General features: G+C 68.6%; 58 protein-coding genes (2 of these 58 running past the window's edge). 36 read left to right on the top strand and 22 right to left on the bottom strand.

The features are described from left to right. The 8 genes from E3O44_RS03150 to E3O44_RS03115 form a co-directional block, all read right to left on the bottom strand. Window positions 1-637, bottom strand: the start of a protein-coding gene (locus E3O44_RS03150) for an FAD-dependent oxidoreductase (protein WP_134532377.1). The gene continues 767 nt to the left of window position 1, outside the view; only the first 637 of its 1,404 coding nucleotides appear in the window; the start codon lies at window positions 635-637; the stop codon falls past the left edge of the window. After that, window positions 634-1,440 carry a uroporphyrinogen-III C-methyltransferase gene (cobA, locus tag E3O44_RS03145; protein ID WP_134532375.1) on the bottom strand — a complete coding sequence of 269 codons (807 nt, stop codon included), beginning with the start codon at window positions 1,438-1,440 and terminating at the stop codon, window positions 634-636. The genes E3O44_RS03150 and cobA overlap by 4 nt, the downstream gene beginning before the upstream one ends. Next, window positions 1,437-2,381, bottom strand: coding sequence for an ABC transporter permease (locus tag E3O44_RS03140; protein WP_134532373.1), 945 nt, complete (start codon window positions 2,379-2,381; stop codon window positions 1,437-1,439). The genes cobA and E3O44_RS03140 overlap by 4 nt, the downstream gene beginning before the upstream one ends. Continuing rightward, window positions 2,371-3,099, bottom strand: coding sequence for an ABC transporter ATP-binding protein (locus E3O44_RS03135; protein ID WP_198415867.1), 729 nt, complete (start codon window positions 3,097-3,099; stop codon window positions 2,371-2,373). Before E3O44_RS03135 ends, E3O44_RS03140 begins: the two co-directional genes overlap by 11 nt. Window positions 3,100-3,215: 116 nt before the next feature. Further along, entirely contained in the window at window positions 3,216-4,574 is a 1,359-nt protein-coding gene (locus E3O44_RS03130) for a sulfate adenylyltransferase subunit 1 (RefSeq protein WP_134532371.1), read from the bottom strand. Further along, entirely contained in the window at window positions 4,574-5,539 is a 966-nt protein-coding gene (gene cysD / locus E3O44_RS03125) for a sulfate adenylyltransferase subunit CysD (protein ID WP_134532369.1), read from the bottom strand. Before cysD ends, E3O44_RS03130 begins: the two co-directional genes overlap by 1 nt. Further along, window positions 5,521-6,276 carry a phosphoadenylyl-sulfate reductase gene (locus E3O44_RS03120; RefSeq protein WP_134532368.1) on the bottom strand — a complete coding sequence of 252 codons (756 nt, stop codon included), beginning with the start codon at window positions 6,274-6,276 and terminating at the stop codon, window positions 5,521-5,523. The genes cysD and E3O44_RS03120 overlap by 19 nt, the downstream gene beginning before the upstream one ends. After that, the gene (locus tag E3O44_RS03115; protein WP_166792515.1) at window positions 6,273-7,982 is read right to left on the bottom strand and encodes a nitrite/sulfite reductase; all 1,710 of its coding nucleotides are present in this window, start codon (window positions 7,980-7,982) and stop codon (window positions 6,273-6,275) included. The genes E3O44_RS03120 and E3O44_RS03115 overlap by 4 nt, the downstream gene beginning before the upstream one ends. 255 nt (window positions 7,983-8,237) lie before the next feature. Between E3O44_RS03115 and E3O44_RS03110 the strand changes: the two genes are divergently transcribed. After that, window positions 8,238-8,792, top strand: a complete 555-nt coding sequence (locus tag E3O44_RS03110; protein WP_134532364.1) for a dihydrofolate reductase family protein — start codon at window positions 8,238-8,240, stop codon at window positions 8,790-8,792. A gap of 108 nt (window positions 8,793-8,900) precedes the next feature. On the opposite strand, the gene E3O44_RS03105 is transcribed toward E3O44_RS03110, so the two are convergent. The 5 genes from E3O44_RS03105 to E3O44_RS03085 all read right to left on the bottom strand — a co-directional run bounded on the left by E3O44_RS03105 (window position 8,901) and on the right by E3O44_RS03085 (window position 15,194). Further along, complete coding sequence (locus E3O44_RS03105; RefSeq protein WP_134532362.1) at window positions 8,901-10,175, bottom strand: MFS transporter; 1,275 nt, start codon at window positions 10,173-10,175, stop codon at window positions 8,901-8,903. Continuing rightward, window positions 10,172-10,756, bottom strand: coding sequence for a helix-turn-helix domain-containing protein (locus tag E3O44_RS03100; RefSeq protein ID WP_134532360.1), 585 nt, complete (start codon window positions 10,754-10,756; stop codon window positions 10,172-10,174). The genes E3O44_RS03105 and E3O44_RS03100 overlap by 4 nt, the downstream gene beginning before the upstream one ends. 226 nt (window positions 10,757-10,982) lie before the next feature. Next, complete coding sequence (locus E3O44_RS03095) at window positions 10,983-11,714, bottom strand: sirohydrochlorin chelatase (RefSeq protein ID WP_241975982.1); 732 nt, start codon at window positions 11,712-11,714, stop codon at window positions 10,983-10,985. A 141-nt stretch (window positions 11,715-11,855) separates the two neighbouring features. Then, a complete protein-coding gene (locus E3O44_RS03090; protein WP_134532356.1) occupies window positions 11,856-13,583 on the bottom strand; it encodes an HNH endonuclease signature motif containing protein in 1,728 nt (575 codons plus the stop codon). A gap of 198 nt (window positions 13,584-13,781) precedes the next feature. After that, window positions 13,782-15,194 (bottom strand): FAD-binding oxidoreductase, encoded by a 1,413-nt coding sequence (locus E3O44_RS03085; protein WP_166792514.1) that lies wholly within the window; start codon window positions 15,192-15,194, stop codon window positions 13,782-13,784. Between the two features lie 148 nt (window positions 15,195-15,342). Here E3O44_RS03085 and ftsY point away from each other — a divergent pair, with 148 nt between their 5' ends. Beyond that, the gene (gene ftsY / locus E3O44_RS03080; RefSeq protein WP_134532353.1) at window positions 15,343-16,218 is read left to right on the top strand and encodes a signal recognition particle-docking protein FtsY; all 876 of its coding nucleotides are present in this window, start codon (window positions 15,343-15,345) and stop codon (window positions 16,216-16,218) included. A 7-nt stretch (window positions 16,219-16,225) separates the two neighbouring features. Next, complete coding sequence (locus E3O44_RS03075; RefSeq protein ID WP_134532351.1) at window positions 16,226-16,729, top strand: DUF2004 domain-containing protein; 504 nt, start codon at window positions 16,226-16,228, stop codon at window positions 16,727-16,729. A 39-nt stretch (window positions 16,730-16,768) separates the two neighbouring features. On the opposite strand, the gene E3O44_RS03070 is transcribed toward E3O44_RS03075, so the two are convergent. After that, on the bottom strand, window positions 16,769-17,080 hold the full coding sequence (locus tag E3O44_RS03070; protein WP_134532349.1) for a putative quinol monooxygenase: 312 nt from the start codon (window positions 17,078-17,080) through the stop codon (window positions 16,769-16,771). A gap of 264 nt (window positions 17,081-17,344) precedes the next feature. Between E3O44_RS03070 and E3O44_RS03065 the strand changes: the two genes are divergently transcribed. From E3O44_RS03065 to E3O44_RS03050, 4 genes are all read left to right on the top strand, one after another. Further along, window positions 17,345-17,866 carry a hypothetical protein gene (locus E3O44_RS03065; protein WP_134532347.1) on the top strand — a complete coding sequence of 174 codons (522 nt, stop codon included), beginning with the start codon at window positions 17,345-17,347 and terminating at the stop codon, window positions 17,864-17,866. Window positions 17,867-18,238: 372 nt separating this feature from the next. Continuing rightward, window positions 18,239-19,051: a COG1361 family protein gene (locus tag E3O44_RS03060; RefSeq protein ID WP_134532345.1), complete on the top strand. Its 813-nt coding sequence runs from the start codon at window positions 18,239-18,241 to the stop codon at window positions 19,049-19,051. A gap of 25 nt (window positions 19,052-19,076) precedes the next feature. Then, a complete protein-coding gene (ffh, locus tag E3O44_RS03055) occupies window positions 19,077-20,669 on the top strand; it encodes a signal recognition particle protein (protein ID WP_134532343.1) in 1,593 nt (530 codons plus the stop codon). A 191-nt stretch (window positions 20,670-20,860) separates the two neighbouring features. Next, window positions 20,861-21,652 carry an LLM class F420-dependent oxidoreductase gene (locus E3O44_RS03050; protein ID WP_420897905.1) on the top strand — a complete coding sequence of 264 codons (792 nt, stop codon included), beginning with the start codon at window positions 20,861-20,863 and terminating at the stop codon, window positions 21,650-21,652. 78 nt (window positions 21,653-21,730) lie between these two features. On the opposite strand, the gene E3O44_RS03045 is transcribed toward E3O44_RS03050, so the two are convergent. Then, window positions 21,731-22,870 carry a glutamate--cysteine ligase gene (locus tag E3O44_RS03045; RefSeq protein ID WP_134532341.1) on the bottom strand — a complete coding sequence of 380 codons (1,140 nt, stop codon included), beginning with the start codon at window positions 22,868-22,870 and terminating at the stop codon, window positions 21,731-21,733. Window positions 22,871-23,149: 279 nt separating this feature from the next. Between E3O44_RS03045 and rpsP the strand changes: the two genes are divergently transcribed. The 10 genes from rpsP to E3O44_RS02995 all read left to right on the top strand — a co-directional run bounded on the left by rpsP (window position 23,150) and on the right by E3O44_RS02995 (window position 29,107). Beyond that, on the top strand, window positions 23,150-23,569 hold the full coding sequence (gene rpsP / locus E3O44_RS03040; protein ID WP_134447587.1) for a 30S ribosomal protein S16: 420 nt from the start codon (window positions 23,150-23,152) through the stop codon (window positions 23,567-23,569). Window positions 23,570-23,571: 2 nt separating this feature from the next. Beyond that, window positions 23,572-23,808, top strand: coding sequence for an RNA-binding protein (locus tag E3O44_RS03035; protein ID WP_134447589.1), 237 nt, complete (start codon window positions 23,572-23,574; stop codon window positions 23,806-23,808). 16 nt (window positions 23,809-23,824) lie between these two features. After that, window positions 23,825-24,499, top strand: coding sequence for a ribosome maturation factor RimM (gene rimM, locus E3O44_RS03030; RefSeq protein WP_241975981.1), 675 nt, complete (start codon window positions 23,825-23,827; stop codon window positions 24,497-24,499). A gap of 92 nt (window positions 24,500-24,591) precedes the next feature. Further along, on the top strand, window positions 24,592-25,461 hold the full coding sequence (locus E3O44_RS03025) for a formate/nitrite transporter family protein (protein WP_134532339.1): 870 nt from the start codon (window positions 24,592-24,594) through the stop codon (window positions 25,459-25,461). Between the two features lie 9 nt (window positions 25,462-25,470). Further along, window positions 25,471-26,235 carry a tRNA (guanosine(37)-N1)-methyltransferase TrmD gene (trmD, locus tag E3O44_RS03020; protein ID WP_134532337.1) on the top strand — a complete coding sequence of 255 codons (765 nt, stop codon included), beginning with the start codon at window positions 25,471-25,473 and terminating at the stop codon, window positions 26,233-26,235. A gap of 9 nt (window positions 26,236-26,244) precedes the next feature. Continuing rightward, entirely contained in the window at window positions 26,245-26,760 is a 516-nt protein-coding gene (locus tag E3O44_RS03015) for an MFS transporter (RefSeq protein WP_134532335.1), read from the top strand. A gap of 185 nt (window positions 26,761-26,945) precedes the next feature. After that, on the top strand, window positions 26,946-27,290 hold the full coding sequence (rplS, locus tag E3O44_RS03010; protein WP_134447599.1) for a 50S ribosomal protein L19: 345 nt from the start codon (window positions 26,946-26,948) through the stop codon (window positions 27,288-27,290). 86 nt (window positions 27,291-27,376) lie between these two features. Then, the gene (lepB, locus tag E3O44_RS03005) at window positions 27,377-28,126 is read left to right on the top strand and encodes a signal peptidase I (protein ID WP_134532333.1); all 750 of its coding nucleotides are present in this window, start codon (window positions 27,377-27,379) and stop codon (window positions 28,124-28,126) included. Then, on the top strand, window positions 28,127-28,771 hold the full coding sequence (locus E3O44_RS03000; RefSeq protein ID WP_134532331.1) for a ribonuclease HII: 645 nt from the start codon (window positions 28,127-28,129) through the stop codon (window positions 28,769-28,771). 12 nt (window positions 28,772-28,783) lie between these two features. After that, window positions 28,784-29,107, top strand: a complete 324-nt coding sequence (locus tag E3O44_RS02995; protein WP_134447605.1) for a DUF2469 family protein — start codon at window positions 28,784-28,786, stop codon at window positions 29,105-29,107. 30 nt (window positions 29,108-29,137) lie between these two features. Here the strand turns inward: E3O44_RS02995 and E3O44_RS02990 are convergent, their stop codons facing one another. Next, the gene (locus E3O44_RS02990) at window positions 29,138-29,578 is read right to left on the bottom strand and encodes a nitroreductase family deazaflavin-dependent oxidoreductase (RefSeq protein ID WP_134532329.1); all 441 of its coding nucleotides are present in this window, start codon (window positions 29,576-29,578) and stop codon (window positions 29,138-29,140) included. Window positions 29,579-29,661: 83 nt separating this feature from the next. Here E3O44_RS02990 and E3O44_RS02985 point away from each other — a divergent pair, with 83 nt between their 5' ends. The 5 genes from E3O44_RS02985 (at window position 29,662) to dprA (ending at window position 34,979) form a co-directional block, all read left to right on the top strand. Continuing rightward, a complete protein-coding gene (locus tag E3O44_RS02985; RefSeq protein ID WP_134532327.1) occupies window positions 29,662-30,786 on the top strand; it encodes a dipeptidase in 1,125 nt (374 codons plus the stop codon). A 76-nt stretch (window positions 30,787-30,862) separates the two neighbouring features. Next, entirely contained in the window at window positions 30,863-31,555 is a 693-nt protein-coding gene (locus E3O44_RS02980) for an SGNH/GDSL hydrolase family protein (RefSeq protein ID WP_134532325.1), read from the top strand. Window positions 31,556-31,717: 162 nt separating this feature from the next. Continuing rightward, complete coding sequence (locus tag E3O44_RS02975; RefSeq protein WP_134532323.1) at window positions 31,718-32,074, top strand: YraN family protein; 357 nt, start codon at window positions 31,718-31,720, stop codon at window positions 32,072-32,074. A gap of 67 nt (window positions 32,075-32,141) precedes the next feature. After that, window positions 32,142-33,683 (top strand): YifB family Mg chelatase-like AAA ATPase, encoded by a 1,542-nt coding sequence (locus E3O44_RS02970; RefSeq protein WP_134532987.1) that lies wholly within the window; start codon window positions 32,142-32,144, stop codon window positions 33,681-33,683. A 36-nt stretch (window positions 33,684-33,719) separates the two neighbouring features. Beyond that, window positions 33,720-34,979 (top strand): DNA-processing protein DprA, encoded by a 1,260-nt coding sequence (dprA, locus tag E3O44_RS02965; protein ID WP_134532321.1) that lies wholly within the window; start codon window positions 33,720-33,722, stop codon window positions 34,977-34,979. A 103-nt stretch (window positions 34,980-35,082) separates the two neighbouring features. Here the strand turns inward: dprA and E3O44_RS02960 are convergent, their stop codons facing one another. After that, window positions 35,083-36,510, bottom strand: a complete 1,428-nt coding sequence (locus E3O44_RS02960) for a pyridoxal phosphate-dependent decarboxylase family protein (protein ID WP_134532319.1) — start codon at window positions 36,508-36,510, stop codon at window positions 35,083-35,085. A gap of 209 nt (window positions 36,511-36,719) precedes the next feature. Between E3O44_RS02960 and E3O44_RS02955 the strand changes: the two genes are divergently transcribed. From E3O44_RS02955 to E3O44_RS02945, 3 genes are all read left to right on the top strand, one after another. Beyond that, complete coding sequence (locus E3O44_RS02955) at window positions 36,720-37,277, top strand: DinB family protein (protein WP_134532317.1); 558 nt, start codon at window positions 36,720-36,722, stop codon at window positions 37,275-37,277. 69 nt (window positions 37,278-37,346) lie between these two features. Further along, window positions 37,347-38,288, top strand: coding sequence for a phosphodiesterase (locus tag E3O44_RS02950; protein WP_134532315.1), 942 nt, complete (start codon window positions 37,347-37,349; stop codon window positions 38,286-38,288). After that, complete coding sequence (locus E3O44_RS02945) at window positions 38,285-39,256, top strand: tyrosine recombinase XerC (protein ID WP_420897904.1); 972 nt, start codon at window positions 38,285-38,287, stop codon at window positions 39,254-39,256. The genes E3O44_RS02950 and E3O44_RS02945 overlap by 4 nt, the downstream gene beginning before the upstream one ends. Here the strand turns inward: E3O44_RS02945 and E3O44_RS02940 are convergent. After that, complete coding sequence (locus E3O44_RS02940) at window positions 39,229-39,984, bottom strand: M23 family metallopeptidase (protein WP_134532313.1); 756 nt, start codon at window positions 39,982-39,984, stop codon at window positions 39,229-39,231. The genes E3O44_RS02945 and E3O44_RS02940 overlap by 28 nt on opposite strands. A gap of 342 nt (window positions 39,985-40,326) precedes the next feature. Between E3O44_RS02940 and rpsB the strand changes: the two genes are divergently transcribed. The 9 genes from rpsB (at window position 40,327) to E3O44_RS02895 (ending at window position 47,086) form a co-directional block, all read left to right on the top strand. After that, window positions 40,327-41,232 carry a 30S ribosomal protein S2 gene (gene rpsB / locus E3O44_RS02935; RefSeq protein ID WP_134532311.1) on the top strand — a complete coding sequence of 302 codons (906 nt, stop codon included), beginning with the start codon at window positions 40,327-40,329 and terminating at the stop codon, window positions 41,230-41,232. Between the two features lie 10 nt (window positions 41,233-41,242). Next, window positions 41,243-42,070 (top strand): translation elongation factor Ts, encoded by an 828-nt coding sequence (gene tsf, locus E3O44_RS02930; protein WP_134532309.1) that lies wholly within the window; start codon window positions 41,243-41,245, stop codon window positions 42,068-42,070. A 127-nt stretch (window positions 42,071-42,197) separates the two neighbouring features. Further along, entirely contained in the window at window positions 42,198-42,914 is a 717-nt protein-coding gene (pyrH, locus tag E3O44_RS02925) for a UMP kinase (RefSeq protein ID WP_134532307.1), read from the top strand. Between the two features lie 91 nt (window positions 42,915-43,005). Next, window positions 43,006-43,560: a ribosome recycling factor gene (frr, locus tag E3O44_RS02920; protein WP_134532305.1), complete on the top strand. Its 555-nt coding sequence runs from the start codon at window positions 43,006-43,008 to the stop codon at window positions 43,558-43,560. Between the two features lie 16 nt (window positions 43,561-43,576). Then, window positions 43,577-44,608 (top strand): phosphatidate cytidylyltransferase, encoded by a 1,032-nt coding sequence (locus E3O44_RS02915; protein ID WP_241975980.1) that lies wholly within the window; start codon window positions 43,577-43,579, stop codon window positions 44,606-44,608. A gap of 66 nt (window positions 44,609-44,674) precedes the next feature. Beyond that, the gene (locus E3O44_RS02910) at window positions 44,675-45,223 is read left to right on the top strand and encodes a DivIVA domain-containing protein (protein WP_134532303.1); all 549 of its coding nucleotides are present in this window, start codon (window positions 44,675-44,677) and stop codon (window positions 45,221-45,223) included. A 186-nt stretch (window positions 45,224-45,409) separates the two neighbouring features. Next, window positions 45,410-45,952: an aggregation-promoting factor C-terminal-like domain-containing protein gene (locus E3O44_RS02905; RefSeq protein WP_241975979.1), complete on the top strand. Its 543-nt coding sequence runs from the start codon at window positions 45,410-45,412 to the stop codon at window positions 45,950-45,952. A 74-nt stretch (window positions 45,953-46,026) separates the two neighbouring features. After that, entirely contained in the window at window positions 46,027-46,329 is a 303-nt protein-coding gene (locus E3O44_RS02900; RefSeq protein ID WP_134532302.1) for a hypothetical protein, read from the top strand. Between the two features lie 31 nt (window positions 46,330-46,360). Further along, entirely contained in the window at window positions 46,361-47,086 is a 726-nt protein-coding gene (locus E3O44_RS02895; RefSeq protein WP_241975978.1) for an alpha/beta hydrolase, read from the top strand. An 18-nt stretch (window positions 47,087-47,104) separates the two neighbouring features. On the opposite strand, the gene E3O44_RS02890 is transcribed toward E3O44_RS02895, so the two are convergent. Beyond that, a complete protein-coding gene (locus E3O44_RS02890) occupies window positions 47,105-48,154 on the bottom strand; it encodes an AI-2E family transporter (RefSeq protein WP_134532298.1) in 1,050 nt (349 codons plus the stop codon). Window positions 48,155-48,182: 28 nt separating this feature from the next. Further along, on the bottom strand, window positions 48,183-49,796 hold the full coding sequence (locus E3O44_RS02885) for a DivIVA domain-containing protein (RefSeq protein ID WP_134532296.1): 1,614 nt from the start codon (window positions 49,794-49,796) through the stop codon (window positions 48,183-48,185). Between the two features lie 226 nt (window positions 49,797-50,022). Between E3O44_RS02885 and E3O44_RS02880 the strand changes: the two genes are divergently transcribed. Further along, window positions 50,023-51,831, top strand: coding sequence for a DUF8094 domain-containing protein (locus E3O44_RS02880; protein ID WP_134532294.1), 1,809 nt, complete (start codon window positions 50,023-50,025; stop codon window positions 51,829-51,831). Then, the gene (locus E3O44_RS02875; RefSeq protein ID WP_134532292.1) at window positions 51,828-52,802 is read left to right on the top strand and encodes a tetratricopeptide repeat protein; all 975 of its coding nucleotides are present in this window, start codon (window positions 51,828-51,830) and stop codon (window positions 52,800-52,802) included. The genes E3O44_RS02880 and E3O44_RS02875 overlap by 4 nt, the downstream gene beginning before the upstream one ends. Before the next feature lie 91 nt (window positions 52,803-52,893). Here E3O44_RS02875 and glgB read toward each other — a convergent pair whose 3' ends face one another. Next, window positions 52,894-55,131, bottom strand: a complete 2,238-nt coding sequence (gene glgB / locus E3O44_RS02870) for a 1,4-alpha-glucan branching protein GlgB (protein WP_134532290.1) — start codon at window positions 55,129-55,131, stop codon at window positions 52,894-52,896. Continuing rightward, window positions 55,128-56,588: the 3' portion of an alpha-1,4-glucan--maltose-1-phosphate maltosyltransferase gene (locus E3O44_RS02865; RefSeq protein ID WP_206751271.1), read on the bottom strand. 525 nt of this gene lie beyond the right edge of the window; only the last 1,461 of its 1,986 coding nucleotides appear in the window; its start codon lies beyond the right edge, outside the window — the gene reads right to left on this strand; the stop codon is at window positions 55,128-55,130. Before E3O44_RS02865 ends, glgB begins: the two co-directional genes overlap by 4 nt.

The raw sequence follows: 56,588 nt of genomic DNA, 5'->3' as shown, positions 1-56,588 counted from the left end.
GGAGTTCGATCGGGGTGAACTTCACCTGGGCGGGCCCGCGACGGCCGAAGATGTGCACGTCGGTGACGGCCGAGGCCGCGAGGCCCGCGTAGACGTTCTCCGGGATGTCCGTGGGCAGCAGGTCGTCGGCGTGCTTCGCGAGCATCCTGGCCACGTCGAGCGCTACGTTGCCGTTGCCGATCACGGCGACCTCGCGGGCGTCGAGCGGCCACTCGCGGGGGGCGTCGGGGTGTCCGTCGAACCAGGAAACGAAGTCGGCGGCGCCGAAGCAGCCGGGCAACTCTGTACCGGGGATCGGCAGCACCGCGTCGCGGATCGCCCCGGTCGCGAAGATGACGGCGTGGTAGTGGGCGCGCAGGTCGTCCAGGCTCAGATCGCTCCCGTAGCCGACGTTGCCGAGGAACCGGATGCTTCCGGCGTCGAGCATCTCGTGGAGGCTCGTGACGATGCCCTTGATCCGCGGGTGGTCGGGGGCGACGCCGTAGCGGATCAGGCCGTACGGCGCGGGGAGGGTGTCGAAGAGGTCGATGCCGACCGTGCCGCCGGCATCGCGCACAGCCTTGCCGAGGATGTTGCCGGCATAGATTCCCGCGGGTCCGGCGCCAATGATGGCGACTCGGAGAGTATGGGTGGTCATGAAAGGGCCTTTCGGGATGGTTCTGGAATGAGCCGGCCGGAACGGGGTTCGTCGGACGCGAGCTGGTTGCGGTACCGGGGGTGGAGCGGGCTGAGGGTGACGACGTCCCCCACAACGACAACGGCGGGGGAGCGGACGCCGCGTTCGGCGGCGAGGCCGGCGATGGTTGCGAGACTTCCGAAAGTGACGCGCTGGTTCGGGCCGTAGCCGTCCTCGATGATGGCGACCGGGCAGTCCCCGCCGCGGGGTCCCTCCGCGAGCATCGCCGCGGAGGCGGCGAGGCCGGAGATGCCCATCAGGAGCAGGACGGTGTGGTCACTGCCGCCCGGCAGGGACGGAAGCAGCTCGTGGCCCGTCACGACGGTGAACCCGTTCGCCACCCCGCGATGGGTGACCGGGATGCCGGCCGCAGCAGGCACCGAGATGGCGCTCGTGACGCCGGGGATGACCTCGACGGGGATGCCGTTGCTGCGGCAGTACGCTGCTTCCTCGCCGCCGCGACCGAGCACGTACGGGTCGCCGCCCTTGAGGCGCACGACCCGGCGGCCGGCGCGGGCGTGTTCGACGAGGAGCGCGTTGATCTCGTCCTGGGGCACCGGGTGGTGGCCGGGAAGCTTGCCGACGTCGATCACGAGCACGCCGGGGTCGAGCTCGTCGAGCAGGGACCGCGGGCCGAGCCGGTCGGCGATGACGACATCCGCTTCGTCGAGCAAGCGGCGGCCGAGCACGGTGATCAGGCCGGGATCGCCGGGTCCGCCACCGACGAGGTGCACGGTACCGACACGGTCGCGTGCCACGCTCATCGGCCTGCCGTGAGGTAGAGGCCGCGACGGCGCAGCAGGCGGCGTTCGGCGGGTGCGAAGAGCACGAGCTCGACGAGGATGCCGACGAACAGGATCACCAGGATCGTCGCGAGCACCCCGGGCAGGTCCGCGAGTTCGCGGCTCTGCTGGAGCATCGAGCCGAGCCCGAAGCCGATCGACCCGCCGACGGCGATGATCTCTGCGGCCATCAGGGAACGCCAGGAGAATGCCCAGCCCTGCTTGAGGCCGGCGAGATAGCCAGGCATCGCGGCGGGAAGCACGACGAGGGTGGCCATCTCGACGCGGTTGGCGCCGAGCACCGTGCCCACGCGGCGCAACTGCGGCGGGATCTGGTCCACGCCGGCGACGAGGCCGTTCGCGATCGACGGTACGGCGCCCATCAGCACGACGAAGTACACGGTCGCATCGCTGAGGCCGAACCAGAGGATCGCGGCAGGGACCCAGGCGACGGAGGGAAGCACCTGCAGCCCCGAGAGCAGCGGGCCGAGGGCGCGACGGAGCAGACGCCACTCGGCGAGGAGGAGGCCGAGCGGGGTACCGATCGCGACGGCGATCAGGAACCCGATCCCGCCGCGGGAGAGGCTCGTCACCACGGCCGTCTGCAGGTGCCCGGTCGACCAGAGGTCGGTGATCGAGGTGAGCACGTCGAGCGGGCCGGGGGTGAGGTCGGGACGTGGCCTGGCGATCACGATGTAGAACTGCCACGCCGCGATGAGCGCGAGCACCAGCACGACCGGCGGCAGGACGCCGTCGGCGAACCGGCGCCACGGGCCCTTCTCGACGAGCGGCGAGGTCTGCAGGGCGTCGAGCCCGGCCTCGAGCGTGCGGAAGTCCGCGCGGCTGCCGGTCGTGGAGCCGGTCGTGGTGTCCGGCTCCAAGGAGCCGGGAACGATGGTGTCGGTGGATGTCTCAGGCGGCATTGCGGCGGATCTCCTCTCGGAGGTGGTTGGTGATCTCGATGGAGAGGCGGGAAACCTCCGGCGACTCGATCCGGCGCGGACCGTCGTCGACGATGCGCCACTCGTTGCGGATGCGGCCGGGACGGCTCGACATGAGCAGCACCCGTTGACCGAGCCGGGCGGCCTCGCGCACGTTGTGCGTGACGAACACGATCGTGCGGCCGGTCTCGCGCCAGACCCGCTCGAGTTCCTCGTGAAGCAGGTCGCGGGTGATCGCGTCGAGGGCGGCGAAGGGCTCGTCCATCAACAGAACCTTGCGGTCCTGCGCGAGCGACCTGGCGAGGGCGACCCGCTGGCGCATGCCCCCGGAGAGTTCGTGCGGGCGCTTGTTCGCGGCATCCGCGAGGTTGACGAGGTCGAGGAGCTCGAGCGCCTCACCGCGGCGCCGGCCGTGCGGCACCCCGCGCAGTTTGAGGGCGAGTTCCACGTTACGGCTCGCGGTCAGCCAGGGGAACAGGGCGGATTCCTGGAACATGACGGCGCTCTTGCCGCTCGCCACCGTGACGGTGCCCTCCGAGGGGTGCTCGAGGCCCGCGATGATGTTGAGCAGGGTCGACTTGCCGCACCCGGAGGCCCCGAGCAGGCAGACGAATTCGCCCGGCCTGATCGTGAGGTTGATGTTGTCGAGCACGACGGGCCCGGCCTTGCCGAAGCGCTTGGACAGCCCGTCGACCCTGATGGCCGTCTCGACGTCCGCTGCGACCACCGCAGCGGGTGCGGTGTCGGTGCTTACGCTGATGCCCGGCCGGTGGCTGCCCGATCCGGTGCGGTCGCGCTCTGTCACGGACACGGCGCTCACCGCGCTCCCGAGCCGGTGACGATCCCTGCTGCGAGGGTGGCACCGTCCTGGGCGTTGATCACGAGGAAGGCGCCCGAGCGGCGGTTCTCCGTGAAGGTCTCGACCGGGAGCGGAGCGGCGAGCCGCAGGCCGACCTCGCCGATGTCGTTGACCTCGAGGCCGCCAGCGGGTTCGAGCTCGAGGGTGTCGAGGTTGAGGCGCCCGGTGACGGTCGAGACGATGGCCTGCACCGTGTTCGTGCCGAACTTCACCAGGGTGCGGTCGCCCGGTGTGAGGGCCCGGGGGTCGAGCCAGAACAACGCGGCCGTGAGGTCCCTCGTCGATTCGGGCAGGGTGCCCGCCGCGCCGATGACCGCCCCGCGGGCGATGTCGATGTCGTCGGCCAGGCGCAGCGCGACCGACATCGGGGCGAACGCCTCGGTGAGCTCGGTGCCGGCGAAGTCGATGCCGGTGACGATGGTCGTCGCCCCGCCGGGGGCGACGCTCACGCTGTCGCCGACCCGTACCGTGCCCGAGGCAACCTGCCCGGCGTACGCCCGGTAGTCGCGGAACGCATCGGCGTCCTCCAGCGCGACGGCGACGGCGCCCTGGGGCCGGAGCACGAGCTGCACGGGCAGCCGGAACGCCTCGATGGCGGTCTCGACCTCGTCGACGACCGGGAGGCTTTCGAGCAGTTCGAGCAGGCTCGGCCCGTCGTACCACGGGGTACGCGGCGAGCGGTCGACGACGTTGTCGCCGACGAGCGCCGAGACGGGCAGCACGTGCACGGCGCCGAGGCCGAGCTCGCTCGTGACGGCGCGCACGGATGCCGCGACCGCGGCGAACGCGGATTCGTCGTAGCCGAGGAGGTCGATCTTGTTGACCGCGATGATCACGTGCGGCACCCGCAGCAGGGAGACGACGGAGAGGTGCCGCCTGGTCTGCTCGAGCACACCCTTGCGCGCGTCGATCAGCATGATCACGGCGTCTGCCGTCGTCGCGCCGGTGACCATGTTGCGGGTGTACTGCACGTGCCCCGGGCAGTCGGCGAGGATGAAGGAGCGGCGCGCGGTCGCGAAATAGCGGTAGGCGACGTCGATCGTGATGCCCTGCTCGCGTTCGGCGCGGAGGCCGTCGGTGAGCAGCGCGAAGTCGATGCCGCCGTCGGCGCCGCCGAAGCCGCGCTCCGTGGACGTGCGGGTGACGGACTCGAGCTGGTCGGCGAGGATCGCCTTCGAGTCGTGCAGGAGCCGGCCGACGAGGGTCGACTTGCCGTCGTCGACGGAGCCGGCGGTTGCGAACCGGAACAGGGTGCCCGGGGCGTCTGCGGCGAAGGTGGTGCCGGCATCCGCCGGAGTGAGGAGTGCCTGAGTCATCAGAAGTATCCGTCCTTCTTGCGGTCTTCCATGGCCGCTTCGGAGATGCGGTCGTCGGCGCGCGTCGCGCCGCGTTCGGTGATGGTGGAGAGGGCGACCTCGCGCACGACGGCGGAGACGGATGCGGCGTCGGAGTCGACGGCGCCGGTGCAGCTCATGTCGCCGACCGTGCGATACCGGACGGTCCTGGTCTCGACGGCCTCGCCCGGGCGGGGCTCGGAGACGGGCCCGATCGCACGCCACATGCCGTCGCGGCGGAAGACCTCGCGCTCGTGGGCGTAATAGAGCGGGGGCAGTTCGATGCCCTCCCGTTCGATGTAGCGCCAGACGTTGTACTCGGTCCAGTTGCTGATCGGGAACGCGCGCACATGCTGGCCGACGGTGTGGCGGCCGTTGTAGAGGTTCCAGAGTTCGGGGCGCTGGTTGCGGGGGTCCCACTGGCCGAATTCGTCGCGGAGGGAGAGGATGCGCTCTTTTGCGCGGGCCTTGTCCTCGTCGCGGCGGGCGCCGCCGAAGACGGCGTCGTGGCGGCCGGCCGCGATCCCGTCGAGGAGCGGGAGGGTCTGCAACGGGTTGCGGGTGCCGTCGGCGCGCTCGCGCAGGCGGCCGTCGTCGATGTAATCCTGCACCTTCGCGACGGTGAGGCGGAGGCCGAGGCGGGCGACCGTCGCGTCCCGGAAGGCGAGGACCTCCGGGAAATTGTGGCCGGTGTCGACGTGCAGCAGACCGAAGGGGACCTTGCCCGGCCAGAAGGCCTTCGCGGCGAGGTGCAGCACGACGACGGAGTCCTTGCCGCCGGAGAACAGCAGCACGGGACGCTCGAATTCGGCGACGACCTCACGGATGATGTGGATCGCCTCGCTCTCGAGCACGTCGAGCTGGGAGAGCCGGTGGCTCCCCGCGGCCTGAACGGAGGACTCGGTGGCGATGGCGGTCGTGACGGCGTTCACTCGTGGAGCCCGCATTCTGTCTTGGCCAGGTTCGCCCAGCGTCCGGATCGGGGGTCGTCGCCGGCGGCGACGGGCTTCGTGCACGGCGCGCAGCCGATGGAGGGGTACCCCTGCTCGAGCAGCGGGTTCACCGGAACCTGGTGGTAGCCGGCGTAGTCGAGGATGTCGTCGAAGCTCCACGCCGCGAGCGGGTTGACCTTGACGAGGCCGTTGCGCTCGTCCCAGGTCACAAGCGGGGTGTTCGCCCTGGTCGGGGCCTCGTCGCGGCGCACGCCGGTGAACCAGAGTTCGTAGCCGGTGAGCGAACGCTGCAGGGGCTCGACCTTGCGCATCGCGCAGCACAGGTTCGGGTCGCGGCTGAAGAGTTCCGCGCCGTGTTCGGCGTCCTGCTCCGGGACGGTCTTCGCGGGCAGCACGTCGACGATCCGCACCGGGAGGAGCCGGGCGACGGTGTCCCTGGTTTCGTAGGTCTCGGCGAAATGGTAGCCGGTGTCGAGGAAGAGCACGTCGACGCCGGGCAGCTGTGCCGCAACGACGTGCGGGAGCACGGCGTCGGCCATCGAGCAGGCGACGGCGACGTGTGCGACGGGGAAGTTGGCCGCCACCCACGCGACGACCTCGGCGTAGCCGGTCTCGCCGAGTTCCGCGGCGCCACGGACGGCGAGAGCCTTGAGCTCCTCGGCGTTGCGCCGGGGAGCGACGGCCGTCGTGGCCGCCGTCGTGAGTCCGGTTCCGGTTGTGGCGTCGCTCATTGCAGGGCCTCCTCGTCGGCGCGGTGTGCCCAGACGGCGAAGGTCTCGGTCTCGCCGCGGTCGGCAAGGAAGCGGAGCACGATCCGTTCGACATAGTCGGCGATGTCGTCCGCGGTCACCTTGAGACCGCGGACGGTGCGACCGAGGCCGGCCTCCTCGCGCTCATGCGAGGCGAGGCCGCCGCCGAGGTGCACCTGGAAGCCGGGGACCTGGCCGCCGTTCCCGTCGGGGAGGAGCTGGCCCTTGAGCCCGATGTCCGCAGTCTGGATGCGGGCGCAGGAATTCGGGCAGCCGTTGACGTGCAGGCTGATCGGCTGGGGGACGTCGATCGAGGCGAGCCGCTTTTCGAGCTCGAGGACCGCATCCGTCGCGGACTTCTTGGTCTCGACGATCGCGAGCTTGCAGTATTCGATGCCGGTGCAGGCGATCGTGGACCGGCGGAACAGGCTGGGGCGCGCGGCGAGGCCGATCTCGTCGAGGGCAACGATCAGGGATTCGACGTTCTCCTCGGGGATGTCGAGGAGCACGAGCTTCTGGTGCGGGGTCGTGCGCAGTCGCGTCGAACCGTTCGCCTCGAGCAGGGCGGCGAGGCTCAGCAGCGTCGGGCCGGAGACGCGGCCGACGAAGGGGGTGACGCCGATGTAGTAGCGGCCGTCGGTCTGCTTGTGCACGCCGACGTGGTCGCCAGGCCGGGTGGGCGGCGGGGCCGCGGGACCGTCGGGGAGCGGGGACTCGAGGAACTCGTCCTCGAGGACCTTCCGGAACTTCTCCGGCCCCCAGTCGGCGAGCAGGAACTTGAGCCTGGCCTTGTTGCGCAGGCGACGGTAGCCGTAGTCGCGGAACAGACTCGCGACGCCGTGCCAGACCTCGGCGACACGGTCGGGGGAGATGAAGACGCCGAGGCGTTCGGCGAGGCGCGGGGCGGTGGAGAGGCCGCCGCCGACCCAGAGGTCGAACCCGATGCCCAGTTCGGGGTGGTCGACCGCGACGTAGGAGATGTCGTTGATCTCGTGCACGACGTCCTGGCTCGGGCTGCCGGTGATGGCGGTCTTGAACTTGCGCGGCAGGTTGGCGAGGCTTTCGTCGCCGATGTACCGGGCCGTGATGTCGGTGATGAGCCCGCTCGGGTCGATCAGTTCGTCAGCGGCGATGCCGGCGACGGGGGAGCCGAGGATGACGCGGGGCACGTCGCCGCAGGCCTCCGTGGTCTGCAGCCCGACGGCTTCGAGGCGGGTCCAGATCTCGGGAACGTCCTCGATGCGGATCCAGTGCAGCTGGATGTTCTGCCGGTCGGTGAGGTCGGCGGAGTCACGGCCGAATTCGTGGGAGATCTCGCCGATGACGCGCAGCTGGGTCGTCGTGAGCTGGCCGCCGTCGATGCGTACCCGCAGCATGAAGTACTTGTCTTCGAGCTCGTGCGGCTCGAGGGTCGCGGTCTTGCCGCCGTCGATGCCGGGCTTGCGCTGCGTGTAGAGGCCCCACCAGCGCATCCGGCCGTGCAGGTCGGTTCCCTCGATCGAGTCGAAACCCTGCTTCGAGTAGATGTTCTCGACCCGTTCGCGGACGCTCAGGCCGCCGTCCTCCTGCTTCCAGACTTCGTTGCCGTTGAGGGGGGCGGTGCCGTCCACCTTCCACTGGCCGTTGGGACGGCCGGCCTGGCGGTGGGGCCTGGCCGGCGTGGCCGCTTCGGTCTGGTTGGGTGACACGGGATCCTCCTTCGGCACCGGCCAGAGCGTGAGCCGGAGTGCAGCGTGAGCCGGGGTGCGTTGGAAGAATCTATCGAGAATGGGGAGCAATCACTCGCGTGTGTCGTAACGGCCAGTCACGCACCGTAGCAGAGCGTCACACGGATGCGCCGGGCGGCATCCACTCGTATAGTGTCGGTCGTTCCCATCGCTGTTCCGGCCCCTGTCCGGCCAGGGTCACTGTTCGCTGTCGGGCGTTCGGCATAGTCTCGCCGCATGACCCAGGTGATCTACAACACGGCGACCTCGTTCACCGGCTTCATCGCTGACGAGTCCAATTCACTGGCCTGGCTCTTCGCGGTCGACACGGCGGGACTCGAGGACCAAGACCAGTTCCTGGCGGGCATCGGTGTTCTCGTGGAGGGCTCCACGACCTACGAATGGGTCCTGCGCGAGGAGGAGCTGCTCGACAAACCGCACAAGTGGCGGGAGTTCTACGGCGACCGGCCCACGTTCGTCTTCACCAATCGCGAGCTGCCGACGCCCGAGGGGGCCGACGTGCGGTTCGTGAGCGGGAGCGTCGCTGCCGCGCTGCCGTCGATTCTCGCGGCAGCTGGGGAGAAGGACGTGTGGGTGGTCGGCGGCGGCGACCTGGCCGGCCAGTTCCTCGACGCCGGCGCCCTCGACACGATCATGCTCTCGGTGGCGCCGGTCGCCCTGCCCGGCGGGGCTCCGGTGCTGCCGCGTCGGCTCGAGTCCGACCACCTCGAGCTGCTGAGTGCGACCGCCCAGGGTCAGTTCGCGATCCTCACGTATCGCGTGCGCCCCTGACTGCGCGCCCGGCTGCATCCCTGAGTGTGCCCGGCAGTGCCGCTGACTGCACCCCGCGGTACTGCCGGTGTTCCGTCTGCCGCCGCGCCTGTTCCGGCAGGCCGCACCCTAAACGGCGGGCGCGGGCTGCGGATTCGGGGGCGGTTCCATCTCCCGGAAAACCGGAATGCCGAGCGGCAGAAGGGTGACCGCAACGTAGAGCACGCCGATGATGAAGAAGGAGGTCTGCAGGCCGACGGTGTCCGCACCGATTCCGCCGAGCAGGGCCCCTGCGGGCACGCCGGCCCAGGCCCCGGCGTTGATCAGCCCGAACACCCGGGCGCGCATGCCCTCCGGTACCCGTTCGAGCTCGACCGTGCCGAGGATGGGGTTGATCGCGCCGGCGGCGACGCCGGAGAGCGCGGTCGCCGCGATCAGCCAGACAAAGGGGAGTCCGGCCGCGAACGCGAAGAGGGACGGACCTCCCGCAAGGGCGAAGCAGACCGAGAAGGTGACCCGCCGGGGCAACCGGTGCGCGAAGAATCCGAAGACCACGGTTCCGAGCAGGGCGCCTCCGCCCATCACTGCCACGAGCACGCCGAATGCCGCGGCCCCGCCCAGCGAATCGTGGGCGTAGAGCGGAAGCAGGGAGGAACCGCGGGCGGCATCGAACACGTTCGTGACGAGAACCAGGAGCACGACCGCACGCAGGAGCGGCTCACGTGTGACGAACCGGAAACCCTCGGCGAGTTCCGACCAGTAGCCAGTGCGCGCCGGGGGGTCGGTCGCGTCGGGCATCCGCTCGGCCACGACCGGACGTGTGACGAACAACCAGGTGATGATCGCCGAGAGCGCGAAGGTGCCCGCGTTGACGAAGAGGGCGTTCAGGGGGCCGACGCCGGCGATCAGGAGACCGCCGAGCGGTGCGCCGAGGAGGCGGGAGAGGCGCTCGGCTCCATCGAGGAACCCGACGGAGCGTTCGAGACGCACGTGCGCATCGGCAGAGAACGCGGGCAGGAGCACCCGCCGAGCGGTCTGCCCGGGGGTGTCGAGGAGGCCGCTGAGGAAGACGAGGGCGAGCAGACCCCAGAACGGAAGTCCGATCGTGAGCGCGACGACCGGGATGGCGAGGACGGTCGCCCCGCTGATCAGGTCCGCAAGGATGCTCGCACGGCGGTAGCCGATCCGGTCGACGACGACCCCGCCGAGGGGGCCGCCGATGATGACCGGGGCTGTCGCGAAGAATGCCGCGGTGCCGACCTCGATGCCCGTCCCGCCGGTCGAGAGCACGTAGAACGGAACGGCGAACAGGGTGACGACGTTACCGGTCTGCGAGACGACGTGTGCCGTGAGCAGGGCGGTGAGAGAGCGCAGCGCGCGGGTGGCCGCGAGGGTCTTCGTCACGGGGTGCGATAGGCCTGGTAGACGAGGCTGACCCGCTCGGAGCCGTCGGCTTCGGTGTGAGTGGCGCTGATCGCCAGGAACTTCTCGGTGACGACCTCGAGTTCCTTTCTCAGCTCGGCGAGTTCGGTCACCGTGAGGCGCAGACCTCGGTCGGAGCTCGGGGCTGCGCGCACCCAGTCCGCGGGCAGGGCGGGCACGTTGTCGAGGTACTGCGTGAAGTTGGCGGCGTAGATCTGCACGATCGCCCGTTGGAGAGCCGTTGACGCCGCCAGCGCTGCGGGATCGTCGAGAAGGTCCGCCGGTTCCCAGGACGTCAGCGCGTGGCTCGACCGCCACCAGCGTTCGCGACGATCGGTTCCCATGTCTGCGGCCTCCTGGATCAGACCGATGGAGGCGAGCTTGGCCAGGTGGTAGCTCACCGTGCCCGGGGCCTCGTCGACGACGTCGCCGAGCAGGGCGGCGGTCTGGGGCCCGCGCTCGCGCAGCAGGCCGAGCAAGCGCAGCCGGGTCGGGTGCGCCAGGACGCGCATGGATGCTGCGCTCGTGAGGTGTGCGGTATCGCCGGATTCAGGAGAGGGCATGCCACCACGCTATCTCCACAACACCTATTGCGCAATAAGTCTTGTGCGATTTGAGTGCGTTTGCGGATTTCCGGGGGGTGACCGCGGCGGTTTCGTGAGGCCGCTCCCGAAACGGCGGGCGCAGCCTGCCGAAACCGGCGCGATGGCGGCGAGCGGATGTCCACCGACCGGATACCGTCGGCGCTCGCCGCGGATTCGCGTCCCGTGCGGTCGGACGTTATGGCGGTCAGTCGGTGGGTGTGAGGGCGTTGCGGTAGCGGTCGGTGACGACGGCGACGAGGAGCGGACTTGCGGGTTCCGTGGGCAGGAGCAGGGGCGCGGTGACGGCATCCGCCCCCGCTTTCTCGACCAGCCCCTGGAAGAACCCCGGGGCCAGAAGGTAGCTGCTCACGACGACACGTCTGCCGGGCCGCTGGATGCGCTCGATCGTGACGGCGCACGCGAGGCGAGGGCGTGCCGCGGAGAGGAAGCCGAGCGCGACGTCGCGTCCGGCGGCGAGGGACAGTCGCTCGGCGACGACGCGGCACGCGGCGACCGCACGGGCGTCGCTTGAGCCGGCGACCGCGAGCACGAGGGAATCGTCGGCGTTGAGTGGGACCTCGTCGAGTCGTTCTCGGAGTAGTTCGATGAGCCGGTCGTCTGGTCCGAGCGCCTCGGTCATGGTGACCGAACGCGCGGATGCCGCGGCTTCGCCGGCGACGGCATCGGTCAGGTCGACGTACACGTGGTAGCCGGCGGACAGAAGCAGCGGAACAACCACAGCTGGCACACCGGCCGGGAGTGCGGCCAGCGTCGAGGGTGCGTCCGGCTGCTGGACATCGACATAACCGAGGGCGGTGTGGAGCGTGGGTTCCGCGAGAGCCACGGCGGCCATGAGCCCCGCGACCGCCGCCTGCCCGGCCGCGGACGAGGTGCCGTGGGCGATGCCGACGAGGGCGGGAGAGGTGGAGGCCGTCACCCCTCTATTCTGCACGGGCGGGTGCGTGCGCGCCTGCCCGATCGGATCCGACGGTGTTCGGCCTCGGGCGCTGTCCTGTTCAGGTCTGGACGGTATTCGGACGGTGAGGGCCATCAATGGTCCTCCACACCGGCGCTTGGGTCAGTCGGTGTCCCGCAGGATCGGGTTCTTGCTGGCGAGGAGGATGGGTGTCTGCTCGGGGTCGAGTCCGGGTGGTGGGGTGAGCCAGTAGCGGCCGGTGTGGTCTCGAGTGATGCGCCAGTGTTCGTTGTGAAGCCGGAGGTGGTCGGCCCGGCAGAGCAGGACGCCGTGGTCGAGGTTGGTCTGCCCGGTGTCGTCTTTCCAGTGCTCGATGTGATGGGTTTCGGTCCAGGAGGGTGGGCGGTCGCAGCCTGGCCACATGCAGCCGCCGTCGCGAATGGCGAGGGCCGCGCGTTGGGCGGGGCTGAAGGTGCGTTGTTCGCGGCCGAGGTCGAGGCCGTGGCCGTGGTCGTCGAAGGTGACCTCGAGTATCCCGCTGTCGCAGAGGTTGCGCTCCATGGTTTCGGCGGAGACCGTGACGACGGTGCCTTCGATCACGCCGGGCTGGAGCGTGGGATCCTCGGTCGCGGGTTCAGTGGGCGCGGTCCCGATGGTCGTGGTGCTGGTGGGGCGGATGGTGATCATGCGGACGGCGGGGCTGCGACCGCCGGCGATGCGTTTCGGGTCCGCTTTCACGCCGAGTTTGGTCAGGGCGAGGAACGCGTCGGCGGTGAGCTGCTCGGTCGTGCGCGGGTCGTCCTGCACCCGTTTCGCCCAGGCGGCCTGCTCCTTGTCGACGAACCGCACCCCGCCGCGGCGGGGGCTGGTGATGGCGTCGTAGGTACTCATCAGGTATTCGCCGTCTTCCGGGGCGAACAGGCCGACCATGCGCACCTGCCCCGTGTGGAGGCGGTAGAACCGCAGGGACCGGTCGCCGTAGGCGGCTTTCTCGCGGGCGGCGATGCCGGCCTCATCGAGCACGTCCCGCACCCTCCGGGCCCGCTTGAACAGTTGGTCCGCATTCAGGGTCCGTGCCTCGGTGAGGAGCCGGGCGAGGGCGGAGGCGAGTTTCTCCGGAGTGATCGCCCGGTCCAGATCGCCCAGGCCCTTGCGGAGTGCATCGGCCTTCTCCACGCTGAGCCAGCCCTCGCCGAGGGCCCGGCCGATCGGGGCGTGCCACGGCGGCACCGCGGCCGCCGGCACCGGCGGCACGTGCGGGGCCGTCCCGTCGAGGGGCGGCTGCCCGCCGGTCCCTGGCTGTCCGTCTGGCCCTGCCTGACCGTCGTTCCCATCGTGGGGTGGGGTGCCGTCGTGTAGTTTCTGCGCCTCGGCTGCTTCCCGGGCGGCTTTCTCGGCGGCGTCGGTCTCGACGAGCAGCCGGCCCACGCCGAGCAGTTTGACCGCGTCGCTCTTGCTCGACCCGGAGATGGTCTGCAGCAAATCTTCCGGGGTGCGGAATCCCCGTCGGGCGGCGAGGCCCTGGCCGCCGAGTTCGGGTCGGGACCGCCGGGCCAGGGTCGCGGCGAACCATGCCGCCTGGGTGTCCAGGGCCCGTCGGGCCCCGGCGATCAACACGTGGCCCTCGAGTACCGCCTCATCGCTGAGCGTGTCGACAGCGGCGGACGAACCGCCCAGCCCGGTGACGACGTCCACCATCGACCGCAACCCACCGAGCACGTCGCCCTGCACCGGATTGGCCAGCACCGGATTGGCCAGCACCGGATTGGCCAGCACCGGGTCGACGAGCACTGGGTCGCCGAGCACCGGGTCGCGGCGCATCGACTCGTCGCGCACGTGGTCGCCGTGCGGCTGATCGGGTGAAGCGGGCGACTCGGGGAGGTTGGTCATGCCTCAAAGTTACGACCGACCACCGACATTCTCTGAATATCGCTCAGGTCTGTGGAAACTCCCTCTGATCAAGTTCCTGTTGAGGAGAATCCGCCAGATTCGGGTCCCGCTGAGTGCCCGGTTCGCTCCTCGGCTAGTCACGTGAAGATCCCGGTACGCTGCTCGGATGTAGAGCTTGCCGACGAGATCGCCGGCAACTCAATCCGTGTCGGAACTCGAGCCGCTCCCGGGGCCGAGGGGCCGGTTGCTCGTGAAGATCCGGTCGGGATCGAGTCGGCGCTTGACGCCCGCGAGGCGCTCGAGCGTTTCCGGCGTGAAACTGCGCGTGAGGTCCTGGCCGGTGGTGAGGTAGGTCGGCAGGGTGAGCCCGAGGGTGCTGCCCGCGAGCGCCCGGCGGAGCGGGCCGAACACCGCCTCCGGGTCGGCGGGTCCCTTCCCCGTGAGGAACGAACCGGCGAAGGCCAGGTACCGTGCGCCGAGGCGACCGGCGACAGCAGTCGCATCCGCCCCCTGCTCGGCGACGGCGCCGCCGAGGGCACGGATGCCGAGAACGGTCAGGCCCGCTGGCGTCGCTTCGCGGAACGCCCGCGCGAGGGCGCCGAGTCCGGCCTCGTCTCCACCGGCGAAGGACGTGATTGCGGCCGTCCACTCGAGCGTGGCGGCCGGTTCTGTCGGTTCTGCCGCGACCTCGGCCAGGTGCCCGATCGTGAACGGCCGGGTCCCGTCGGCGAGCACCGGTGCGCTGGCGAGCAAAGGGGCAAGCAGGGGCGCCGCGTCCTCGGCCGTTCCGACGAAGACCACCTCGGCATTCGCGACCGTCTGGCCGCGGAGCGGCGGGGGCACCTGCTCGATATCGGGCAGGTTGATCAGGCCGAAGAAGATGCTCAACTCGGGCGGGGCATCCGCCATGATCGTTGCGACGCTCGCGAAGACGGCCTCGGCTGCTGACGCCGGGAACACGATCGTGCCGCCGAAGAGGTCGGGTGCCGGGTACAGGTCGATCTCCAGCGCCGTGACGATGCCGAACAGCCCGCCGGCGCCCCGCAGCGCCCAGAGGAGTTCCGGATCGCTCTCCGCTGTCACCCGGCGCAGCTCGCCCGTCGCGTCGACGAGCTCGACCGCACGGATGCTGCGGGCCGCGATCCCGCGCCAGCGGCTGAACCAGGAGTGGCCGCCCCCGAGCAGGAGCCCTGCGACGCTCACATCGGGGTTGGAACCGGCGAGCGCCACGAGCCCGGAACCGTCCAGACGGGCGAGCAGGGCGCCCCAGGACACCCCGGAACCGACCCGGGCCACGCGCCGTCGCTCGTCGATCACGATCTCGTCGAACGCGCTCGTGCGCACGAGAATGCAGCCGGAGACGTCGCCGGCGGGGCCGTGACCGCGCGGCTGCACCGTCACCCGGCGCCCGTCGGCGCGGGCGGCGGCGAGGATGCGCCGCAGGTCTTCCGGCCCGGCCGGGTACGCGACGGCAACGGGCCGTTGGTCGATCGCGAGGTTCCACGGTGTGCGGGCACTGTCCCAGTCGTCGTCATACGCGCGGACCAGCCTGCCGTCCAGGGCGTCCACGAGGTCGTTGAGTACGGGGTCAGACGGGGAAGCAGGTGTCATCGGGTCCTCCAGAGCGAATCGGGAACGCGGCCGGAACGTATATTGGCGATTCTCGGCCTGTCCGGCCCCAAGGCCAACCCCGGTGCCAATCCCCATGCCGATCGCGGGCTCGCGCCCGGAGGCGGGGTCCCGCGCTTAGGGTAGAGACATGGCAGAACGCACCCCGTGGTCACTCTCCGGCGCATTGCGCGGCATGTTCGCGAAGAAGACGATCGACGCCGACACCTGGGACGACCTCGAGGACGCACTCATCCAGGCCGACTTCGGACCGCAGATCACCGAGGACATCGTCGCGGACCTGCGCGCCAAGGTCACCAGGTACCATACGACCGACCCGGCCGACCTGCAGCGGATGCTGCGCGAAGGCCTCGAGGAACGCCTCTCCCGGCTCGACTCGACGCTCAACCTCAGCGCGCGCCCCGCTGTCGTGCTCGTCGTCGGCGTGAATGGCGTCGGCAAGACGACCACGATCGGCAAGTTCGCCAAGTTTCTCCGCGTCTACGACCGGAGCGTGCTGATCGGGGCGGCGGACACGTTCCGCGCCGCAGCGGTCGAGCAGCTCGCCACCTGGGCCGAACGCGCGGGCGCCGAGATCGTGAAGCCGCAGGCCCAGGGCCAGGACCCGGCATCCGTCGCCTTTCAGACCGTGGAGCGCGCGATCGCGACCGGCACCGAGATCGTGATCATCGACACCGCCGGCCGCCTGCAGACCAAGGGCGGCCTCATGGACGAGCTGACCAAGATCCGCCGGGTGATCGAGAAGCAGGCGCCGATCTCCGAGGTGCTGCTCGTGCTCGACGCGACGACCGGCCAGAACGGTCTCGCCCAGGCCGAGGCCTTCATCGAGCACGCCGGGGTCACCGGTCTCGTGCTCACCAAGCTCGACGGGTCCGCCAAGGGCGGGTTCGTGCTCGCGGTCCAGGAGAAGACCGGCATCCCGATCAAGCTCGTCGGCCAGGGTGAGGGCATCAACGACCTGACCGGATTCACTCCACACGTCTTCGCGCAGAAACTCGTCGGATAGGACCACCATGACCATCGAACACGATTTCTTCGGAATCCTCGGCAGCGACGACGAAGGCGAGATCTACTGGTCGGACTCGGCAGAGCTGGGCGACCAGGACATCGAGATCGACCTCAGCTCGCCCGACGAGCCGTCCGTCTCGCTCGAAGCCCTGGATATCGCGGCGTTCATGATCAATTCCCTCGAAGACCTCGACTCGCAGGCCCGCGAATCACTCGTCGCCGAGCTGAGCGCCGAGGGCTCCGTCACCGCGCTCTACATCAACCAGTGCTTCGAGGAGCTCGACGAAGAGGTCATCGAGGACGCCTTGATCTGGGACTCCGGCGACAAGCAGATCGACTTCCTGCGGTCCATCCAGCTGCAGCGGATCGGCTTCCACCCGCACCACATCAAGAACGACGAACACTTCGCCGTGCTCGACTACTCGATCAGCCCGACGGAGACCGATGCGCTCCTCGTCGTGACCCTCGACGTGCACGGCGACGCGATCGTGATCTCGCTCGACAGCTGAGTGCGATCCGGCCGCGCGCCGCGCACGGACGGAGGGCCGCTACTGGATGCTGCCCTTGAGCGGGTCGCCAAGGGGTACGTTCTCGAGCACCCGCACCTCGGACGGGCCGGAGACATGCTCGGCAACCAGGGCGTTGAGCTCGGTCATCGCGGCGCCGGCCGCGTGGGCGGCCAGGTCGGCAGGGCTGGCCCAACGCTCGATCATGACGACCGTGCCTGCGTCGCGGTGCAGGGCGTAAAGCTCGTTGCCCGGTTCGGCGTGGACCTTGGGGGACACGATCGCGAAGGCATCCACAACGTTCTGGAGATGCCCGTCCAACGGGCTGATGGTGGCGACGACGATTACAGACACGAGTGCTCCTTCAGTTGCGAAGCCTCAACCGTACGCTTGCAGGACTCGGGACGCGCAACGGGGGACAGGGTCCCGGAAAAATGAGTGCCACCCGAACGGAGGTGACACGCCGCGAGAAATGCCGATTAGCCGGGATAAAAACGAGATGATAAACCTGAGGTAACCAAGTAACTTGGCGTGCCGAGCGGTTATCCGGGAGATCGGGTCCGAGCTTCCAGAGCGGCCGGCATCTATCCTTCTCTCTGAGAAAAAAAGGTCATTGCCATGCGTAAAATCACCATCGCCGCCGTCGCGCTGCTGGGCTCGGTAGCACTTGCCGGCGCCACCACCCTCCCCGCCTTCGCCGCGGACACGACCTCAACCGTCGCTGTCACAGCAGGGGGGTTGTCGATTACGGCTCCCGCTACCCTGGCATTCTCCGCTGCTGCTCCTAACGCGATCTCGACGGCCGCACTCGTGGGCGTTCAAGTCTCGGATCTGCGCGCAGCAACAGGTGGCTGGGTCTCGAACGTCATCCTCGCCGACTTCGTGTTCACCGGGACGACCGGTCCTATTCCGATTCCTGCGTCGATTGTCACATACACGGCCGGTACGCCTGCTGTGACCGGCACCGCCACCGTGACGCCTGCAGCGGCTGTCAGCCCAAACGCTGAAAGCCCTGTGCAGACCGCGACCGCGGTCACGGGCAACAACACCGCAACGTGGGACGCTGCGCTCTCCATGACCGTCCCGTCTGCGGCCCTCTTTGGAACCTACTCGGCTGTGTTGACACATTCGGTCGCATAGTCCGCTCCGCCCCAACTGACAGAGCCGGCCGCGGAGGCCGCGAAATTGCGGTCGCCGCGGCCGTGGTCTCACCACCCCTGACCTTCCCGGGTATCTTCCAGGGGAGGCCGTGCATCGAAGGAATCCTAATTGCGCTCGATCGTTGCGGCAGCGACACTGCTTCTCCTGGCATTTATGCCTTCCCTCCGGGCGAATGCCGAAGAGGTTCCCCTAACGACGGGTCCAGCGACGAACCTCCGGCAAGCCGATGCGGCGGGCGGTATCGGAATCCAGCTCATCGACGTGCCGGCGGCTACTCAAACGGATCCTCGCGCACGGATATACATCGTCGATAGGCTCTCACCGGGCAACGTCATCCAACGCCGGGTCAAAGTGGAGAACAACACTGCGGCGACGCAATCGATTCGGGTCTACTCGGGTGCTGCACATATCTCCGATGGGGCGTTCATCGGTGAGGCCGACCCGGCCATCAGCGAGTTGACGACCTGGACCACGCTCGACACTCCAACACTCGTGCTTGCACCGAGCGCCTCCGCAATGGTCACGGTCACGGTCACTGTGCCCGCCGACGCCGCAGAGGGCGAGCGCTATGCGGTGATCTGGGCCGAAATCCGTGGGGCCGCCAACGCGTCGGGTATCGTCTCGGCGAGCCGTGCTGGCATCCGCATTTATCTCTCGGTCGGCCCTGGCAATGGTGCCGCGGCCGATTTCGCCGTCGACAGCCTGGCCTCCGCCCGCGATGCCCGCGGGAATCCGACGGTGGCGTCCCGGGTTACAAACACGGGTGGACGTGCACTGGATTTGACCGGAAGCCTGAGCCTGTCGGGCGGACCAGCCGGTCTCTCCGTGGGACCGGTCAACGTCCTGCAGGCCGTCACGATCGCGCCGGGAGCGTCCCAGGACGTGCTGATGACCCTCGATTCGAGCCTTCCGAACGGGCCGTGGACGGCGAACCTAACGCTTAAGAGCGGCCTTCTCGAACGGACCGCAGCGGCAACGATAACCTTCCCCGACTCGGGCAGGGGCGAGACGGTCGCACCAGACTCCGGCATCCCGATCGCCTGGATCGTTGTCATCACGGTGATCACCGTCCTCCTGGTCCTCGCACTGGCAGCGGGAACGGTCTGGTTCCTGCGTCGCCGCAGGATTCTTCGCGGAACTCGGGCACCCGAACTCAGGAAGTAGCAACACCGGTTAAAGTAGAAGAACAATGGCTACTTTTGGAAACCTCTCAGATCGCCTGGCCGAGACGTTCAAGAATCTCCGCACCAAGGGCAAGCTCAGTGCGGCGGATGTCGACGGCACCGTGCGCGAGATCCGTCGCGCCCTCCTCGACGCCGACGTCGCGCTCGAGGTCGTCAAGGACTTCACCGCGCAGGTGCGCGAGCGCGCCCTCGGCGACGAGGTCAGCAAGGCGCTCAACCCGGCCCAGCAGGTCGTGCAGATCGTCAACGAGGAGCTCATCCGCATCCTCGGCGGCCAGCAGCGCCGCCTCGAGTTCGCGAAGAAGCCGCCGACCATCATCATGCTCGCCGGCCTCCAGGGTGCGGGCAAGACGACCCTCGCCGGCAAGCTCGCCAAGTGGCTCGCCAAGGACGGGCACACTCCGATCCTCGTCGCCGCCGACCTTCAGCGTCCAAACGCCGTCACCCAGCTCCAGGTCGTCGGGCAGCAGGCCGGCGTTCCGGTCTACGCGCCGGAACCCGGAAACGGTGTCGGCAACCCCGTCACGGTCGCCCGCGACGGAGTGAAGTTCGCCCAACAGAAGCTGCACGACGTGGTCATCGTCGACACGGCCGGCCGCCTCGGCGTCGACGCCGAGATGATGAAGCAGGCCGCGGACATCCGCCGGGCCATCGACCCCGACGAAGTGCTCTTCGTGATCGACGCGATGATCGGACAGGACGCCGTCGCAACCGCGAAGGCGTTCCAGGACGGCGTCGATTTCACCGGCGTCGTGCTGACCAAGCTCGACGGCGACGCCCGCGGTGGCGCCGCCCTCTCCGTCGCGTCGATGACCGGTCGCCCGATCATGTTCGCCTCCACGGGAGAGAGCCTCGATGACTTCGAGCCGTTCCACCCAGACCGGATGGCGAGCCGGATCCTCGACCTCGGTGACATCCTCACCCTGATCGAGCAGGCGCAGGGTGCCTTCGACGAGGACGAGGCGCGCAAGCTCGCCGAGAAGTTCCAGACCGACACCTTCACGCTCGACGACTTCCTCGGCCAGATGCAGCAGCTGCGCAACATGGGCTCGATCAAGAAGATGATGAGCATGCTGCCCGGCGCCGGCGCCATGAAGCAGCAGCTCGAGAACTTCGACGAGCGTGAGATCGTGCGCACCGAGGCCATCATCCAGTCGATGACCAAGGCGGAGCGCACCACCCCGAAGCTTCTGAACGGCTCGCGCCGGCTGCGCATCGCGCGTGGCTCCGGGTCGAGCGTGACCGAGGTGAACCAGCTCGTGCAGCGCTTCGAGCAGGCCGCGAAGATGATGAAGACCGTCGCTCGCGGCGGCATGCCGAACATTCCCGGCATGGGGCCGATGCCCGGCGTCGGCGGTGGCCGCGGCAAGCCGCAGCAGGCGAAGAAGAAGGGCTCGAAGTCGGGCAATCCGGCCAAACGCGCCGCGGAGAACCTCGCGATCGCGTCCGGTGAGAAGCCTGGTGCCGCCGGTGCCGCTGCACCGACCGGCGGCGGAACCGGTTTCGGGCTCGGCGGCCGCAAGCCTGCCGTTCCCGGCAAGCCCGGTGGCCCCACAGACGAGGAAATGGCCGCTCTGCAGAAGATGCTCGGCCGGTAGGGTTCTCCCGGCGGTCACTCCACTTCGCGCGCCACATGCGCCCCTTCGCGCCAGGCATGCTTGGCGCGAAGCGGCGGAAATGGTGCGCGGCAGGGGACAACTGGCGCGCAGCGGCGGAAGTGGCGCGTGACTGCGGGATCTGGCGCGGAGCGGCGTAGTCGGTGCGCACTGCGCACGTTTAGGCTGGGCGCATGATGATCACGAAGCCCGGTCCCGTCCGTATCGGCGCGCAGGTGGCGCCGCAGCATGCCGAGTACTCGAAGATCCGCGACACGGTCGCCGAGGTCGAAGCACTCGGCACCGATGTCGCCTTCAACTGGGACCACTTCTTCCCGCTCTCCGGTGACCCGGACGGCCTGCACTTCGAGTCCTGGACGATCCTCGCAGCGTGGGCGGAGCAGACCTCGCGGATCGAGATCGGCGCCCTCGTCAACTGCAACAGCTACCGCAACCCCGACCTGCAGGCCGACATGGCCCGCACGATCGACCACATCAGCGGCGGACGGTTCATCTTCGGCACCGGCTCCGGCTGGTTCGAGCGCGACTACGACGAGTACGGCTACGAGTTCGGCACCGTCGGAACCCGGCTCGACGCCCTCGCGGAGAACCTGCCCCGCATCGAGGCGCGCTGGGGCAAGCTCAACCCGCCGCCCACCCGGAAGATCCCGGTGCTGATCGGCGGTGGCGGGGAGAAGAAGACCCTCCGCATCGTCGCCAAGCACGCCGACATCTGGCACTCCTTCTCGAGCCCCGAGGTGCTCGAGCACAAGCTCGGGGTGCTCGCCGAGTGGTGCGCGACGGTCGGGCGAGATCCGGCAGAGATCGAGGTGTCCACGGAGCTGCGCGGCCGTACCGTCGCAGAAGCCGAGGATCTCTACGCGCTCGGGGCCCGCCTGTTCACGATCGGGCTCTCCGGCCCGGCGTACGACCTCGCCCCGCTGACGGACTGGCTCGCCTGGCGCGACGCGAAGAACGCTGACTGACCGCGGACGACCGCCCGCGCTCGTTGTCCGGCCGCGCGGGCGGTGCGGCCCCGGGCATCGAGTCGGTCTGGCGACCGGCTAGACGGGGAGGGTGCCGCCGCGGAGTTCCGCGCTGAGCGCCGCCACGACGGCCGGCAGGCTGCCGCCGTTGGCCGCGGCCACACGCAGCTGGCGCTGGTAGCTCGCGCCGGCATCCAGGATGCCGTTCAGCTGCACCAGCTCGGTGAGGCAGCCGAGTCGTTCCGCGGTGGGGGAGAGCACGCCGATCAGGCGGCGCACGTCGTCGGTCACGAGTCGTTCGGCGCCGCTCGAGTCGAGGATGATCTCCGCGTCGAGCCCGTAGCGCGAGGCACGCCACTTGTTCTCGCGCACGAACCACGGCTGCATGCTCGGAACCGGTCGTCCGGCGTCGATCTCCGTGGACATCCACTCGACGAGGCACTGGATGAGCGCGGCGATCGCGCCGAGCTCGGTGGCCGTCGACACACCGTCGCAGGCGCGGATCTCGATGGTGCCCCAGCGTGCGGAAGGGCGGATGTCCCAGCGCACCTCGGTCATGTCGTCGATGATCCCGGTGCGGGTCATGTCCTCGACATACTGTTCCCAGCTCGCCCAGTCCTCGAGGATCCACGGCAGCCCCGCCGTCGGCAGCTGCTGGAACATCTGCGCCCGGTTGGACGCGTAGCCGGTCTCGACGCCGGCCCAGAACGGGCTCGACGCCGACAGTGCCTGCAGGTGCGGGAGGTAGCCGAGGAGCCCGTTCAGGATCGGGATGACCTTGTCGCGGTCCTCGATACCGACGTGCACGTGGATGCCCCAGATCATCATGTTCCGGCCCCACCACTGGGTGCGGTCGATGAGCTTGTGGTAGCGCTCCTTATCCGTGACCTCCTGGTCGAACCACTGGCCGAACGGATGCGAGCCGCTGCAGATGAGGTCGACGCCCCGAGGGTCGGTGATGGCCCTGACCTCGTCAACCTGGCCGTAGACATCCGCCACGGCACCCGCGACCGTCGTATGAACACCGGAGACGAGCTCGACGGTGTTGAGCAGCAGCTCACCCGTGATGTGCGGGTGCGGCGAGCCGTCGGGGCCGCGCAGGGCATCGAGCACTTCGTCGGCGATGCAGACGAGGTCACCCGTCGCCCGGTCGACGAGCGCGATCTCCCACTCGATGCCGATCGTCGATCGCGCGGATCGGGCGAATTCGATTCCCACGTGCGGTCCTTTGGTCGAATGGCACCCGGCTGGTGCTGGTGACAATCCTGACACCTATTGCGGGCGGCCTCCCGCACGGGCACGGAATCCGCGTTCGGGGGACACAGGGTGCCCGGTCGATTATCACATTGGGGTCGACATCTGACAGAATGATTAGTCGAGTTCTCCTGCGTCCGACCCTCTACTCTGACGCAGGAAAAAACCATCTTGAGCTTGTGCCGAGTGTGCCCCCACGCTCACGGCCCTCAGTTCGCCAAAAATCAAATACACAGGAGAATTGTGGCTGTCAAAATCCGTCTGAAGCGCATGGGCAAGATTCGTGCGCCGTACTACCGCATCGTTGTGGCCGACTCGCGCACCAAGCGCGACGGTCGCGTCATTGAAGAAATCGGCATCTACCACCCCACGCAGGAGCCCTCGGTCATCGAGATCAAGTCCGAGCGTGCACTGTACTGGCTCGGCGTTGGCGCCCTGCCCACCGAGCAGGTTGAGGCTCTCCTCAAGCTGACCGGCGACTGGGGCAAGTTCAAGGGTGACAAGAACGCCGTCAGCACCGTCAAGATCAAAGAGGCCAAGGTCGCTTTCGTCGCCGACGAGAAGAAGAAGCCGGTTCTCAAGCCCAAGGCTGAGAAGCCCGTTGTCAAGGAAGAGGCGCCCGTCGCCGAAGCCGCTGACGCAACAGAAGAGGACAAGGCGTAATTTTGCTCGCACCCGCGCTTGAGCACCTCGTCAAGGGAATCGTTGACCACCCGGACGATGTGCACGTTGCTGCCCAGAACTCACCGCGTGGCGAGGTGCTCGAGGTTCGCGTGAACCCCGAGGACCTCGGCCGCGTCATCGGTCGTTCCGGACGTACCGCGAAGGCCCTGCGCACCCTTGTGGCTGCCCTGGCCGACGGCAAGCGCGTGCGGGTCGACGTCGTCGACACCGATTTCTGAGCCGGCGGTGAGCCTCGTGAACGACTCTCTGGCACCCAGAGCCCAGTCGCCCCGAGCCCAGCTGCGGGTTGGCCGTCTGACGAAGGCCCATGGCCTCAAGGGCGCCATCAAGCTCGAACTGTTCACGGATGACCCGGGGCGACGTTTCGTCCCGGGCGCCGTGTTCACGCTCCAAGTTCCGACCGGGTCCCCGTGGCACGGTAAGAAGATCGAGCTCGTCGAGCTCCGCTGGTACAACCAGCACGCCGTCGGCTTCTTCAAGGACGTCCCCGACCGGGAAGCGGCCGAGGCACTCGCCAAGGCCATCCTCTGGATCGACCAGGACGACGACGAAGAATCCGACGAAGAAGATGCCTGGTACGACCACCAGCTCGTCGGCCTCAAGGTAGTACGGGATGGCGTCCAAATCGGCACCATCGGCCGTCTCGAACACCTTCCGGCGCAGGACCTCCTGATCGTCAAGACCGCGGCCGGCGACGTGATGGTCCCGTTCGTGAAAGCGATCGTGCCCTCCGTCGACATCGCGACGGGCATCGTCACGATCACCCCTCCGCCCGGACTGCTCGAAGAGCTTCCCGAGGAGCCGGACGACGAGCCCGAAACCATTTCCGAAGCGGATGCCGCGGCATCCGTACCCGACGCCGGCGCCGAGCCGGACGCCGAGCACACCCCAGACCAGAACGGCGCATAGGCGCGACCGGGATCAACCCGGGGGAAGGCGCGCCGCGCCCGCTGGCTCCTCCACTCTCCACGACGCGGCAGCCCTCGCAAGGAGAACCGCCTGTGTCGTACGTTCAGCCCGACCAACTCATCGATGACATCATCCATTCGGGTGTCGTTAAATCGAACCTGACCATTAAGCAGATGATCATCCGCGGCACCCTCTCCGGGGCGATCCTCGGAGCGGCAACGGCGGTCTCCCTGACCGCGGCCGCCCAGACAGGGCTCCCGATCGTGGGCGCCGTGCTGTTCCCGGTCGGCTTCGCCATTATCCTGCTGCTCGGCCTCGAGCTCGTCACGGGAAGCTTCGCGCTGATCCCGCTCGCGATCCTCGAGGGCCGCACCACCATTAAAAAGGGCCTCACCAATTTCGGTGTCGTCATCGCCGCCCACCTCGTGGGCGCCGTGCTCTTCGGCTTCCTCTACGTCGTCTCGATCACCTACATGGGCACCGTGACCACCGACCCGATGGTCCAGGCGATCGTTCATCTCGCCGAGCACAAGGTGCTGCCGTACGAAGCGGTCGGCCCCGGCGGAATCGTCGTCGCGATCATCAAGGCGATGCTCTGTAACTGGATGGTCGCCATCGGCACGATCATGTTCTACACCTCGAAGTCCACCGCCGGAAAGATCCTCGCGATGTGGCTCCCGGTCACGATCTTCTTCAGCCTCGGCCTCGAGCACGCGATCGTCAACATGTTCGTCATCCCCGCGGGCATGATGCTCGGCGCCCCGATCAGCATCGGCCAGTGGCTGCTCTGGAACCAGATCCCCGTGCTCGTCGGCAACCTGCTCGGCGCGATCCTCTTCACCGCTCTCCCGGTCTACTTCTCGCACCGCACCCGCGTCAACCGTGCCGCGCACCTGGACGAGAGCGCGGCCACCGTGACCGGCGCCGAGACGGCGGCCACGTCCGCTCCCGTCCACGCCTAGGCTTTCTTCGTGCGCATCGACATCCTCACCATCTTCCCGGAGTTCTTCTCGGTCCTCGACGTGTCCTTGCTGGGCAAGGCCCGCCAGTCCGGGCTCATCGACGTGCTCGTGCACAACCTGCGCGACCACACCCACGACCGGCACAACACCGTTGACGACACCCCGTACGGTGGCGGCGCCGGCATGGTGATGAAGCCGGAACCCTGGGGCGAGGCCCTCGATGCGATCCTCGACGAGACCACAGGCGCGGCAGGCGACTCGGCAGCGGATGCCGCGGCGGAGGACGCGGGTCCGCTGCTGATCTTCCCGTCCCCGGCCGGCGACCTCTTCACCCAGAAGATGGCTCGTGAGCTGGCCGCCGAACCGCACCTGGTCTTCGGCTGCGGGCGTTACGAAGGTATCGACCAACGCGTATTCGACCACTTCGCCTCCCGCGGGCGTGTGCGCCTCGTCAGCCTCGGCGACTACGTGCTCAACGGGGGAGAGGTCGCCGTGATGGCCATGATCGAAGCCGTCGGCCGCCTCATCCCCGGTATGGTCGGCAACCCGGAGAGCCTCGTCGAGGAATCCCACGAGGACGGACTCCTCGAGTACCCGAGCTACACCAAGCCCTCCAGCTGGCGCGGCCTCGACGTGCCCCCGGTGCTCCTGAGCGGCAACCACGGCGCCATCGCGAGCTGGCGACACGAGCAGCAGATCGAGCGCACCAGGCGGGTCCGACCCGACCTTCTGCCTCCAGCGAACGCAGAGCCTGCGGAAGGCGTCCGCGGGTAGTCTGGCTTCGTGTTCGTACGCAGGGTCTTTTATCGCTGGCAATTCCTTGCCGTGCTCGTGCTTCCGGCGTGGCTGCTGGTCGGTGCGTCCCTCTTCAAGTCGAGTGGATGGGCCGTGCTCGGCAGTTTCTTCGGCGGCATCATCCTCGGCCTTGGCCTGCTGGCCGTCGCCCTGCTGTTCTTCGCCCGCACCGAGGTGCGCATGGAACGGGCCGTGTCCTGGCGTGACGTCGGCGTGCTCACGCTGTGGCACGCCCTGATCGTGGCCTCCGGATTCACGGCGGGTGCGAGCTGGCTGCCGTTGCTGGTCGTGCTCGTTGGCCTCGCGGCCTTCTGGTTCGCCATCTGGGAGCTCTACGCGAGCGCCAGGAGCCGGATGCAGGCGATGATCGTGCTGATCGACGAGACCGCCAGAGGGGGTGCCCCGACCGAACCGGCCGCGGGCGAGCATCCGTCGCCCATCGGCTTCGAACCCACCCCGGACCCGTCGGTCATCGTCGTGCGGGAGAAGCCGAAAGACACCTAGCCGGCCCGGTTTTGCCGGAGGCTCGGATCGTGGCATAATCAGCGATTGTGCCGTAGCATGCCTCTGCCACAGGGGAGCTGCACTATTCGGCGCAGTCTAAACCTCATCAGTCGTCGCCCAGCACGTTTGTGCGCGGGCGACCTCAGCCGTCTTCGTCCTGTGGCGGATACAGAGAGCGAACAAATATGCATATTCTCGACCAGGTGGATGCCCCATCACTCCGGAAGGACATCCCGGCGTTCCGCGCCGGCGATACCGTCAAGGTTCACGTCAACATCGTTGAAGGCGCACGCTCGCGCGTGCAGGTCTTCCAGGGTGTCGTCATCGGCCGTTCCGGCGAAGGCGTCCGCGAAACGTTCTGCGTTCGCAAGGTCAGCTTCCAGGTCGGCGTCGAGCGTACCTTCCCGGTGCACTCCCCGGTTATCGACCACATTGAGGTCGTCACCCGCGGAGACGTGCGTCGCGCGAAGCTGTACTACCTGCGCAACCTGCGTGGCAAGAAGGCCAAGATCAAGGAAAAGCGCGACTAAGACTCGTCACACCCGATTCCCAGCTCCGGCTGCGTTTCACCCTGAGCTCCTGACCCGTACACTGGGTCAGGAGCTCAGGCGGTTTAATGACAGACAATTCTCTGCCCACGCGATCGGATCGCCTGGCATCGGAAGCACCACAGCGCAGCAAGCGCGGCGTGGCGATCTTCTTTCGCGACCTCTTGATCATTTTCGTGGTGGCGTTGCTCATCTCCTTCCTGATCAAGACCTTCCTCGTCCGGTCGTTCTACATCCCCTCGGGGTCGATGGAGAACACCCTCCTGGTCAATGACCGCATCATCGTGAACGAGCTGGAACCGAAGCTGATGCCCATCCAGCGCGGAGACGTCGTCGTGTTCCGTGACCCGGGCGGCTGGCTCCTTCCGCAGGCCGCCGTGCAGCAGAACCCGGTCGCCGCCGGCCTCGACTGGCTCCTCTCCGTCGTCGGCCTCTCCGCGCCGGACAGCAACGACCACCTGATCAAGCGGGTCATCGGACTGCCGGGCGACCACGTCAGCTGCTGCAACGCCCTCGGCCAGATGAGCGTCAACGACGTACCCCTCTCCGAGCCCTACGTGAACCTTCCCGCGGGGGCCACCGCAGTCTCCAAGGACAACTTCGACGTCGTCGTGCCGGCGAACTCCCTCTGGGTGATGGGCGACAACCGCTACAACTCCAAGGATTCCCGGTACAACGGCGACACCCCCGGAAAGGGCTTCGTTCCGATCGACAACGTCGTCGGCCGCGCCCTCGTCATCAGCTGGCCGCTGTCCCGGTGGACCTGGCTCGACGACTACCCGGAAGTCTTCCGAGGGGTCTCCCCGGAGACGAAGTAGATGGCCGTCTGCGATCCGACCCTCGAGGTCGAGCTCGGACTGCTCGCCGACGGAGCCAGCTGCGTGATCGGCTGTGACGAGGTCGGTCGTGGCGCCCTCGCCGGACCGGTCGGGGTCGGTGTCGCGGCGATCGACGGCACCCTCGGCACGATGCCGGTCGGCCTCCGCGACTCGAAGATGCTTAGCCAGCCGCGCCGTGAAGCCCTCGCACCGCTCGCGGTCGCCTGGGTGCTGCACTCCGCCGTCGGGCTCGCCTCCGCCAGCGAGGTGGACGAGATCGGCATCATCGCCGCCCTCGGGCTCGCGGGCAAGCGTGCCCTCGCCGAGCTGTTCGCCGCGGGAGTGGATGTCCGGGGAAGCGTCGTGCTCCTCGACGGCAACGACGACTACCTCAACAAGGCCCTCGCGACGCCTTTGTCGGTGGTGACCCGGATCCGGGCCGACCAGGACTGCGCGTCCGTGTCCGCGGCATCCGTGATCGCGAAAGTGCACCGCGACGGGCTGATGATCGCAGCGGATGCGGCCACGCCCGGATACGGATGGGCGGGCAACAAGGGCTACGGCAGTGCGGAGCACATGGCTGCGATCGGTCGCCTCGGACCGACCGGGCTCCATCGCAAATCGTGGCTGACCATCTCAGCGTAGGATTGTCTCACCATGGAAGAAGAAGAGTTCGAAGACTACGACCGCGAGGTCGAGTTGGCCCTGTACCGCGAATACCGGGATGTCGTCGGGCAGTTCCAGTACGTCGTCGAGACGGAACGGCGCTTCTACCTGGCCAATGAGGTCGAACTCGTGCGCCGGGACACCGAGCACGACTTCTACTTCGAACTGAACATGAAGGACGTCTGGGTCTGGGACGTGTACCGCTCCGACCGCTTCGTGAAGTCGGTGCGCGTGCTGACGTTCAAGGACGTCAACGTCGAGGAACTGGCCTCGAAGGAATTCGAACTGCCCAAGGAACTCGCGCTCGACGAGTAGCCTCCGGGCAGGAGTCCCCAGCGGGGCTTTCTAGCGCGGCTCGCAGACCACGACGGGGATGTCCCGGCTCGTCTTCTGCTGGTAGCCCTCGTAGCCCTTGTACGCGGCGACGATCTGCGGCCACAACTCCGCCTTCTCCGCGCCGTCTGCAGTACGAGCCCGCAGCTTCTTCGTCGTGCCGTGCACGGTGAGTTCGACGTCGGGGTTCGCGACGAGGTTGAGGTACCACTGCGGGTTCCGGTCGCTGCCGCCCTTCGAGGCGATCAGCACGAAGCGGTTCCGGTCGTGGATCGGGGCCGTGAGCATGGTCGTGCGGCGCTTGCCGGTCGAGCGGCCGATCGTGTGCAGTTCGACGACCGGGATCGGCCCGAACGAGGCGAGCAACCGGCCACCGGACGCCTTGAGCACGGCCCGGTGCGTGAGACTCATCGTCTTCATGCCGAGGTCGACCAACCTGTCGCGTAATCCCATGGTCCCAGCCTAGTAACCCGCACCGCACCGGCGCTGGCGGGAACGGGGTGACGCGCAGGGAACGGCGGCACTAGCGTGGGACCATGCCCCCCGCATCCGCCGCCCAGAACCCCGCCGCCCCTGCCCCGTCGCCGGATCATGCTGCCGCGGTCGTCGACCGCGCCCTCGAACTCGCGCCCCTCGTCGACGGCCACAACGACTGGGCCTGGGAGTGCCGGGAGAACCGGGCGTACTCCGTCGAGGGACTCGAGCGGGGTCTGACGACCGACACCGACATCGAGCGGCTCCGGGCCGGACGCGTGGGCGCGCAGTTCTGGTCGGTCTACGTGAGCGACGAATCGCTGGGCGCCGACGCCGTTCAGGGCACCCTCGAGCAGATCGACTGGGTCTACCGACTCGCGGCGCGTTACCCGGACGACTTCCAGATCGCCCGGAGCGCCGCCGACGTCGAGTCGGCCAGGGCCCACGGCAGGATCGCGTCGCTCCTCGGCGCAGAGGGCGCGCACAGCCTCAACGACTCGCCGGCCGTGCTGCGGATGTTCGCGCGGCTCGGGGTGCGCTACCTCACGCTCACGCACGTGCACAACACGACCTGGGCGGACTCTGGCACAGACGAGCCCGTGCACGGCGGCCTCACCGAACGCGGTGCCGAGTACGTGCGTGAGATGAACCGGCTCGGCATGCTCGTCGACCTGTCCCACGTCTCCCCGGCGACCGCGCACGCGGCGCTCTCCGTCACGACCGCACCGGTGATCTTCAGCCACAGCTCCTGCGCCGCGGTCACGGACCACCCGCGGAATGTCCCGGACGACGTGCTCGAACGCCTGCGGGACAACGACGGCGTGCTGATGCTCACCTTCGTTCCGCAGTTCCTCTCCCCGGACTTCTCCGCGTGGTTCGACGGCCCCAGGGACGGCCCCGCGCCGACGGTCACCCTCGACGAGGTCATCGCCCACATCGAGCACGCCCGCCGGGTCGCGGGGATCCGGCACATCGGCCTCGGCGGCGATTTCGACGGCACCGACGAATTCCCGGTCGGCCTCGAGGGCGTCGACGGCTACCCGGCCCTCCTCACCGAGCTCGCCGCGCGGGGCTGGACCGCCGTCGAGCTCGCCGCACTCGGCGGGGCGAACGTGCTGCGCGTGCTCCGGGCGACGGATGCCGCATTCGCGGCAGCGGGGACCGGCACGCCCCGGCTGGTGTCGTGACCGGATCTTTCCCGCACCGCCGGGCAAACCACTGCGAGTCCTGCTCCGAATGACTGGTGTGAGGACACCCCGACGAATGACCCGAACCGTCCTGGCCCTGTGGGTGGGGTCTGTGGCCGTCGTCGTCGGACTCGTCGCCGTGATCGGTTCGGTCGGACGTGCGGTACCGACCGAACCGATTCCGGCGGCGACGGCGGGGTCTCCGGGTGGCGGTCCCGTCGTGGCGTTCTACGGAGACTCGTACACGCTCGGGACCGGGGCTTCGAGTCCAGAACATCGGTGGTCGACGCTCGTTTCCGTCGAGCACGGCTGGACCGAGGTGAACCCGAGCGTGAACGGCCTCGGTTTTGTGAACCACCGGGCCGACGTGCCGACTGACCTCGTCGACCAGGTCATCGACGCCCGCCCCGACATCGTGATCGTGACGATGGGTCTCAACGACGACTTCTCGATGCCCGCTCGCGCCGACCGCATCCGCTCCGCCATCACCGCCGACTTCACCAGAATCAGTGCGGCGCTTCCGGCCGCACGCGTCATCGTGGTCGAGCCGTTCTGGTACACCGACGACCGGCCAGGCTCGGTCCAGCAGATCATCGACTGGGTGAGCGCGGGCGCGGCGGCGATCGACGCCGACTACATCCCCGGCGCCTCGCACTGGCTCGACGGCCACCCGGAATGGAAGGCCGGCGACGGCCTGCACCCGAACGACGAGGGATACCGGGTGCTCGCCGAGCGCATGGACGAGGCGCTCAGGAGCCTCGGCTTCTAGTCTCCCGGGGCCCAGGAGTCCCGCCGGGACGGTGCACGGACTCTCGGAGAGTGACTTTCCGACTCTCCTCACCAGGCGTCGACGTCGGCCCGCTGTCCACCGGTCGAGGACGTCCCCGCGGAGGGTGGCCCACCCCCGGCATCCTGTCCGTGGGAGGCAGTCGTGGCACACAAAGACGATCTGGGCAGGCTCGGTGAGGAGCACGCGGCACGGTTCCTCACCGCTGCCGGGTATACGCTCCTCGCCCGCAACTGGCGGTGCGAGCAGGGCGAAATCGACCTCGTCGTCGAGCAGGACGGGGAGGTCGCCTTCGTCGAGGTGAAGACGCGTTCGGGGACCGGTTTCGGGCATCCGTTCGAGGCGATCACCGTCGTCAAGCTCGCCCGGCTCCGCAGACTCGCAGCGGCGTGGTGCGAGCAGGCGGATGCCTGGCCGGGGCGGATCAGGATCGACGCGATCGCGGTGATCCTCGCCCCCGGTGCCGTCCCGGTGATCGAGCACCTGCCCGGTGTGTTCTAGTGAGCGCGTTCCGAAAGCGTGTTCCGAGAGCGCGGTCTCGTGAGTGCCGTCTGATGGGCGCAGCCTGATGGGCCTCGCCCGGACCCACGCCGTCGCCCTGCTCGGGCTGACCGGGGCGCTCGTCGAAGTCGAGGCCGATATCTCGAGCCAGCTCCCCGGCATGGTGCTGATCGGCCTGCCGGACGCGGCGCTCTCCGAGGCGACCGAGCGGGTTCGGGCCGCGGCAAAGAACTCCGGCTGCCCGCTGACCCACAACAAGCTCACGATCAACCTGTCGCCGGCGGCACTGCCGAAACACGGTTCGGGGTTCGACCTCGCAATCGCGCTCGCGTGCCTTGCCGCGGACGGGGTCATCGCGGCTCGGTCGGTCGGCTCGGTCGTGCACATCGGCGAGCTCGCGCTCGACGGGCGTCTTCGACCAGTCCCCGGCATGCTGCCCGCAGTGATCGCGGCGTCGCGGCTCGGCCACCGCACCGTCATGGTCCCCGCCGGAAACGCCGCAGAAGCAGAACTCGTGCCCGGCATCACCGTGATCGGGGTCGCCTCCCTCCGCGAGGCGGCGATCTGGCATGGGGCAGAGCTCACACCGGTGCCGGTCGACACGATCGAATGGCCCGCAGAAGCCGGGCCGGTCGGGAACGACGCCGACGCCGGGCCACCGGACCTCGCCGAGGTCATCGGCAACGAGGACGCGATCCTGGCCTTGCAGATCGCGGCGGCCGGCGGCCACCACCTCTTCATGCTCGGGCCGCCCGGCTCCGGCAAGACCATGCTCGCCGCCCGCCTGCCCGGGCTCCTGCCCGACCTGGACCCGGCCGCCTCCCTTGAGGCGAGTTCGCTGCGGTCCCTCGGCGGCCGCGGACTCGGCCGCTCCCTCGTGACCCGGCCGCCGCTCGAAGCGCCGCATCACACGGCGACGGCCGCGGCCATGGTCGGCGGCGGCAGCGGCCAGATCCGGCCGGGCGCCGCCGCCCGCGCCTGTCACGGGGTACTCTTCCTCGATGAGGCGCCCGAGTTCGCATCGGCCGTTCTCGATGCCCTCCGGCAGCCGCTCGAATCCGGAATGATCAGCATTCACCGCGCCAACGCCGTCGCCCACTTCCCGGCACGGTTCCAGCTCGTGATGGCCGCGAATCCGTGCCCGTGCGGGCAGTACGGCGTCGCCGGCCTCGAGTGCTCGTGCCCGCCGAGCGCCCGGCGGCGGTACCTCGCCCGTATCTCCGGGCCGCTGCTGGACCGGATCGACATCCAACTGCACGTGAACCGGATCACGGCTGCCCAGTTGCGGCTCGCTGCCGAGGAACCTCGCCTGACGAGCTCCGCGGCGCGGGAACGGGTGATCCAGGCCAGGGGCGCCGCACGGGAGCGCCTCGCCGGCACACCCTGGTCGCTCAACTCCGCGGTGCCCGGTTCCTGGCTCCGCGGCAGGCACCTGCGCCTCGACCGGGCGACGACGGCCGCGCTCGATCGAGCACTGGAACGCGGTGGCATCACCATGCGCGGCTATGACCGGGTGCTCCGCGTCGCCTGGTCGATCGCCGACCTCGAGGGCGCCGATCTGCCCGGTGTCGAGCAGCTCGGGCAGGCTCTCTACCTGCGCACCGGCTAGAGCCGGACATCCACCGACGGAAGGACAGGACGCACGATGCCATTCGAACCCGATGAGACCACGATGATGGACCTCGCGACCGGCGTGCGCCCACCCGGGGCCGCCCTGACCGTGGAGCTCGCGGCCGAGCTGCACGCTCGCGCGGCCTGGTCGTGCATCAGCGAACCCGGCGATGGGACCGCAGGTCTCGTCGTGAGGGCGCTCGGCGCTGTTCCCGCCCTGCGCCTCGTGATCGAAGCCTGGTCACCTGACCGTGTTGCCCGGGAGCTCCTCGCCGCGGGGGTGGAGCAGGGAACGGTCGTCGCCGCCGGACTCGACCGCGCCCTGGAGCGCTGGCGCCCGCGGCTCGATCCTGTCGTCGTCATGATTTCGCTTCGGCAGGCTGCGCGATCGGGCGCACGGCTGGCTATCCCCGGTGACCACGACTGGCCGGCCGGGCTCGAGGACCTCGGGGTACACGCCCCGCTCGCCCTCTGGTGGCGTGGCCCGGCCGATGCCCTCGGCGCGTTCCGGGAGTCGATCGCCCTTGTCGGCGCCCGGGCCGCCACCCGCTACGGCGAGCACATCGCGATGGAAGCTTCCGCCGGACTCGTGGACCGTGGATTCGCGATCATCAGCGGCGCCGCGTACGGGATCGACGGGATGGCGCACAAAGCGGCACTGGCGAGCAGCGGTCGAACCGTGGCGTTTCTCGCCGGGGGAGTGGACCGGCCATATCCGAGCGGACACGTCGACCTCCTCGAGCGGATCGCCGCGGAGGGTGCCGTCATCTCCGAGCTCCCGTGCGGGGCCGCGCCCACCAAGTGGCGGTTCCTGCAGCGGAATCGGCTGATTGCCGCGACCAGTCTGGCCACCATCGTCCTGGAGGCAGGGTGGCGGTCCGGATCGCTCAATACCGCCGGCCACGCGGCCACCCTCGGGCGGCCGCTCGGCGCCGTGCCTGGCCCGGTCACGTCACCGGCCTCAGCCGGGTGTCACCGGCTGATCCGCGAGTACGACGCCGTCTGCGTGACCACGGCCGCCGAAATGGCGGAACTCGTCGCCGAGCACCTGGTCCAGGTGCCTCTGGACTTTCCGGAATCAGAGACGGAATCGGAACGCGGGATCGCGGGCGGCGGGCGCACCAGTGAACAGGTGCGGGTCTTCGACGCCCTGAGCGGCCGGTCCCCACGCGAAGTCGGCGACCTCGCCCGCCGCGCCGGCCTCTCCACCATGTCTGTGCGTGCCGCGCTCGGTGCCCTCGGGCTCGAAGGCGCCGCGCGCGAGCGTGCGACCGGCTGGGTGCGGAACGCCTGAGCCAGTCGGACGGCGACGGTGGATCACCCCGCGGTGTCGGTCGGTGTCCGATGCCGTCATGCCTGCTGCTCGCCGGCCCCGATATCGGCCTGCCGTGAAACCGTCAGCCCTGGTACAGGCCCGCAGGCGTCTCCTCGCCGTCGTGGCCTGCGGTTTCGCACGCCCGCCGTACGGCCGCGAGGGAGTCTGCGACGTCGGCGGCATCCGTCGACCAGTTGCTGACCGAGATGCGTAAGACCTCGCGGCCGCGCCAGACGGAACCAGACATCCAGGTGGTGCCCTGGCCGAGGAGCAGCTCGGTCACGCGCCGGGTGCGGGCGTCGCTGCCGAAGCTCACGCACACCTGGGTGAAGACCACGTCGTTGACGACCTCGGCGCCGGGAATGTGTCCGAGGCCCTCGGCGAGGGAACGGGCGTGACCGGCGAGGCGCTCGACGAGGTCGATCGTGCCGGATCGCCCGAGCGACCGCAGTGCAGCCCACACCGGGATGCCGCGGGCCCGGCGGGAGAGCTCCGGTACCTTCTCGAAGGGGTCGCCCGGGCCGTCGGTCGCCGGCTGCAACAGATAGCTCGTGTGCACGCCGAACACGGACCGGACCGTCGCCGGATTCGCGACGATCGCGATCCCGCAGTCATAGGGCACGTTGAGGGTCTTGTGCGCGTCGGTCGCCCAGGAGTCGGCCCCCTCGACGCCCGCCACGAGCGTGCGGTATTTCGGGCTCGCCGCGGCCCAGAGGCCGAACGCACCGTCCACATGCACCCAGGCATGGTGCTCCCGCGCGACCCGGATCGCCGCCGTCATCGGATCGAAGGCACCGGAGTGCAGGTTCCCTGCCTGAAGACAGACGATGGCCGGCCCCTCACCCTCCTGCATCGCGGCCGCGAGGGCGCGAGGGTCCAACCGGCCCTGCGCGTCGGCCGCAACGGCGATGGGTTCGCCGAGGCCCAGGTAGCGGAGTGCGAGGTCCATCACCGCGTGCCGCTCCTCGCCCACGAACACCCGCACGCGCGGCGCCCCGGACAATCCGTCCCTGCTGAGATTCCAGCCCACGCGCTCGAGCACCCACTGGCGCCCGGCAGCGAGTCCGACGAAGTTGGCCATCGTGGCCCCGGTGGTGAATCCGACGTCGGAACCGTCCGGCAACCCGAGCAGGTCGAGGACCCATGTCCCCGCGGCCTCCTCGGCAGCGGCAGTCGCCGGCGTCGCGAAGCGCATCGCGGCGTTCTGATCCCAGGCGCTGACGAGCCAGTCCGCGGCCAGCGCCGCCGGGAGGGTGCCGCCGATCACCCAGCCGAAGAACCGACCCGACGGCATGGCCATCAGGCCGGGTTCGGCAAGGGCGGCCAGCTCGTCGACCACGGATGCTGGGGCGGTGGGGGACTCCGGAAGCGGACCGGAGAACAGCTCGGTGAGGGTGTCGGCGTCTGCGCGCGGACCCACCGGGCGGGTGCCGAGCGAACCGAGCCACGCGAGCGCGTGCTCTCTGGCCCGTCCCAGTGGCTCGTCGTATGCGCCGGGCTGAGCTGACATGGGGCCATGGTAGTCCGGGCCGTCCGCCCCGACCAGTGCCCCACCTACCGTCGGCCGCCGCCACCGAGGTGTCCCGAATTCAGGAGATCCGCCGGATCGCGGCGGGCCGGCCGCACTGGTCCGCGGGCAGGCTTGGGTCATTGGCACGATTCTCCTGAATTCGATACGGGGGCGACGGCCGAAGCGCGAGATTCGCGCTAGAAAGGGGCATGGCTGAATACCTGAACGCTAAGACTGACGGCTCCGGCCGGGAGAACGGCGTGCGCGCCGGAGTCGCCGAAGCCGCGCACTTCGGCGACGAACGCACGACGATCCTGGGATTCCTTCAACGCCAGCGTGACCTCGTCGCGTGGAAGGTCTGCGACGCCGCGGATGCGGAGCTCCGGCCGGTCGCGACGCCGAGCGGCATGACCGCGCACGGCATCGTCCGGCACCTGATGAACGTCGAGCGGTCCTGGCTGCGCGACGTTTTCGCAGGCCAGGACGGGCTGACCTTCGACTGGACAGACGCGGATCCCGACGGGGAGTTCCACGTGCCGGCCGACGTGACCATGGCCGAGCTGCTCGCCGACTACGCGGCGGAGTCCCGCCGCTGCGACGCGATCATCGCGGCGGCCGCCTCACTCGACGCCGTCTCGGTGCGCCGTAGGTTCAGCCTGCGCTGGATCCTGATCCACCTGGTCGAGGAGACCGCACGGCACCTCGGTCACCTCGACCTGCTGCGGGAGCGCGCCGACGGCAGCGTCGGGGAAGACCCGCAGGACTGAGCGACGCGGCCGGGGCGCCGGGGGAGTGTCAGTGCCAGGCCCTAGTCTGGAGCGGACGAAAGGTGAGCCATGAGCGGTGTTCCAGTGGGCCAGGTCCAGTTGGGCCAGTACGGACCGGCGAGTCACGTCATCGCGCACATCAGCGACACGCACTTCCTCGGTGTTGATTCACACGGTGCCGGCCTGCCCCTTTATGGCACCGTCGATACCGACACCCCCGTGCACGAAGCCCTCGCCCAGCTGGAACGCTCCGGCCAGCCGATCGATGCCCTCGTCTTCACGGGTGACATCGCCGACACCGGCGAAGCGGATGCCTACCGGCGCATCAGGGACCTCGTCGAGTCCGCGGCCGACCGGCTCGGGGCCCGCGTCATCTGGGTGATGGGCAATCATGACAAGCGGGCGCCCTTCCGCAGCGAGCTGCTCCGCGAAACCGGGCACGGGGCATCCGCTGCCGCACCCGTCGACGCGGTGCACGACCTCGACGGACTCCGCCTGATCGCTCTCGACACGAGCGTTCCCGGCTACCACCACGGCGCCCTCTCCGCCGAGCAGCTGGCCTGGCTCGCCGAGGTTCTGCGCGAGCCCGCGCCGCACGGCACGCTTCTCGCCCTGCATCACCCGCCGATCCCGACCATGGTGCCCCTGATGAGCCTGCTCGAACTCAGGGACCAGGCCGGCCTGGCCGAGGTCATCGCCGGAAGCGATATCCGCGGCATTCTCGGCGGGCACCTGCACTACGCCACGACCGGGCTCTTCGCCGGCATCCCGGTTTCGGTGGCCGCGGCCACCTGCTACACCATCGACCCGAGCGCGCCGGCCCGGGAACTCACGGGTGTGCGCGGCGGCCAGTCGATCAACCTCGTGCACGTCTACCCGGAGAGCGTCGTGCACTCCCATGTCGTGCTCGGCGACTTCGACCCCGCGACCCGCTTCGACTCCGAGTTCCTGGCCCGCATCGAGGCGATGAGCCCCGACGAGCGGACCGAGGCCTTCTCACGCCAGGCGTGAGCGCGACGGCGGGCGGCGGGCGGATTCCCCTCGCGGCCCTTCTCGAGGACTTCACCGTCTACCTGGCCGCGGAGCGTGGCTTCTCGCCGAACACCGTCCGCGCCTACCGGACGGACCTCCGCGGTCTCCTAGCCTTCGCCGCCGAACGTGGGGTCGGCGACACCGACGGGCTGTCCCTTGACCTGCTGCGCGACTGGCTGTGGGTGGCGACCCAGGCCGGTCTCTCCAAGGCGACGATCGCGCGGAGGTCCGCCTCGGCCCGGAGCTTCACGGCCTGGCTGACCCGAACGGGCGTGAGCCCGCTCGACCCGGCCGTGCGCCTGCGCTCGCCCAAACCGGGCCGGACCCTGCCCCGGGTGATCAACCGGGCGCAGATGCAGGCACTCCTCGACCACCTCGAGCTGCGCGCCAGGGCCGGCGGCCCGCACGAGTTGCGCGACCAGGCCATCGTCGAGCTGCTCTATGCCTCCGGGCTGCGCGTGTCCGAGCTCGTCGGACTCGACGTCCCGGATGTCGATCTCTCCCAGCTCACCGTGCGGGTGACCGGCAAGGGGTCCAAGGAACGCGTCGTGCCCTTCGGCGTCCCCGCGCAGCGTGCTCTCATCGCCTACCTCAAGCGTGCGCGACCGATGCTGCTCGCGGCCCCGGAGGAACCCTCCGGGAACATCGCCGGGAGCACCGCCGGACGCCCCGCCGCGCTGTTCCTCGCGACCCACCGGCGCCGCATCGGAGTGCGAGCCGTGTACCGGCTGGTCGCCGGACTCCTCGCCGAAATCCCCGGCAACGGGCCCGCCGGGCCGCACGCGCTGCGGCACACCGCCGCCACCCACCTCCTCGACGGTGGGGCCGACCTGCGCGCCGTGCAGGAACTGCTCGGACACGCGAGCCTCGGCACGACCCAGATCTACACCCACGTCTCCGCAGAACGATTGCGGCAGAGCTACCAGAACGCCCACCCGCGAGCCTGAGCGCCGCCGCCTCGGAGCTCGGCGCCTCGGAGCAGGCCGTCCTGGGGCCCGCCGGTCTGGAGCCCGTCGTCCTGGACGACGGCGTGCCACAGTTCCTGTTCGACCGGGCTCCGCCGGGAGGCGTCCCGCCGCCTGAGGTGGGCGGCCGACTCCGTCGGAAGCAGCACGGCACGCGGGACGCCGCCGAGGTACCGCATCGGCGACACGTACCGGCCGGAGATCCGCGCCCCGAGGTGCACGCAGCCGTCACCGCAGTGGCCGCCGGTCGCGACGCGGCCGATGAGCTGGCCGCGCCGCACGGAATCCCCGGGTGCGACGAGGGCCGTGACCGGTTCCATGCTCGAGACGAGTCCGCCGTCGTGGGCGAGAGCGATCGCGGACCGGTCCACGACGATCCCGGCAAACGTCACGGTGCCGTCCGCGACGGCAAAGACGGGGTCGCCGGGGTGCGCGGCCAGGTCGATTCCGCGGTGCCCTGCGGCGTATTCGGAGACGGGCGCACGAAACTCCCGGAGCACGGGATGCGGCAGAGCGAGCGGCCACGCCCACGCCGAAGCCGCCGGTCCCGCCGGAGTAGGAGTAGGCGTCGGAGTCGGCGCGGGCATCGTGTTCGATATCGGCTGGCGCTGGGCCCGTGGTTCGTTCTGGCCGGCCGACGTGGGAGCGACGGCGAAGCAGGCCAGGAGGGCGGCGACCAGGGCGTCGGCGGTGCGGCGGTGAATCGGCATGCGCCCAGACTCCGGCTCGCGGCGGCGAATCGATCGGGTGCGGGCGGGGTGGTGCAGAAGCCGTGAACGACGCAGCCTGGTGAGGACGAGCCGAGGGGGACATCCACTCACCGAACCGCGGAGAGCTGGCTGGAACCGGGTTCGCCGGGTGCTAAAGTTATGGCAGCAGCGCTTCGTGCGCTGACTACGCGTGCCCATTCGGCCAACACCCCCATTCGGTCCGGCTTCCTCGGAAGCCAGGCGGAGGTGCGCCGGGCACCAGGAGTCGTGATCGACCGATCAGGACACGAACCGATTGGCGTTTTGCCGCGTATGCGGCGCGCCGGACAAGGAGTACGGCTCATGGCCGTCGTCACCATCCGCCAGCTGCTCGACAGCGGCGTGCACTTTGGACACCAGACCCGCCGTTGGAACCCGAAGATGAAGCGATTCATCTTCACGGAGCGCTCGGGCATCTACATCATCGACCTGCAGCAGTCCCTCGGCTTCGTCGACAAGGCCTATGACTTCGTCAAGGAGACCGTCGCCCACGGCGGCACGATCCTCTTCGTCGGCACCAAGAAGCAGGCGCAGGAATCGATCTCAGAGCAGGCCATCCGTGTTGGCCAGCCGTACGTCAACCAGCGCTGGCTCGGTGGCCTCCTCACCAACTTCCAGACCGTCTCCAAGCGTCTGGCCCGCATGAAAGAGCTCGAAGAGCTCGACTTCGAGGACACCGCCAAGAGCGGGTTCACGAAGAAGGAAATGCTCATCAAGAAGCGCGAGCTCGTCAAGCTGCACAAGAGCCTCGGTGGTATCCGCAACCTGACGAAGACGCCGTCCGCGCTCTGGGTTGTCGACACCAACAAGGAGCACCTCGCCATTGACGAAGCCCGCAAGCTCGGCATCCCCGTCATCGCGATCCTCGACACCAACTGCGACCCCGACGACGTGCAGTACCCGATCCCGGGCAACGACGACGCCATCCGCTCCGTCGGCCTGCTGACCCGCATCATCGCGGACGCAGCAGCCGAGGGCCTGATCCAGCGCCACGCCAAGCCGGAGGCCGAAATCGAGCCCCTCGCCGCGTGGGAAGCAGAACTGCTGAAGACCGAGGATGTCGCCGCAACCGACGCCACCCCCGAGCAGTCCTCCGCCGAGACCGTTGAGGTCGCCGACGCAACCGTCGCCGCCGAGCAGGTCGTCGAAGAAGCAGCCGACGTGGCAGCCGTTGTTGCCACCGACGCTCCCGCCGAAGAAACCAAGTAAGGAACCCGGTATGGCCAGCATCAGCCTGCAAGACGTCAAAGCCCTCCGTGAACGCCTCGGTACGGGCATGGTCGACACCAAGAACGCCCTCGTCGAAGCCGACGGCGACATGGAGAAGGCCGTCGAGATCCTGCGTCTCAAGGGTGCGAAGGGCAACGCCAAGCGCGCTGACCGTTCCACCTCTGAGGGCCTCGTCGCCGCCAAGGAAATCGGCACGACCGCAACGTTGATCGAGCTCGCCTGCGAGACCGACTTCGTCGCCAAGGGTGTCAAGTTCGGCGCCCTCGCCGAGAAGGTCCTGGACGCGGTTGCCGCTGCCGGTGCCACCTCGGTCGCCGAAGGCCTGGCCGCCCCTGCGGGCAGCCAGACCGTCGCCGAACTGATCGATGGCGAAGCCGCGATCATCGGTGAGAAGTTCGAGCTGCGTCGCGTCGCATCCGTCACGGGTGAGAAGTTCGCGATCTACCTGCACAAGACCAGCAAGGACCTGCCCCCGCAGGTCGGCGTCGTTCTGGGCTACTCGGGAGAGGACGCTGAGACCGCACGCAGCGTCGCCCAGCACATCTCCTTCGCCAACCCGGAGTACCTCGACCGCGAGAACGTCCCGGCGGACCTCGTCGAGGCCGAGCGTCGCATCGTCACCGAGATCTCGAAGAACGAGGGCAAGCCGGAAGCGGCACTGCCCAAGATCGTCGAAGGCCGCATCCACGCCTACTTCAAGCAGGTCGCCCTGCTCGAGCAGGACTACGCGAAGGACAACAAGCTGTCCGTCGCGAAGGTGCTGAAGGATGCCGGTCTCACGGTGTCCGGATTCGCCCGCTTCAAGGTCGGCGCCTAGGCAATAGGCTCGACAGTACCAACGATGGAGACCGGCTTGCGCGAGCAGGCCGGTCTCCATCTCTGTGTCCGCATGGAGTCGGCACGCAGTAGTTTTAGATCAGGTACAACGGAAGGACCCCCAGGGCATGTCAGATTCGGGTAAGAAGCGCAGAGTCCTTCTCAAACTCTCCGGCGAGGCGTTCGGCGCGGGGAGCCTCGGCGTGAACCCGGATGTGATCAGCTCACTTGCCCGGGAGATCGCCGAAGCCGCACAGACGGTGGAAATCGCCGTCGTCGTCGGCGGCGGCAACTTCTTCCGCGGCGCTGAGCTGTCCCAGCGCGGCATGGACAGGGGCAGGGCCGACTACATGGGCATGCTCGGCACCGTCATGAACGCCCTCGCCCTCCAGGACTTCCTGGAACAGGCCGGAGCAGAGACCCGGGTCCAGTCCGCGATCGCGATGACCCAGGTCGCCGAGCCGTACATTCCGCGCCGGGCCGAACGCCACCTCGAAAAGGGACGCGTCGTCATTTTCGGTGCCGGGGCAGGCCTGCCGTACTTCTCCACGGACACCGTCGCCGCGCAGCGTGCCCTCGAAATCGGCGCCGACATCGTCCTCGTCGCCAAGAACGGCGTCGACGGCGTCTACTCGGACGACCCGCGCACGAACCCGGACGCGGAACTGATCCACCACCTCACCTACCAGGACGCCCTGCAGCGTGGGCTGAAGGTCGTCGACTCGACAGCCTTCAGCCTCTGCATGGACAACGGGATGCCGATGCAGGTCTTCGGAATGGCGCCACAGGGCAATGTCACCGCCGCCATCCTCGGAGCCGATCTGGGAACCCTCGTCTCCAACTAAACTTGTCGATGTCACCTGCGGTCGAAATGGCTCCAGGTCGAAGTCCCCAGGTCGAAATCACCCAGATCGAAGCCTCAACGAAGGAGTTACCGTGATCGCGGATGTTCTGTCCGATGCAAGCGCACGAATGCACAAGGCCCTCGAAGCCGCCAAAGACGATTTCGGGACCGTGCGCACCGGGCGGGCGAACCCGCAGATGTTCGCGAAGATCCTGGTGAACTACTACGGCTCCCAGACCCCGCTCGAGCAGCTCGCGTCACTGCAGAACCCGGAAGCACGCACGCTCCTGATCGGACCGTACGACAAGGGCGCACTGCGCGACATCGAGCAGGCCATCCGGGACACCCCGAACCTTGACGCCAACCTCGGAAACGACGGCAACGTCATCCGGGCGACCCTGCCGGAACTCACGGCGGACCGCCGCAAGGAGTACGTCAAGATCGTGCGGACCAAGGCAGAAGACGCCAAGATCTCCGTGCGCAACCTGCGCCGCAAGGCGAAGGACGAACTCGATGCGCTGAAGAGCGAAGTCGGTGACGACGATGTGGCCCGGGCGGAAAAGGAGCTCGAGCAGATCACGAAGACCCACGTCGACGCGATCGACACCGCGCTCAAGCACAAAGAGGCCGAACTCCTCGAGATTTAAGGGCGGAGCCAGCGTCATGACGCACGAGTCACGCGACGAAACCGGAGACAGTGCACCGGTGCCGCCCAAGAAACCGCATGGGTCCGGCAGTTCGGAATTCCGGGCACAGGTGCACGCCGCCCGTACCGACATCGAACGCCAGATGCAGTCGACCCGCGCAGACATCGAACGTCAGATGCAGGCGACGCGGGCGCAGCTGGATGCCACGAACGAGCGGATCGCGGCCCGAACGGGACGCAACCTGATCCTGGCGACCCTGATCGGCCTCGCGCTCGGCCTGTTCATGCTGGTGAGCTTGATCTTCATCAAACAGCTGTTCATGGTCTGCGCGGCCGCGTTCGTCGGGTTCACGGCTTTCGAGCTCGCGCAGGCCCTTCGGCAGTCCGGGCGTAACGTGCCGCGGATCGCCGTGGTCATCGCCGCGATTTCCGTCGTCCCCGCCGCCTTCTACTGGGGAGCGAGCGGCCAGTTCCTCGTCACCCTCGCCGGAATCCTTTTCATCGGTCTCTGGCGGGTGGCCCTGCTGCTCAGTCCGGCGCACCGGGGAACCACACGCTCGGTGTTCGGTGACATCGGCGCCGGTTTCTTCATCCAGACCTACGTCGTGTTCCTCGGCAGCTTCGCCGTGCTGCTCGCCGCCCAGCCGGACGGACAGTGGTGGACCCTCGCTTTCCTGCTCCTGGTGATCTCCAACGACACCGCGGCGTATGCGGCCGGGCTGTCCTTCGGCAAGCACCGCATGGTGCCGACGATCAGCCCCAAGAAGACCTGGGAAGGCTTCGCGGGCGCCGGCCTCGCCTGCCTGATCGTCGGCGTGGTTCTGGCCGTGTTCATGATCGGGGAACCGTGGTGGTTCGGCCTGATCTTCGGACTCGTCATTCTGTTGAGCGCCACCTTCGGCGACCTGGCCGAGTCGCTGATCAAACGCGACCTCGGGATCAAGGACATGAGTTCCTGGCTTCCCGGCCACGGTGGCTTCCTCGACCGGATGGACTCGATTCTTCCCTCAGCGGCCGCAACGTACGCGTTGTACCTGATCTCCCACTGACCCGGAACGGACCCCGGCCGGGGGCACGCTGTCGACAGGGGCCTCGCCGTGGGGCAGAATGATCCAGTGAGCACCACATTCCCCCGGGCCGGCAAGAAGACGCTCGGCTACAACGTCACCCAGGTCGACGAGTTTCTGGCGAGTGCGCGTCGTGCGTACGATGCGAGCGCCGACGCCGAACCGATGACGGCCGAAAGCATCCGCCACACCGCGTTCTCGATGCAGAAGGGCGGCTACTCGTCCTCCCATGTCGACGCGGCCCTCGAACGTCTCGAAGACGCGTTCGCCGTGCGCGATCGCGAGCGGGAGGCGGGAGCCACCGGCACGCAGGCGTGGCTCGAAAGCGCCAGGGGCCGCGCGCAGGAGCTCGTCGACCGCCTGGGACGCCCCGCAGGGCACCGCTTCAGCCGGGTCAGCTTTCTGAGCGTCGGGTACAACCGAGCGGATGTCGACCGATTCGCGAACAAGGTGATCAAGTACTTCGAGGACGGTTTCCCGATCACCGCGGACGACGTGCGTTCGGCCGTTTTCCGTCAACAACGCGGGGGATATCGCGAAGTGCAGGTCGATGTCGTCCTCGACAACGTCGTCGACGTCATGCTCGCCGTTCGGTGAATCACGCACCGTTATCTGGCTGTTATCCGAAATCTGGGTTAGGCTCGAGAAATCGTGGGAAGACACCTAAGCGTAATTGAGTCCGGAAATGCCACCACTCCGACCATTCGGAGGGTCAGGAAGCCCCGACCGCGTGCCCGTGTCCTGTTCCTGTTCGCCTTCACTGCTGCCGCGGCCTTTGTCCTCGTGACCATCGTCGATCCGTACTCCGGCGCGACCGCGTCCCCGTACTTCCAGTCCGCCGGTGGCCGCTTTGCCGGCCAGGCCACGCAGGTGGTTCAGGTCAACGGCACGTACGCGAACACGATCGTTCGCGAGTCGTACACCGTCACCGTGAAGCCCAAGCCGGTCCCTGTGCCCGTCGTTGCGGCCAAGGCGTCGAGCAAGTCGGGTTCGAGCTCCTCGGCACCGACGGCGGCCGTCGCGAGCCCCGGTTCGGCGCAGGAATACGCCGCCGGCGCGGTCGCCTCACGCGGCTGGGGCGGGGATCAGTACAACTGCCTCGTCTCCCTCTGGAACAAGGAATCCGGCTGGCGCGTCACGGCGGAGAACGGCAGCGGCGCATACGGCATTCCCCAGGCGCTCCCCGGTTCGAAGATGGCGTCTGCGGGCGCCGACTGGGCCACGAACGCGGGCACCCAGATCGAATGGGGCCTCGGCTACATCACCGGCCGCTACGGCACCCCCTGCGGCGCCTGGGCGCACTCGGTCGACTCCGGCTGGTACTAGACCTCCGCACCCGCAGGGCGCGATCGTGGCGCCCGTCGTGCCCGTGCGTGTCCGCGCCGACGTAGACTGTCCCAATGCCACGCAGCAATCATCCGAGGGGTCGCAGGCCCGGTTCGGACGATTCCGGTGATGACGAGACCCTCGACCGGATGCGGGCAGGGTGGCGTCGCACCGAGGAACGGCGAGACGGTCTCTGGACCGTTCAGCCCGTGACGGCGGTCCGGGCGACGAAGAGTTACGTCTGCCCCGGGTGCAGTCTCGAGATCGCCCCGAAGACTCCCCACCTCGTCGCGTGGCGTGCGGATGGGCTCATGGGCGAGGCCGCCGACCTCGCCGGCCGCCGGCACTGGCACAGCCACTGCTGGAGAATCAGATGATGCCGGTCGACACCGGCACGAGGGAGACACCGTGAGTTCCACCGTCACCGAGATCCGGGGCGGCGTCGAACTGCCCGCCCGCCGTGAGCGCATCGAACTGCACACGAGCGACGGACTGACCCTGGTCGGGGAACTCGCCCTGCCGCTCGACCGCGAGCCGGTCGCGACACTCGTGACGCTGCATCCGCTGCCGACTCACGGCGGATTCATGGACTCGCACATCCTGCGCAAGGCAGCGGGGCGCCTGCCGGCCCTCGCCGACCTCGCCGTGCTGCGGTTCAACACCCGGGGGACGACCTCAACGCGCGGCACGAGCGGCGGCAGCTTCGACCACGGCAACGCCGAACGGCTCGACGTCGCTGCGGCCATGGCGTTCGTCGCCGAGCGAAAGCTCCCCAACCCGTGGCTGGTCGGCTGGTCCTTCGGCACCGAGCTGGCGATCAAGTACGGCCTCGAGCAGCCGATCGTCGGGGCGATCCTGTTGTCCCCGCCGCTGCACCGGGCGACGGATGCGGAACTGGCAGCCTGGGCGGGCAACTCGCGCCGGCTCGTGGCCATCATCCCTGAGCACGACGACTATCTGCGGCCCGACGCCGCCAGGGAACGATTCGCGAGTGTCCCGGAGACCCTGTTCATCGCCGTCGACGGGGGGAAGCACCTCTGGGTGGGGGAGACCCAGACCAAGCGCATCCTCAACGAGATCGTTGCCGTCGTGAACCCGGCGGCGGCGCCGCTGCCCACCGAGTGGCTCGGCTGAGCGACCTCCGAGCCCGGGTCAGAGCTCGTTCTGGCGGGGAATCACGACCTGCTTGATGATCATGAGCACCGCCGCGGCGACGGGGATCGCGATGAGCGCGCCGAGGATGCCGAGCAGTGACCCGCCCGCGAGAGCCGCGACGACGACCACAGCGCCGGGCACCGACACGGCGCGGCGCATGATGTTGGGGCTCAGGACGTAGGCCTCGACCTGCATGTACACGATGTAGTAGATCGCGGCGACCAGGGCGGTGAGGGTCGAGCTGCCGATGCCGGGGATCAGGCACGCGAGCACGATGATCACGGAGCCGCTGATCGTGCCGACGAGGGGGATCAACGACCCCAGGAACGCGATCACCGCGAGCAGGGCGGGGAAGGGTGCGCCGATGATCGACAGGAACGTGAAGCTCAGCACGCCGTTGCACGAGGCGAGGGCGGCCTGCCCCACGACGAAGCGGCCGACGGATGTCGTGATCTGCTCGCTGAGGTCGGCGAACCGTTCCCGCTTCGAGGCAGGCACCAGCTGGTAGGTCGCGGTCTTGAGGCTGTGCAGCGAGGCGGTGAAGTAGAGCGACAGGATCACGATGATCAGCGCACCGAACAGCCCGCTGACCACGGCGAGCCCGGACTGGATGATCGCGGTGGTGATCGTCGTCACGTTGGTGCTCACATAGTCCGTGATCGACTTGACGATTCCGGAAACGGGGAGCGCGGGGAACTGTTTCTGGATGTCCGACAGGAACGTCGACGTGTTGACGGACCGGACGAGCTCGGGAATCGCCTGCGACAACTTGGTGATCTGATCGACGATGATCGGGACGATCGCGAAGATGACGCCGGTCAGCACCCCGATCACCGCGATCAGGACGGCCAGGATCGCCGCCCAGCGCGGAAAGCCCTTCTTCTCGAGCCAGGACACCGAAGGGTCGAGCCCGAGTGCGATGAACAGGGCGGCACCGATGTAGGTGATGATCGTCTGCAGACTGACGATCGAGCTCAGGATGAGGATCCCGACCCCGACCCCGAGGGTTCCGATCAGGCCCAGGCGGAATGCGTTCTGGATTTTCACGGGGATCTCCTCGGAGTGGGGGCGGTAATCAATCGTCCAGTGCTGTGACCTTTTCCGCCTGCGTGAGGAGGCCTCGCAGGCTCTCGAAGTAGCCGGCGACCGAGTCGCGCTCAATCCTAATCTGGGAGAGGCGCTCTTCCGCGTCGGCGACGAGTGCGCGTGTCCGCTTTTCCGCCTCGGTGATGAGTGCCGTGGCGCGGGACTCCGCGTCCTGCACGATCTGCTCGGCATGGGCTTCCGCGGCCAGGCGGGCCGTCTTGGCCTCTGCGCGGGCGCCGGAGTCGAGCTGCTCGTTCAACGCGCGCAGCTCGAGGGTGCGCTGGTTGGTCTCCGCGAGCTGCTTCGTCGCATCGTCGAGGAACTTCTGGGTCTGGGCGACGGCCTCCTGGTGGCGGGCCAGATGACCCTGCTCAGCCTCGTCCCGGCGGGCCTTGAGCTCGACGTCGAGGTCGGCGCGGGTCTGGTCGATGTCGCGGCGCAGGCGGGCCTGCTCGTGCTCGCCGCGCTTGCGCTCGGCCGTGAGCTGGTTATCGAGGTCGATCCGGAGCTGTTCGCCGTCTGCGGTGAAGTCCGCGCGCACCTGTTCGTTTTCCCTGGCGAGGTCGGCGGCGGCCTGTTCGGCCCGCGCGGCCTGAGCGGCTCGTGCCTTCTCGAGTTCCTGGGCGAGGGCGGCGCGCTGGCGGGCGATTTCCCGAGCGAGTTCGGTCTCCGCCTGTTCGCGTTCGATGCCGAGGTCTATGCGGGCCTGGTCGATCTCGCGGGCGAGGTCGGTGCGGGCCTGGTCGATCTCTGCGGCCAGCGCGTTGTGGGCCTGCTCGGTCTCGTGGGCGAGGTCGATGGCGGCCTGCTCGGCCTCCTGGGCGCTGTCGAAGCGGGCCTTTTCGGTCTCGGCGGTGAGGTCGATCCTGGCCTGCTCGGTTTCCCTGGCCAGGTCCGCGCGCTGCTGGTCGAGTTCGAGGGCGACCTCGGCACGGGTGAGTTCGGTTTCGCGCGTCAGCCCTGCGGCGATTTCACGGGCATCCGTTGCTTCGCGCTGCGCGACGACGCGGACCTCCGCGGCCTCCCGCTCTGCTTCGGAGCGGATGGCGGCGACCTCGCGCTTGACGGTCGCCCGGAGCTCGGCGGCTTCCGTGGCGACGGCACCGCGGATCGCGGCTGCCTCCTGCACCGCGTCGCCGGTGACGGTCGTGTAATCGTCGTGGGCGCGTGCGAGCAGGTCGTCGGCTTCGGCGCGGGCGTCGTCGAGGAGACGGCTGGCCTTCACATTTGCGTCGGAAAGGGCGCGCTCAGCGCGCTCCGTCGCTTCGCGGCGCAGGGTGTCGACCTCGCTCGCGGCGGAGGCGCGGAGGCGCTCAGCGTCGATGTCCGCCTGGGCGATCACCCGGGTGGACTGTTCCTCGGCGACCCGCAGGGTGTTCTCGAGTTTCGTGCCGAGCCCGGAGAACGTGGGGCTGCCGACCTCTTCGATTTCGGCGTTCAGGTCGTCGATGTGCGCGGTGAGGCGCTTGATTTCCTTGTTGGCTTCCGTGCCCTGGCTGTTCGCCTGGATCAGATCACGACGCAGCCCCTGAATGGCCCTGTCGACCTCTTCTTTGTCATAACCACGGAAAACCTGGGTGAAATCAGCTTCGTCGATCGCCACACTATCTCCTTGTATTGGAACTCTGACCCCGCATTTAGTCCGTCCACGGGGGCCATGATAATTTTAGTGGGTTGACGCGGTGGTTGTGCGTCCCGTGTACAGGGGTCTATTAGGCAGCTTTCAGGACGAGACAGTATCGTGGAATGTCCTGTCTGCTGCTTCCCGGACCCGCTCCGGGTTCGGGCACCCGTGTGTGCGGAGCGGCTGGCGACACAGGAGGGTATCAGTGCGTTTCCTTTTTGCCATTGTGGCGCTCGTTCTTGCGGGCGTGATGATCGTGCTCGGCATTGCCCAGCGGACGGTCTTCCTCGAGCCTGCGACGAGTAGCCTGAGCGCGACCATCGCTGCCGCCGCTCCGTACGCTGTGATCGATTCCAGCGCCCTCACGGAGCACCCCAACGCGCAGACCGTGACCCTGTCGGGCGCCGACACCGTGTTCGCGGCATACGGCCGCACGGCGGATGTGAAGGCGTGGCTGGCCGGGAATGCCTATGTCAGCATCCACTCGGCCGAGGGCAACACCCCGGGCCTCGCGAGCGACACCGTCGCCGCAGACGCCGAAGCCCCCACTGGCACCACGCCGGCCGCGGCAGTGACCGTGACGAACCCGGCCGGTTCGGACCTCTGGCTCGAGGAATTCACCGGCACGAAGGAACTCACGGCGACCGTGAACCTGCCGGCGGGCATCTCGATGATTGTCGCCTCAGACGGCACCAACCCCGCGCCGTCGACGGTGAGCATCACCTGGCCCGTCGACAACTCGACCCCGTGGGCCGGCCCGCTGATCATGGGCGGTGCCGTCCTCGCCCTGATCGGGCTCATCCTCTACCTGTGGGCGCTCATCCACCTCCGCAGGTCGCACGGCCCGCGCCGTAACCTGCCCAAGGGCCCGCGGATGCCGCGACTTCCGCGCGCTCCCCGCCCCAAGTCCATCAAGGCGAGCGAGATCACCGGGCGACGGTCGATCGGGCGGTCCATGATCGCGGTCGTTCCGATCTTCCTCGTGTCCGGACTCGTGCTGACCGGGTGCTCCTCGGAATTCTGGCCGGGTGCCGGCGCGACCGATGCGGCCACCGTCAGCTCCACCCCTGACGCGAGCGGTGCTGCCGTCGTGATCAAGGACGTGCCTCCTGCCGCCGTGACGGTGCCGCAGCTCGAGCGGATCATGACCAAGATCGCCGCGGTCGCTGCGGACGGCGACAAGAACCTGAGCGCAGACATCCTCGCGACCCGGTTCACCGGTCCCGCCTTCGACCAGCGACTGGCCAACTACAAGGTGCGCGCCATCGCCCCCGACTTCCCGGCACTCGCCGCGCTTCCCGCGGGACCGCTGACGCTTTCGCTTCCGCAGCAGTCGGCGACCTGGCCCCGAGTCGTGATGACCGTCGTCCAGAACAAGGACACCCCGGATGTCGCCCCGACCGTCGTGGTGCTGCGGCAGGAATCTGCGCGGGCGAGTTACCTCGTCGACTATGCGGTGCAGCTCGAACCCTCCGCGAAGATCCCGGACCTGGCCCCCGCCACGATCGGCGCACCCATCATCGCCCCCGACTCGAAACTGATGCTCCTGCCGCCGGACCAGGTCGCGGCCGCGTACGCCGACATCCTCAGCACGGGCGAAGCGAGCCCGTCGTTCGCCCTGTTCGAGGCGACCGGCGACAGTTTCCGTACCCAGATCGACGCGAACAAGGCGGACAAGAAGGCCAAGCTGCCGACCACGGCGTCGATCGAATTCGGCGCCAAGGCCAGCACGGGCCCCACGCTCGCCCTGGCGACGAACGACTCGGGTAGCATCGTCGCCGTGAGCCTCGAGGAGACGGAAACCGTCAGACCCGTCGATGCGGCCGCGACGGTCAGCCCCGGTGAGGGCGCGGTCGCGAGCAAGGCGCTCTCCGGCCTCACCGCCACCGCGAAGGGCTTCAAGAACACCTACGCCGACCAGCTCCTGTTCCACGTTCCGGCGGCCGGTTCGAGCGATAAAATTGTCCTCCTTGGCTTTGCCCAGGGACTGATCTCGTCTACGGAGCTTCCATGAGTCTTGTCCCCCCGTCCGCCGCCAGCATGCGCGGCGCCGTCGATCTGTCGTCCCTCGTGAACCGGCCGCCTGCACCGGCGGCCGGGGGAGCAGGTGCCCCCGGGGCGCCCGCGCAGGCCGGACAGGCCGGGGCCGTCCCGGTTCCGAGCCTCGTGTCCCTGGGAACGGACGCGAACTTCGGCGAGATCCTCGACCTGTCCGCGACCGTTCCGGTCATCGTCGATCTGGGGTCTGCGCGCAGCGAACAGAGCGCCCAGCTGACCCTCGTGCTCACCCGGCTGATCCTCGAGTACGCCGGCCGGTTCGTGCTGGCCACTGTCGACGTGGACTCGAACCCGCAGCTGACCCAGGCGTTCCAGGCCCAGTCGATCCCGACTGTCGCCGCTGTCATCGGCGGCCAGCCCGTCGCGCTCTTCAACGGCGTGATCGCGGAGGACCAGGTGCGTCTGGTGCTCGAGCGTGTGCTCGAGCTCGCTGCGGAGCACGGTGTCGTCGGCACCGCGGTCGCTCCGGAGGGAGCGGATGCCGCGACCCCCGTCGCTCCTCCGGAACCCGAGCTCCCGCCGCACCACGTCGAGGCGTACGAGGCGATCGAACGGGGCGACTACGACGCCGCAATCGCGATTTACAAGACGGCGCTGGCGAGGGACCCCAGGGACAACCTCTCGGTCGCCGGTCTCGCCCAGGTGGGACTGCTCGCCCGGCTCAAGGGCAAGACGCTCGCCGAGATCCGCGCAGCGGCCGCTGCCGCGCCGGACGACCTCGATGCGCAGCTGCTCGTCGCCGACCTCGACCTGTCCGGCGGACACGTCGAGGACGCCTTCGACCGGCTCCTCACGCTCTTCCCCAACCAGGACGCCGCGGGCAAGAACCGCATCCGCGAACGCATCCTCGATCTGTTCGAGGTCATCGGCCAGGACGACCCCCGGGTCGCCCCCACCCGCAAGCGCCTCACCATGCTCCTCTACTAGCGGGCGCAGCTCCGCGAGAGTACGAAAATGGCCCCCTCCCCGCTCGGGAGTGGGCCATTTTCGTACTCTCGCGGAGTTCAGCGGGCTTCGGTCAGCGGCGCAGGCGCAGCCAGACGCCGGCGAGGGCCGGCAGCGTGACGAGGGCGGATGCCGGTCGCCCGGTCCACGGTTCGTCCGTCGCGGTGACCTGGCCCAGGTTCCCCATGCCCGAACCGCCGAAGTTCTGGGCATCCGTGTTCAGGATCTCGTCCCAGACGCCCGCGAACGGAAGACCCACCCGGTAGCCGGTGTGCGGCTGGCCGGCGAAGTTGAAGACGCACGCGATCGGCGTGCCCGAATCGTCCCAGCGCAGGAACGAGACGACGTTCTGCGCCGCGGCTCCTCCGTCGAGCAGCTCGAACCCGGCCGGGTCGGTGTCGCGTTCCCAGAGCGCGGCGTTCGCCCGGTAGACCCGGTTGAGCTCGCCGACGAGGGTGAACAGCCCACGGTGGGGAGACTGGTCGAGGAGCCACCAGTCCAGCCCGCGCGATTCGCTCCACTCCTGCAGCTGGCCGAACTCCTGCCCCATGAACAGGAGCTGCTTGCCGGGGTGCGCCCACATGAACGACAGGTACACCCGCACGTTGGCGAGCTTCTGCCAGTCGTCTCCCGGCATCCGGGCGACGAGCGAACCCTTGCCGTGCACGACCTCGTCGTGGCTGATCGGCAGGAGGAAGTTCTCGCTGAACGCATAGACGAACGAGAAGGTGATCTCGTTGTGGTGGTACGACCGGTACATCGGATCGATGCTCGTGTATTCGAGCGAGTCGTGCATCCAGCCCATGTTCCACTTGAAGCCGAAGCCGAGGCCGCCGCGCGAGGTGGGCGCCGTGACCCCGCCCCAGTTCGTGGATTCCTCGGCGATCATGACGGTGCCCGGGTTGCGCTTGTACGCCGTCGCGGTGACCTCCTGCAGAAGGCTGATCGCCTCGAGGTTCTCGTTTCCGCCGTAGATGTTCGGTTCCCACTGGCCGTATTCACGGGAGTAGTCGAGGTAGAGCATGGACGCGACGGCGTCGACGCGCAGTCCGTCGATGTGGAATTCCTCGAGCCAGTAGAGCGCGTTGGCGACGAGGAAGTTCCGGACCTGGGTCTGGCCGAAGTCGAAGACGTAGGTTCCCCAGTCCATCTGCTCGCCGCGGCGGGGATCCGCGTGCTCGTAGAGCGCCTGCCCGTCGAAGCGGGCGAGCGCGAAGTCATCCTTGGGGAAGTGCCCGGGCACCCAGTCCATGATGACGCCGATGCCGGACTGGTGCAGCCGGTCGATCAGATAGCGCAGGTCGTCGGGGTGGCCGAATCGGCTGGTCGGGGCGTAGTAGCCGGTGACCTGGTAGCCCCACGATCCGCCGAACGGATGCTCGGCGAGCGGCATGAACTCCACGTGCGTGTACGCGAGCTCGTGCAGATAGCCGATCAGCTGGTCGGCGAGGTCACGGTAGCCGAGCCCGGGGCGCCAGGAACCGACGTGCATCTCGTAGATGCTCATCGGTCGTTTGTGGGCCTGGGTCCTGGCCCGCTCGGCCAGCCATTCCGCATCCGCCCATTCGTAGTGCGTCTCGCCGATGACCGAAGCGGTCAAGGGGGGCACCTCGGTGTAGCGGGCCATCGGGTCGGCCTTGCGCACCCAGTCACCGGACTGGGCGAGGATTTCGAACTTGTAGTTGGAGCCGGGGTGCAGGCCGGGCACGAAGAGCTCCCAGACCCCTGTGCTGCCCATGTTGCGCATGGCGTGCAGGATTCCGCTCCACGAGTTGAAGTCGCCGATCACCCGGACGGCCTGTGCGTGCGGGGCCCACACCGAGAACGAGGTTCCGGCGACCAGGCCGGCCGTCTCGTCGGTCGGGAGCGGGGCCACGGCGGCCGCGGAATGGTAGTGGGCGCCGAGCACGTCCCAGAGCCGCTCGTGCCTGCCCTCGCCGATGAGGTGCAGGTCGAGCTCGCCGAGCGTCGGCAGGAAGCGGTACGGGTCGTCGACGACCCAGGTGGGGGCTTCGGGATACCGGGCCTCGAGCTCGTATGCCTGCAGGCCGACGGTGCTCACCCCCTGCCAGACGCCGTAGCCGATGTGCGCGAGCTCGATGTGGGCGCCGGATTCGAGTAGTGCGAAGACCTCGCTCGCGAGCGGCCGCAGCGCACGGATGACGGTGAGCGGGTCCGCGATCTTCGTCCCGCCGACGAGATGCTGGCCCAGGATCTCGTGAGGGTTGTAGTACCGGCCCTCGGCGATCGCCTGCAGGATGCCGGGGGCGACGACCGGCACGGTGGCGGGGCGGGGGGGCGTGGGCGTCATCGTACTGCTCCTCTGACGTGCAGGATGTGTACCGGTTCGGTAGCGGCATCCAGTCGCACGAAGTTGTCTGCTGTCCAGGTCCAGATGGCCCCGGTGATCAGTTCCTCGACCTCGAAGACCGTGCCGGGCTCGAGGCCGAAACGGGTCACGTCGAGGCGCACCATGGTCTCGCGCACGGAATGCGGGTCCAGGTTGACGACGACGATGATCGCGTCTGAGCTGCCGGTCCCGGTGTGTGCCGCGTCGAGGTACTTGCTGTAGACGAGCACGGCGCCGTCGTCGCTCGTGTGCAGGTCGAGGTTGCGCAGCTGGCCGAGAGCGGGATGGGCGCGGCGGACGGCATTGAGCAACGAGACGAACGGCGCGAGGGACTCGCCTGCCGCTTCCGCCGCCGCGAAGTCGCGGGGGCGGTACTCGTACTTCTCGTTGTCGATGTTCTCCTCGGCGCCGGGGCGGGGCACGCTTTCGAAGAGTTCGAACCCGGCGTACATGCCCCAGGTCGGGGCGGCCGTCGCTGCGAGGGCCGCCCGGATCTTGAAGGCGGCGTGCCCGCCGACCTGGAGGAACTCCGACAGGATGTCCGGGGTGTTCACGAAGAGGTTCGGCCGGTAGAAGTCCGGCGTCGTCGTCGCGAGGCCGTGGAAGAACTCCTCGAGCTCGACCTTCGTGTTGCGCCAGGTGAAATAGCTGTACGACTGCTGGAATCCGACCTTGCCGAGCGCGTGCATGAGCGCAGGGCGAGTGAACGCCTCGGCCAGGAAGATCACGTCGGGGTTCTCCTCGGTGACCCGGTTGATCAGCCACTCCCAGAAATCGAGGGGCTTGGTGTGCGGGTTGTCGACCCGGAAGATCCGTACGCCGAGGCTCATCCAGTGGCGCACGATCCGCAACACCTCGGCACGGATGCCGGCGGGATCGTTGTCGAAGTTGATCGGGTAGATGTCCTGGTACTTCTTGGGCGGGTTCTCGGCGTAGGCGATGCTGCCGTCCGGAAGTGTGGTGAACCACTCGGGGTGCTCGGTCACCCAGGGGTGGTCCGGCGAGGCCTGCAGGGCGAGGTCGAGGGCGACCTCGAGGCCGTTGTCCGCTGCGGCGGCGAGGAAGTGCCGGAAGTCGTCGACGGTGCCGAGGTCGGGGTGGATGGCGTCGTGGCCGCCGTCCTCCGATCCGATCGCCCAGGGCGAGCCGGGGTCGTTCGGCCCGGCGTTGAGGGTGTTGTTCGGGCCCTTGCGGTAGGAACGGCCGATCGGGTGGATCGGCGGCAGGTACAGCACGTCGAAGCCCATCGCGGCGACGCCGGGGAGGCGATCCTCCGCGGTGCGGAAGGTTCCGCTCTGCCAGGAGTGGTCTGCGCGCTGCACGGCTCCCTCGGAGCGGGGGAAGAACTCGTACCAGGAGCCGACGCCGGCCCGGGTGCGTTCCACCCGCACGGCGCGCTGTGCCGAGGTCGAGGACAG

This window comes from Cryobacterium algoricola (genome assembly GCF_004402485.1).
Lineage (GTDB): Bacteria > Actinomycetota > Actinomycetes > Actinomycetales > Microbacteriaceae > Cryobacterium > Cryobacterium algoricola.
The sequence above is the reverse complement of the archived record's forward strand: the minus strand, read 5'-3'. Positions and strand labels throughout refer to the sequence as shown.

Bases quoted from the DNA above. Each gene is read 5' to 3' on its own strand.
- E3O44_RS02970 (WP_134532987.1), top strand. From the start codon at position 32,142: ATGGGCCTCGCCCGGACCCACGCCGTCGCCCTGCTCGGGCTGACCGGG.
- ffh (WP_134532343.1), top strand. From the start codon at position 19,077: ATGGCTACTTTTGGAAACCTCTCAGATCGCCTGGCCGAGACGTTCAAG.
- rplS (WP_134447599.1), top strand. From the start codon at position 26,946: ATGCATATTCTCGACCAGGTGGATGCCCCATCACTCCGGAAGGACATC.
- cysD (WP_134532369.1), bottom strand. From the start codon at position 5,539: ATGCGGGCTCCACGAGTGAACGCCGTCACGACCGCCATCGCCACCGAG.
- E3O44_RS02915 (WP_241975980.1), top strand. From the start codon at position 43,577: ATGACGCACGAGTCACGCGACGAAACCGGAGACAGTGCACCGGTGCCG.
- E3O44_RS03090 (WP_134532356.1), bottom strand. From the start codon at position 13,583: ATGACCAACCTCCCCGAGTCGCCCGCTTCACCCGATCAGCCGCACGGC.
- ftsY (WP_134532353.1), top strand. From the start codon at position 15,343: ATGGCAGAACGCACCCCGTGGTCACTCTCCGGCGCATTGCGCGGCATG.
- E3O44_RS02955 (WP_134532317.1), top strand. From the start codon at position 36,720: ATGGCTGAATACCTGAACGCTAAGACTGACGGCTCCGGCCGGGAGAAC.
- E3O44_RS03130 (WP_134532371.1), bottom strand. From the start codon at position 4,574: ATGACTCAGGCACTCCTCACTCCGGCGGATGCCGGCACCACCTTCGCC.
- E3O44_RS03000 (WP_134532331.1), top strand. From the start codon at position 28,127: ATGGCCGTCTGCGATCCGACCCTCGAGGTCGAGCTCGGACTGCTCGCC.
- dprA (WP_134532321.1), top strand. From the start codon at position 33,720: ATGCCATTCGAACCCGATGAGACCACGATGATGGACCTCGCGACCGGC.
- E3O44_RS03100 (WP_134532360.1), bottom strand. From the start codon at position 10,756: ATGCCCTCTCCTGAATCCGGCGATACCGCACACCTCACGAGCGCAGCA.
- E3O44_RS02900 (WP_134532302.1), top strand. From the start codon at position 46,027: ATGCCACGCAGCAATCATCCGAGGGGTCGCAGGCCCGGTTCGGACGAT.
- pyrH (WP_134532307.1), top strand. From the start codon at position 42,198: ATGTCAGATTCGGGTAAGAAGCGCAGAGTCCTTCTCAAACTCTCCGGC.
- lepB (WP_134532333.1), top strand. From the start codon at position 27,377: ATGACAGACAATTCTCTGCCCACGCGATCGGATCGCCTGGCATCGGAA.
- E3O44_RS02940 (WP_134532313.1), bottom strand. From the start codon at position 39,984: ATGCCGATTCACCGCCGCACCGCCGACGCCCTGGTCGCCGCCCTCCTG.
- E3O44_RS02995 (WP_134447605.1), top strand. From the start codon at position 28,784: ATGGAAGAAGAAGAGTTCGAAGACTACGACCGCGAGGTCGAGTTGGCC.
- E3O44_RS02990 (WP_134532329.1), bottom strand. From the start codon at position 29,578: ATGGGATTACGCGACAGGTTGGTCGACCTCGGCATGAAGACGATGAGT.
- E3O44_RS03075 (WP_134532351.1), top strand. From the start codon at position 16,226: ATGACCATCGAACACGATTTCTTCGGAATCCTCGGCAGCGACGACGAA.
- E3O44_RS02985 (WP_134532327.1), top strand. From the start codon at position 29,662: ATGCCCCCCGCATCCGCCGCCCAGAACCCCGCCGCCCCTGCCCCGTCG.
- E3O44_RS03050 (WP_420897905.1), top strand. From the start codon at position 20,861: ATGATGATCACGAAGCCCGGTCCCGTCCGTATCGGCGCGCAGGTGGCG.
- E3O44_RS03110 (WP_134532364.1), top strand. From the start codon at position 8,238: ATGACCCAGGTGATCTACAACACGGCGACCTCGTTCACCGGCTTCATC.
- E3O44_RS02950 (WP_134532315.1), top strand. From the start codon at position 37,347: ATGAGCGGTGTTCCAGTGGGCCAGGTCCAGTTGGGCCAGTACGGACCG.
- E3O44_RS03085 (WP_166792514.1), bottom strand. From the start codon at position 15,194: ATGACACCTGCTTCCCCGTCTGACCCCGTACTCAACGACCTCGTGGAC.
- E3O44_RS03140 (WP_134532373.1), bottom strand. From the start codon at position 2,381: ATGCCGCCTGAGACATCCACCGACACCATCGTTCCCGGCTCCTTGGAG.
- E3O44_RS03065 (WP_134532347.1), top strand. From the start codon at position 17,345: ATGCGTAAAATCACCATCGCCGCCGTCGCGCTGCTGGGCTCGGTAGCA.
- E3O44_RS02980 (WP_134532325.1), top strand. From the start codon at position 30,863: ATGACCCGAACCGTCCTGGCCCTGTGGGTGGGGTCTGTGGCCGTCGTC.
- glgB (WP_134532290.1), bottom strand. From the start codon at position 55,131: ATGACGCCCACGCCCCCCCGCCCCGCCACCGTGCCGGTCGTCGCCCCC.
- E3O44_RS02960 (WP_134532319.1), bottom strand. From the start codon at position 36,510: ATGTCAGCTCAGCCCGGCGCATACGACGAGCCACTGGGACGGGCCAGA.
- rpsB (WP_134532311.1), top strand. From the start codon at position 40,327: ATGGCCGTCGTCACCATCCGCCAGCTGCTCGACAGCGGCGTGCACTTT.
- tsf (WP_134532309.1), top strand. From the start codon at position 41,243: ATGGCCAGCATCAGCCTGCAAGACGTCAAAGCCCTCCGTGAACGCCTC.
- E3O44_RS02875 (WP_134532292.1), top strand. From the start codon at position 51,828: ATGAGTCTTGTCCCCCCGTCCGCCGCCAGCATGCGCGGCGCCGTCGAT.
- E3O44_RS03120 (WP_134532368.1), bottom strand. From the start codon at position 6,276: ATGAGCGACGCCACAACCGGAACCGGACTCACGACGGCGGCCACGACG.
- cobA (WP_134532375.1), bottom strand. From the start codon at position 1,440: ATGAGCGTGGCACGCGACCGTGTCGGTACCGTGCACCTCGTCGGTGGC.